The 46,898-nt window shown below is 65.5% G+C and carries 50 protein-coding genes and 1 tRNA gene (1 of these 51 only partly in view); 38 read left to right on the top strand and 13 right to left on the bottom strand.

Translation table 11 applies throughout. The annotated features are described in order from the left end of the window. Positions 1-482: 482 nt before the first annotated feature. From JJ918_RS09390 to JJ918_RS09360, 7 genes are all read left to right on the top strand, one after another. Positions 483-941: a potassium channel family protein gene (locus JJ918_RS09390; RefSeq protein ID WP_291886252.1), complete on the top strand. Its 459-nt coding sequence runs from the start codon at positions 483-485 to the stop codon at positions 939-941. A 102-nt stretch (positions 942-1,043) separates the two neighbouring features. Beyond that, positions 1,044-3,053 (top strand): acetyl/propionyl/methylcrotonyl-CoA carboxylase subunit alpha, encoded by a 2,010-nt coding sequence (locus tag JJ918_RS09385; RefSeq protein ID WP_291886249.1) that lies wholly within the window; start codon positions 1,044-1,046, stop codon positions 3,051-3,053. 78 nt (positions 3,054-3,131) lie between these two features. Next, positions 3,132-3,623: a DUF805 domain-containing protein gene (locus JJ918_RS09380; RefSeq protein ID WP_291886247.1), complete on the top strand. Its 492-nt coding sequence runs from the start codon at positions 3,132-3,134 to the stop codon at positions 3,621-3,623. Between the two features lie 80 nt (positions 3,624-3,703). Further along, positions 3,704-4,165, top strand: a complete 462-nt coding sequence (locus JJ918_RS09375; protein WP_291886245.1) for a DUF805 domain-containing protein — start codon at positions 3,704-3,706, stop codon at positions 4,163-4,165. 79 nt (positions 4,166-4,244) lie between these two features. After that, the gene (locus tag JJ918_RS09370) at positions 4,245-4,763 is read left to right on the top strand and encodes a hypothetical protein (RefSeq protein WP_291886243.1); all 519 of its coding nucleotides are present in this window, start codon (positions 4,245-4,247) and stop codon (positions 4,761-4,763) included. Positions 4,764-4,910: 147 nt separating this feature from the next. Continuing rightward, complete coding sequence (locus JJ918_RS09365) at positions 4,911-7,061, top strand: TonB-dependent siderophore receptor (RefSeq protein WP_291886242.1); 2,151 nt, start codon at positions 4,911-4,913, stop codon at positions 7,059-7,061. Between the two features lie 7 nt (positions 7,062-7,068). Then, positions 7,069-8,313: a PepSY domain-containing protein gene (locus tag JJ918_RS09360; RefSeq protein WP_291886240.1), complete on the top strand. Its 1,245-nt coding sequence runs from the start codon at positions 7,069-7,071 to the stop codon at positions 8,311-8,313. An 11-nt stretch (positions 8,314-8,324) separates the two neighbouring features. Here the strand turns inward: JJ918_RS09360 and lipB are convergent, their stop codons facing one another. Further along, complete coding sequence (gene lipB / locus JJ918_RS09355) at positions 8,325-9,014, bottom strand: lipoyl(octanoyl) transferase LipB (RefSeq protein ID WP_291886238.1); 690 nt, start codon at positions 9,012-9,014, stop codon at positions 8,325-8,327. A gap of 78 nt (positions 9,015-9,092) precedes the next feature. Here lipB and JJ918_RS09350 point away from each other — a divergent pair, with 78 nt between their 5' ends. From JJ918_RS09350 to JJ918_RS09310, 9 genes are all read left to right on the top strand, one after another. Beyond that, positions 9,093-9,341, top strand: coding sequence for a FliM/FliN family flagellar motor switch protein (locus JJ918_RS09350; RefSeq protein WP_271185352.1), 249 nt, complete (start codon positions 9,093-9,095; stop codon positions 9,339-9,341). A 63-nt stretch (positions 9,342-9,404) separates the two neighbouring features. Continuing rightward, a tRNA-Leu gene (locus JJ918_RS09345) sits at positions 9,405-9,491 on the top strand. Between the two features lie 269 nt (positions 9,492-9,760). After that, complete coding sequence (gene mgtE, locus JJ918_RS09340; protein ID WP_291886235.1) at positions 9,761-11,149, top strand: magnesium transporter; 1,389 nt, start codon at positions 9,761-9,763, stop codon at positions 11,147-11,149. Between the two features lie 52 nt (positions 11,150-11,201). Next, on the top strand, positions 11,202-12,164 hold the full coding sequence (locus JJ918_RS09335) for a kelch repeat-containing protein (protein ID WP_291886233.1): 963 nt from the start codon (positions 11,202-11,204) through the stop codon (positions 12,162-12,164). 62 nt (positions 12,165-12,226) lie between these two features. Next, positions 12,227-14,014, top strand: coding sequence for a hypothetical protein (locus JJ918_RS09330; protein ID WP_291886232.1), 1,788 nt, complete (start codon positions 12,227-12,229; stop codon positions 14,012-14,014). Positions 14,015-14,077: 63 nt separating this feature from the next. After that, the gene (locus JJ918_RS09325) at positions 14,078-15,250 is read left to right on the top strand and encodes an isovaleryl-CoA dehydrogenase (protein ID WP_291886230.1); all 1,173 of its coding nucleotides are present in this window, start codon (positions 14,078-14,080) and stop codon (positions 15,248-15,250) included. Positions 15,251-15,306: 56 nt separating this feature from the next. Beyond that, a complete protein-coding gene (locus JJ918_RS09320) occupies positions 15,307-16,011 on the top strand; it encodes a flavodoxin family protein (RefSeq protein ID WP_291886229.1) in 705 nt (234 codons plus the stop codon). A 75-nt stretch (positions 16,012-16,086) separates the two neighbouring features. Further along, on the top strand, positions 16,087-16,578 hold the full coding sequence (locus JJ918_RS09315; RefSeq protein WP_291886227.1) for a lysozyme inhibitor LprI family protein: 492 nt from the start codon (positions 16,087-16,089) through the stop codon (positions 16,576-16,578). A gap of 24 nt (positions 16,579-16,602) precedes the next feature. Further along, complete coding sequence (locus tag JJ918_RS09310; RefSeq protein WP_291886225.1) at positions 16,603-16,836, top strand: hypothetical protein; 234 nt, start codon at positions 16,603-16,605, stop codon at positions 16,834-16,836. A gap of 6 nt (positions 16,837-16,842) precedes the next feature. Here JJ918_RS09310 and JJ918_RS09305 read toward each other — a convergent pair whose 3' ends face one another. Next, positions 16,843-18,591, bottom strand: a complete 1,749-nt coding sequence (locus tag JJ918_RS09305; protein ID WP_291886222.1) for a patatin-like phospholipase family protein — start codon at positions 18,589-18,591, stop codon at positions 16,843-16,845. Positions 18,592-18,687: 96 nt separating this feature from the next. Further along, entirely contained in the window at positions 18,688-19,323 is a 636-nt protein-coding gene (locus tag JJ918_RS09300) for a hypothetical protein (RefSeq protein ID WP_291886220.1), read from the bottom strand. Positions 19,324-19,807: 484 nt separating this feature from the next. On the opposite strand from JJ918_RS09300, the gene JJ918_RS09295 reads away from it, so the two are divergent. The 10 genes from JJ918_RS09295 to JJ918_RS09250 all read left to right on the top strand — a co-directional run bounded on the left by JJ918_RS09295 (position 19,808) and on the right by JJ918_RS09250 (position 29,535). Beyond that, positions 19,808-21,415: a carboxyl transferase domain-containing protein gene (locus JJ918_RS09295; protein ID WP_291886217.1), complete on the top strand. Its 1,608-nt coding sequence runs from the start codon at positions 19,808-19,810 to the stop codon at positions 21,413-21,415. A gap of 74 nt (positions 21,416-21,489) precedes the next feature. Then, positions 21,490-22,077, top strand: a complete 588-nt coding sequence (locus tag JJ918_RS09290; protein WP_291886216.1) for an NAD(P)H-dependent oxidoreductase — start codon at positions 21,490-21,492, stop codon at positions 22,075-22,077. Between the two features lie 133 nt (positions 22,078-22,210). Further along, positions 22,211-22,522, top strand: a complete 312-nt coding sequence (locus tag JJ918_RS09285; protein WP_291886215.1) for a hypothetical protein — start codon at positions 22,211-22,213, stop codon at positions 22,520-22,522. Between the two features lie 120 nt (positions 22,523-22,642). After that, complete coding sequence (locus tag JJ918_RS09280; RefSeq protein WP_291886213.1) at positions 22,643-23,035, top strand: hypothetical protein; 393 nt, start codon at positions 22,643-22,645, stop codon at positions 23,033-23,035. Positions 23,036-23,336: 301 nt separating this feature from the next. Further along, a complete protein-coding gene (locus JJ918_RS09275) occupies positions 23,337-24,131 on the top strand; it encodes an enoyl-CoA hydratase-related protein (protein ID WP_291886211.1) in 795 nt (264 codons plus the stop codon). 81 nt (positions 24,132-24,212) lie between these two features. Next, positions 24,213-25,028, top strand: a complete 816-nt coding sequence (locus tag JJ918_RS09270) for a DUF817 domain-containing protein (RefSeq protein ID WP_291886209.1) — start codon at positions 24,213-24,215, stop codon at positions 25,026-25,028. After that, entirely contained in the window at positions 25,025-27,028 is a 2,004-nt protein-coding gene (locus tag JJ918_RS09265; RefSeq protein ID WP_291886207.1) for an acetyl/propionyl/methylcrotonyl-CoA carboxylase subunit alpha, read from the top strand. Before JJ918_RS09270 ends, JJ918_RS09265 begins: the two co-directional genes overlap by 4 nt. Before the next feature lie 241 nt (positions 27,029-27,269). Beyond that, positions 27,270-28,223, top strand: coding sequence for a hypothetical protein (locus tag JJ918_RS09260; protein ID WP_291886205.1), 954 nt, complete (start codon positions 27,270-27,272; stop codon positions 28,221-28,223). 91 nt (positions 28,224-28,314) lie between these two features. Beyond that, complete coding sequence (locus tag JJ918_RS09255; RefSeq protein ID WP_291886203.1) at positions 28,315-29,043, top strand: hypothetical protein; 729 nt, start codon at positions 28,315-28,317, stop codon at positions 29,041-29,043. A gap of 60 nt (positions 29,044-29,103) precedes the next feature. Beyond that, a complete protein-coding gene (locus JJ918_RS09250) occupies positions 29,104-29,535 on the top strand; it encodes a DUF1489 domain-containing protein (protein WP_291886201.1) in 432 nt (143 codons plus the stop codon). A gap of 3 nt (positions 29,536-29,538) precedes the next feature. Here the strand turns inward: JJ918_RS09250 and JJ918_RS09245 are convergent, their stop codons facing one another. The 3 genes from JJ918_RS09245 to panC all read right to left on the bottom strand — a co-directional run bounded on the left by JJ918_RS09245 (position 29,539) and on the right by panC (position 31,711). Then, positions 29,539-29,952, bottom strand: a complete 414-nt coding sequence (locus JJ918_RS09245) for a hypothetical protein (protein ID WP_291886199.1) — start codon at positions 29,950-29,952, stop codon at positions 29,539-29,541. A gap of 65 nt (positions 29,953-30,017) precedes the next feature. Continuing rightward, positions 30,018-30,791, bottom strand: coding sequence for a glutaminyl-peptide cyclotransferase (locus tag JJ918_RS09240; protein ID WP_291886197.1), 774 nt, complete (start codon positions 30,789-30,791; stop codon positions 30,018-30,020). 53 nt (positions 30,792-30,844) lie between these two features. Next, complete coding sequence (gene panC, locus JJ918_RS09235; protein WP_291886195.1) at positions 30,845-31,711, bottom strand: pantoate--beta-alanine ligase; 867 nt, start codon at positions 31,709-31,711, stop codon at positions 30,845-30,847. A gap of 84 nt (positions 31,712-31,795) precedes the next feature. On the opposite strand from panC, the gene JJ918_RS09230 reads away from it, so the two are divergent. The 4 genes from JJ918_RS09230 to JJ918_RS09215 all read left to right on the top strand — a co-directional run bounded on the left by JJ918_RS09230 (position 31,796) and on the right by JJ918_RS09215 (position 34,115). Beyond that, positions 31,796-32,398, top strand: coding sequence for an SPOR domain-containing protein (locus JJ918_RS09230; RefSeq protein ID WP_291886193.1), 603 nt, complete (start codon positions 31,796-31,798; stop codon positions 32,396-32,398). A gap of 79 nt (positions 32,399-32,477) precedes the next feature. After that, the gene (locus JJ918_RS09225; RefSeq protein ID WP_291886191.1) at positions 32,478-33,365 is read left to right on the top strand and encodes a division plane positioning ATPase MipZ; all 888 of its coding nucleotides are present in this window, start codon (positions 32,478-32,480) and stop codon (positions 33,363-33,365) included. A 2-nt stretch (positions 33,366-33,367) separates the two neighbouring features. Then, positions 33,368-33,835, top strand: coding sequence for a DnaJ domain-containing protein (locus JJ918_RS09220; protein ID WP_291886189.1), 468 nt, complete (start codon positions 33,368-33,370; stop codon positions 33,833-33,835). Positions 33,836-33,896: 61 nt separating this feature from the next. Further along, on the top strand, positions 33,897-34,115 hold the full coding sequence (locus JJ918_RS09215; protein WP_291886187.1) for a hypothetical protein: 219 nt from the start codon (positions 33,897-33,899) through the stop codon (positions 34,113-34,115). A 15-nt stretch (positions 34,116-34,130) separates the two neighbouring features. Here JJ918_RS09215 and dprA read toward each other — a convergent pair whose 3' ends face one another. Genes dprA through JJ918_RS09195 form a run of 4 tightly spaced genes read right to left on the bottom strand, consistent with a single transcriptional unit; the run spans position 34,131 to position 38,197 of the window. Continuing rightward, entirely contained in the window at positions 34,131-35,297 is a 1,167-nt protein-coding gene (gene dprA, locus JJ918_RS09210; protein ID WP_291886185.1) for a DNA-processing protein DprA, read from the bottom strand. Further along, positions 35,294-35,929, bottom strand: coding sequence for a glycerol-3-phosphate 1-O-acyltransferase PlsY (gene plsY, locus JJ918_RS09205; protein ID WP_291886183.1), 636 nt, complete (start codon positions 35,927-35,929; stop codon positions 35,294-35,296). The genes dprA and plsY overlap by 4 nt, the downstream gene beginning before the upstream one ends. A gap of 7 nt (positions 35,930-35,936) precedes the next feature. After that, complete coding sequence (locus JJ918_RS09200; protein ID WP_291886180.1) at positions 35,937-37,223, bottom strand: dihydroorotase family protein; 1,287 nt, start codon at positions 37,221-37,223, stop codon at positions 35,937-35,939. Next, the gene (locus tag JJ918_RS09195) at positions 37,220-38,197 is read right to left on the bottom strand and encodes an aspartate carbamoyltransferase catalytic subunit (RefSeq protein ID WP_291886178.1); all 978 of its coding nucleotides are present in this window, start codon (positions 38,195-38,197) and stop codon (positions 37,220-37,222) included. The genes JJ918_RS09200 and JJ918_RS09195 overlap by 4 nt, the downstream gene beginning before the upstream one ends. Before the next feature lie 277 nt (positions 38,198-38,474). Here JJ918_RS09195 and JJ918_RS09190 point away from each other — a divergent pair, with 277 nt between their 5' ends. After that, positions 38,475-39,446 carry an MBL fold metallo-hydrolase gene (locus JJ918_RS09190; protein ID WP_291886175.1) on the top strand — a complete coding sequence of 324 codons (972 nt, stop codon included), beginning with the start codon at positions 38,475-38,477 and terminating at the stop codon, positions 39,444-39,446. Between the two features lie 158 nt (positions 39,447-39,604). Here the strand turns inward: JJ918_RS09190 and JJ918_RS09185 are convergent, their stop codons facing one another. Beyond that, positions 39,605-40,522, bottom strand: coding sequence for an AEC family transporter (locus tag JJ918_RS09185; protein WP_291886173.1), 918 nt, complete (start codon positions 40,520-40,522; stop codon positions 39,605-39,607). Between the two features lie 243 nt (positions 40,523-40,765). After that, complete coding sequence (gene ruvX / locus JJ918_RS09180) at positions 40,766-41,218, bottom strand: Holliday junction resolvase RuvX (protein ID WP_291886170.1); 453 nt, start codon at positions 41,216-41,218, stop codon at positions 40,766-40,768. A gap of 100 nt (positions 41,219-41,318) precedes the next feature. Between ruvX and gatC the strand changes: the two genes are divergently transcribed. From gatC to JJ918_RS09150, 6 genes are all read left to right on the top strand, one after another. Further along, on the top strand, positions 41,319-41,606 hold the full coding sequence (gene gatC, locus JJ918_RS09175; RefSeq protein WP_271185387.1) for an Asp-tRNA(Asn)/Glu-tRNA(Gln) amidotransferase subunit GatC: 288 nt from the start codon (positions 41,319-41,321) through the stop codon (positions 41,604-41,606). A 6-nt stretch (positions 41,607-41,612) separates the two neighbouring features. Then, positions 41,613-43,088 carry an Asp-tRNA(Asn)/Glu-tRNA(Gln) amidotransferase subunit GatA gene (gene gatA, locus JJ918_RS09170; protein ID WP_291886166.1) on the top strand — a complete coding sequence of 492 codons (1,476 nt, stop codon included), beginning with the start codon at positions 41,613-41,615 and terminating at the stop codon, positions 43,086-43,088. 4 nt (positions 43,089-43,092) lie between these two features. Next, positions 43,093-43,395, top strand: a complete 303-nt coding sequence (locus tag JJ918_RS09165; protein ID WP_291886164.1) for a hypothetical protein — start codon at positions 43,093-43,095, stop codon at positions 43,393-43,395. Further along, on the top strand, positions 43,388-43,663 hold the full coding sequence (locus JJ918_RS09160) for a hypothetical protein (RefSeq protein ID WP_291886161.1): 276 nt from the start codon (positions 43,388-43,390) through the stop codon (positions 43,661-43,663). The genes JJ918_RS09165 and JJ918_RS09160 overlap by 8 nt, the downstream gene beginning before the upstream one ends. Next, a complete protein-coding gene (gatB, locus tag JJ918_RS09155; protein WP_291886159.1) occupies positions 43,650-45,143 on the top strand; it encodes an Asp-tRNA(Asn)/Glu-tRNA(Gln) amidotransferase subunit GatB in 1,494 nt (497 codons plus the stop codon). The genes JJ918_RS09160 and gatB overlap by 14 nt, the downstream gene beginning before the upstream one ends. A 100-nt stretch (positions 45,144-45,243) precedes the next feature. Continuing rightward, positions 45,244-45,585, top strand: coding sequence for a hypothetical protein (locus JJ918_RS09150; RefSeq protein ID WP_291886156.1), 342 nt, complete (start codon positions 45,244-45,246; stop codon positions 45,583-45,585). 9 nt (positions 45,586-45,594) lie between these two features. Here the strand turns inward: JJ918_RS09150 and JJ918_RS09145 are convergent, their stop codons facing one another. Continuing rightward, a complete protein-coding gene (locus JJ918_RS09145) occupies positions 45,595-45,846 on the bottom strand; it encodes a hypothetical protein (protein WP_291886153.1) in 252 nt (83 codons plus the stop codon). Positions 45,847-45,977: 131 nt separating this feature from the next. Here JJ918_RS09145 and JJ918_RS09140 point away from each other — a divergent pair, with 131 nt between their 5' ends. Then, positions 45,978-46,898 carry the 5' portion of a mechanosensitive ion channel domain-containing protein gene (locus JJ918_RS09140; RefSeq protein ID WP_291886150.1) on the top strand. It continues 423 nt past the right edge of the window, so the window shows 921 of its 1,344 coding nt (coding positions 1-921); the start codon lies at positions 45,978-45,980; its stop codon lies off the right edge, out of view.

Below are 46,898 nucleotides of genomic sequence, written 5' to 3'. Positions count from 1 at the left end.
TGCTGTCACCCACCAGGCGCGGACGAGCTCCGCACGCTCCCGGGCACAAGGGACTGAGCTCATGCCTCCCATCCCGGAAACCGATGACGATCTTACGCGCTGTTGAGCGGACGGGGATAAGTTTGCGGCGCTATTCTCTCTCCCCCGTCATCCCCCGGCGTGTCCGGGGGACCTCATCCATCCCGTGGGCGAGGGCAAGTGCCTCACTTTACAGCGAAATCGCCCCCCGGCGAGCGCAGCTCCCCCGGACAAGCCGGGGGATGACGACGGGTTGGGGAGGTGAGTGAGGCGGGGATAAGTGCGAGATCGCGGCCACCTCGCTCTACGAACCGGGCCCTGACTGAAGCCTGCGCCCGCGAAAGCGGGTGGCCGGGAAAAACGGAGGGTGACGGGGCGAAAGTGCGAAGCGTCACCGTTGGACCTGACTTTCGCGTGGGGGACGATGGCTGTATCTAGGTTCGATCTTTGGCAGAGGGGCAGGGATGATTGCGGCACTGGCGGTTTCCGGCGTGATGATCGTGCTGGTCCTGGCCATTCACATGGTCGGGCTGGGCGCGCTTCTGGTGATGATCCGCTGGCGTGGTGACGGCGCGCGCGAGCCGGGGCACCGGCTGTTGCAAGCCGGGCTGATTCTCGCGGTCGTGCTGGGCGTGCTGGGGCTGCACGGGATCGAGATCTGGCTGTTTGCAGGCCTCTATCTGCTGCTGGGCGAGATCGGCACGCTGGAGGAGGCGCTGTATTTCTCGGCCTCCACCTTCTCCACACTCGGCTATGGCGATGTGGTGCTGTCGGCCAGCTGGCGGCTGGTCGCGGCGATGGAGGGGATTACCGGCTTCCTGCTGATCGGCTGGTCGACGGCCTTCCTGGTGTCCGTGGTCGGGCGGCTGCGCGCGCTGGAGGCCGACTGGTTCAGCGGTCCGGACCGCGAGCGGGCCGATTAGTCTGCCCACCAGTCTCAGTGCAGCGCTTGCCGCGCGGCAGGACGGCACGCTAAACCGGTGCGGCTATTCCGGGCGTCCGCCCGCCATGCTTTGGGGCCGTTCATGTTCAACAAGATACTGATTGCGAACCGTGGCGAGATCGCCGTCCGGGTGATCAAGACCTGCCGCCGTCTGGGGATTGCAACGGTTGCGGTGTATTCCGAGGCGGATGCGGACAGCCTGGCTGTGGAGATGGCGGACGAGGCGGTGTTCATCGGCCCGCCGGCGCCGGGCGAAAGCTATCTGGTGCTGGACAAGATCCTCGAGGCCATCAAGCAGACCGGCGCGGATGCGGTGCATCCCGGTTTCGGCTTCCTGTCGGAGAATGCGGCCTTTCCCAAAGCGCTGGCCGAGATCGGCGTGGCCTGGATCGGGCCGAATGTGAATGCGATCGACGCGATGGGCGACAAGATCCGCTCCAAGCAGCTGGCGGCGAAGTCGGGCGTGTCGACTATTCCGGGTGCCGATGGCGAGATCAATGATGCCGAGACGGCGCTGATTGCGGCCCAGAAGATCGGTTATCCGGTGATGCTGAAGGCCTCGGCCGGTGGCGGCGGCAAGGGGATGCGGATTGCCCGCTCGGACGCCGAGGTGAAGGACGGGTTCAAGGCAGCGCGCAACGAGGCGAAATCCTCCTTCGGCGACGACCGTATCCTGATTGAGAAATTCATCGAGGAGCCGCGCCATATCGAGATCCAGGTGCTGGGCGACAAGCACGGCAATGTGGTCCATCTCAACGAGCGTGAGTGCTCGGTGCAGCGGCGTAACCAGAAAGTCCTGGAAGAGGCGCCGTCGCCCTTCCTCGATGCCAGGACCCGCAAGGCGATGGGCGAGCAGGCCGTCGCCCTGTCCCAGGCCGTGGATTATGACAGCGCCGGTACGGTCGAGTTCATCGTCGACAAGGACCGGAATTTCTACTTCCTCGAGATGAATACCCGCCTGCAGGTGGAGCACCCGGTCACCGAGCTGACCACGGGGCTGGACCTGGTGGAGCAGATGATCCGCTCGGCCGCCGGGGAAAAGCTGGAGATTGCCCAGAAGGACGTGAAGATCGATGGCTGGGCCGTCGAGGCGCGTCTCTATGCGGAAGATCCCTATCGCGGCTTCCTGCCCTCGATCGGGCGCCTCAAGCGCTATGCCATGCCGGAAGAAGGCCAGCTGGGCGAGGGCATGCTGCGGATTGACAGTGGCGTGCGCGAGGGCGACGAAATCTCGCTCTTCTACGATCCGATGATTGCCAAGGTGATCGGTTATGGCAAAACCCGCGAGGCGGCGATCGATACGCTGGCGGCCTCGCTGGACCGGCTGCATGTGGAGGGGTTGCAGTCCAACGCGCCCTTCCTGTCGGCCGTGCTGGACGAGACGGACTTCCGGGCCGGCCGCATCCATACCGGCTATATCGGCGAGCACTTCCCGGAAGGCTTCCACGGCACTGCGCCGCGCGAGGACCAGCTGGTGGCGATGACCTGCTGTGCGGCCTATGTCCACGAGACGCTGACGCGGCGTGCGGGTCGGATCGAGGGGCGTCTGCGCCCGGAAGAGACGGTGACCACGCGCGAATGGGTGGTTTTCCTGGACAAGCGCCGCATCCCGGTCGAGATCGAGATGAGCGGTGAGGGCGAGGCGACCGTCTGGGCGCCGTCGCTGGTCTCCGACAAGCTGACGGTGAGGACGGCCTGGCATCCCGGCCAGCACTTGTTCGAGGCCGAGATCGACGGGCGCGCCGTCGCGCTGGAATTCTCCGACCGGACCGAGGGCTATCTGCTGCGCCATCGCGGTTTCAAGGCGGTCGGTATCGTCTGCACGCCGCGCTCGGCCGAGCTGCATGTGCGCCTGCCGGAGAAGGAAAAGCCGGACACTGCCAAACTGGTCGTCTCGCCCATGCCGGGCCTTGTCGTCGCCATCGAAGTGGCCGAGGGCCAGGAGGTGAAGACCGGCGAGCCGCTCATCATTGTCGAGGCGATGAAGATGGAAAACGTCCTGCGCGCGGAAACCGATGGCACCATCAAGGCGATCAAGGTCGAACCCGGCGCATCCGTCGCCGCAGATGAACTCATGATCGAGTTCGAATAAGGCTTCACCCCCAGGGCGGAGTCGTGCGTTACTTGGCCGTCGGGCCCGCTTGGGGCGTGCTTTCGGGGGAGAGAACCGATGGATCTGCAGTATGTCCTGCTCAATCCGAACGGCCGGATCGCCCAGCGCGAATTCTGGATCGGCATGCTGATGATCGTCTTGGGGAATGTGTTTCTAACGCCGATTCCCTTGCTCGGTGGCTTGGTTTGGCTTGTCCTGATCTACGTTGGTGTTTGCGTTTACGGCAAGCGGTTGCACGATGCTGGACGGTCGGCCTGGGTTCATATGATACCTTGGGCCATTACCGGCTTGCTTGTGCTGATGGCTGTCATGATAGCGGGGGCAACGCTTCTCTCTCGTATGCTGTCCGGAGGGGATATCAACCTGTTCAACATGTTCGCCTTGGGGGGCGCGCTGAGCATGCTGGCGGGCTTCGGCAATCTCGTCTGGCTTATCTACACGCTGTGGGTCGGGCTTTCGGCGGGGCAGGCGGGGGCAAATGCCTACGGGCCGGCGCCGATCCGTATCCTGACGGCCGAGCCTCCGGCTCCGTCCGACGAACAGGGCTAGGCGGCGCCTTCGCCAGATTTGCCGTGCCATTGCAAACGAGTCGCGCTAATTGTCGCGCATCGAGCTAATGGGAGACGAACATGGCGCTCAACGATTTCATCATCGATCCCAAGGATGCCCAGCGCATCCTCATCGGCGCGAGCGGCAAGCTCGGCCCCATGGAGTTCGCCCAGGGCCTGGTCGCGCTCGTGGCGGCGGCTATTGTCCTGCAATTCATTGCCCTGGTTCCGGTGATCGGCGGGCTGATCAACCTGGTTGGCAGCCTCGCGCTGCTGTTCTGCTGGGTGTGCATCTTTGCCAAGCGTTTCCACGATGCCGGCCAGTCCGGCTGGCTGGCGGCGGCAGCCTTTGTCGTGATGATCGTGATCTCGATCGTGCTCAGCATGATCCTGATGCCGGTGATCGTGGGCGCGTCGCTGAGCAATCCGGCGGGCTATCAGGCTGCCGGGCTGAGCACCGCACTGGTCAGCATCATTATCAGCGTGGTGGCAAACGGCGCCGTCGGTTTCTACGCCTATCGTCTCAAGCCGGCCGCCGTCTGACACGGCAAAATCACTTGATCCTGAAGGACGGGGCCGCGATTGTGCGGCCCCGTCTTTGTGTGTGGCGTTGGGAGGCATCATGAATCCGCTCGTTCTCTTCCTGCCGGTCTACCGTGCATCGGCGACCGCATTGCTCGCCGGCCTTGCCGTTCTGGCGGTTGCCGATTTCGTCCGTATCCAGTTCGGACTGGGCCCGGTTCCGGTGTGGATCGGCATGCTGGCGATCTGGTTTTTCGTGCTGTCGCTCTTCATCAATCGCCGCCGCCATGCCGGCATGGGCGTTGGGATTGCCTTCCTGCCCGTCGGTCTGGCCATTGTGGGCAAGGGGATCGGCGCCATGGCCGGCCTGATGCCGGGCATCTATAGCGCCATGGTCGATTTCGCCGCCGAAAACGGTGTGGACACGTCTGACCAGGCCGCGCTGGCCGAAGCCATGGGCGAGCCGGGTTTTCAGCAGGAATTCCAGCGCGCCCTGCAGGAAAATCCCGAAATGCTGGAACAGCTGACCGCGACGACTGGCCTGGCCTCCTTCATCGGCTTCTGGCTGGTGATCCTGGCCTTCGCCGTCTGGTTCTCGCGCATGTCGCGCCAGGGCTGACGGCCCACGCCAGCCTGTCTCAAATCAGCAACGCTTTTTGTGCGGCTGCGCCTGACCGGTGCAGCCGCAGTGCGTTGTGCTTGACGGAACGGTTCTCAAGTTATTTATGCGTCTCATTCTTAATTGCAGGTTTGAGAGTTGTTCCGCATGACCCGTCTTCTCACGACATCGGCCCTGGCCGGTTGCGCCTTCGCCCTCATGGCTGTCCCGGCCTTTGCGGTTCAGTCCGCAGACGCCCCGGACACCGCCCAGCATGCCGACGAGGATGTCGTCATCGTCACCGGACGGGCGCGCTCGCTCTACCGCGTCGGTGAGATCAGCTCGGGCAAGCTGCCGGTCGAACCGCTGCTGTCGACCCAGACGGTGCAGGTGATCAATGAGCAGCTGATCGAGGACCAGGGTGCGCGCGACGCCCAGGACCTCTACCGCAATTTCTCCGGTGTCAGCGTGTTCAGCTATGCCGGCGTGACCGCGCGGGGCTTCCGCCAGGAAGAGATCTATTTCGACGGGCTGCGCGGCGATCCCTATGCCGGCTTCTCCGTGCCGCAGCTGTTCAACGTGTCGCGCGTGGAATTCCTCAAAGGGCCGGCCGGCATGCTCTACGGTCCGGGGGCACCGGGCGGCCTGTTCAACTACATCACCAAGACGCCGGGCGAGGAATTTTCCGCCCAGACCAGCCTGGTGGCCGGCACGGAAGGCCGCTACGGCGCTTCGGCCGAGCTGGAAGGGGGGCTGACCGATCGCGTGTCGGGCCGCGCCGGCGTCTTCTACGAGACCATGAACCAGCCGCGCCGCAATGCCGACAGCACCACGCAGATCTTCGACGCCGGCCTCGCCATCGCGCTGGATCGCGGCCGCATCCTGCTGCAGGCGACGCGCTATGATCAGGATCTGGGCGGCAATCGCTTGCGCGGCGTGCCCACGGACGATGCCGGCAATTTCCTCACCGACCGCCGCTGGAACCACAATGAGGACAGCGACTTCCTGCGCCTGGTCTCGAATGTCCTGCAGGCGCGGATCGAGTATGATCTGACCTCCAGCCTCTCCTTCGATGCGGGCCTGCGCTGGAATGAGGGTGAGGAGACGCAGCAATATCACGAGCCGCGCGGCCTGTTCGATTCGGACGGCGATGGCGCGGTCGATGCCTCGATCCGCGAATTCCGCGACCAGGAGCGCGGCAATGAGAGCTGGTCCTTCGGCGCCAATGCGATCTGGAGCCATGCCTTCGGCCGGATCGATAACCGTCTCCTGGCCGGGGTCGACTGGTATACCCAGGAATCCGACTTCCTCGGCTTCAGCCTGCGCGGCCGCAATGTCCCGACCGCGGGTCTGCCGACGCCGCTCAGCCTGTTCACGCCGGAATACGGTGTCACCGACCCGTCGACCTACGCCCTGCCGCCGCGCGCCGACTATCGTCTGACGCGCAGCGAACAGGAGCGCCGGGGCATCTACCTTATGAACGAGGCCACGATCGGCCGCTTTATCGGTGTCATCGGGGTCCGTCAGGACCGGTTCGAGGATACCGACCTGGTCACCGGTGACGGTTTCCAGGACGAGGCGACGACCTGGCGTGCGGGCGGTGTCTATCGCCTGCGCGATGACATCTCGCTGTTTGCCCAGTGGGCCGAAAGCTTCGAGCCGCAATCCATCTCCAGCCAGGATCCTCAGGCAGGCGGTCCGTTCGATCCCAGCGCCGGCGAAATCTGGGAAGCGGGCGTGCGCACCGAATTGCTGGACGGACACGTCCAGTCTTCGGCCTCCATCTACCGCATCGTGCGCTCCAACGTGCTGCAGTCCGACCCGCGCGGCGATGTCGGCAATGACGGTGTGGACGATCTGGTGGCGCTGGGCGAGGTGACATCGGAAGGCTTCGAGTTCGACGTGACGGCCGACATCACCTCGAACTGGGTCGCCACCATGTCCTACGCTTACAACGACACGCTGATCACCGGCGATGCCGGGACGAATGCGCTGACCAATTCGGTCGGTGACCGGTTTGCCAACGCCCCGCAGCACACGGCCGGTTTCTGGACCCGCTACCAGTTCCCGCAGATCAATACGGCGGTGGCGCTGGGCGGTGATTATGTCGATGTGCGCCAGTCGATCAGTGGCCAGAAAGTCCGGCCCTATGTCGTCTTCGACGCCTCGATGATCTACGAGATCGACGCCTGGCGGGCGCTGCTGCGGATCGACAACCTGTTCGACGAAACCTATGCGTCGAGCGGCTTCATCGACCGCACCGGCCACTTCCCGGGGGCGCCGCGCTCGATCTTCGTCGAACTGACCCGGCGCTGGTAGTCCGGCGATGGACGCGCAGGCCGTGACCCGTGAGGTGACCGCACCGGCAGGCAAGAAGGCGAAAGCCCGTTCGGCCTGGTGGCGCGTGCATCAATGGGCCGGCCTGCAGCTGTCGCTCTTCCTTACCTTCGTCTTCCTGACCGGCACGCTGGCCGTCTTCTCCTACGAGATCGACTGGGCATTGCGCCCGGCGATGTGGGCGGCACCGACAGCGATCGAGGGTCGTGCCGGCTGGGGCGCGGTCGGCGAGACCGTGATGGCCGAGACCGGCGGGGAGGGGCGGATGATCGTCTACGCGCCGGTCCATCCGGCGGCGACCTTCGACGCCGTTCTGCGCCGGGATGGTATATCGACGCATGTCTATGTCCATCCGCGCACGGGAGAGATAACCGGCACGGGGCCCTGGGCCGGTGTTCAGCGTTTCCTGCGCAACACGCACCGCCATCTCATGCTGCCGGTGAAATACGGCGTGCCGATCGTGGCGCTGGCGGCGGTCTTTCTGGCCGTGTCGCTGGTGACGTCCTTCTGGGTCTACAAGAAATGGTGGCGCGGTTTCCTGCGCCTGCCGCGCGGCCGCACAGCGCGGGCCTGGATCGGCGATGCGCACCGGGTGGCGGGCGTCTGGTCGCTGTGGTTCGTCTTGGTGATGATCGTCACCGGGCTCTGGTATCTCGTCGAGGTGCTGGGCGCCGGGGCGCCGGCTGCCAACGGGGACGATCCGGACCTGCCGCAGACCGCGGCCCTGGAGCGCGAGCTTGGTACGGGCGAGGCCATCGACGCCGGCATTGCCGCCCTGATGGCCCGGCATCCGGACTTCAGGATCGAGGCCGTGTTTTGGCCGCCGGACCGGGAGACGCCCGCCGAAGTGCATGGCTATACCGGGCGCGCCATCCTTGTTCGCCCGCGGGCCAATACGGCCTGGATCGATCCGCGAACCGGGGTGCTGCTCGATGTGGTCGATCCGGCGCGCTTGAGTGCGCATCAGAGGATCGCCGAGGCTGCCGACCCGCTGCATTTCGGCACGTTCGGCGGCTACTGGACCAAGGCGCTCTGGTTCCTGTTCGGCGTGGCGCTGACGGCGCTGGCCGGCACCGGTGTGGCGATCTATGCGCTTCGGCTGGCCAAGACGGCGCGCGAGACGCCGGGTTGGCGCCGCGGCCTGGCGCGCAGCTGGCGGGCCATGGGGCCGGCTCGCTGGATCGCTGCAGGACTGGTCATCCTGCCCTTCGCCCTGACGCCGTTCGTGCTTTAGCCGGGCTGCGATCAGGCGGCGCTTGCGAGCGCCGGTGCGTCGACCCGGCGGGCCTCGCCGAACGCGTCCAGGAAGGCCAGGTGCAGGGCGGCGTCGAAGTCGGCCATTCTCACCGTATGGCCGAGATCTGCGAGGCTGGTGACGCCATAGCGCGGATCGGAGATGCCGCAGGGCGTGATACCGCCGAAATGCGACAGGTCCGGATCGACATTGAAGGCGATGCCGTGGAAGGACACCCAGCGGCGCAGGCGCACGCCGATGGCGGCGATCTTGTCTTCGCGGCCACCGCCGCGATCGACCCAGACGCCGACCCGCCCGTCGCGCGGCCCGGCCTCGACACCGAACTGGGCGGCAGCACCGATCAGCCAGCGTTCGAGCGACTGGATGAAGGCGCGCACATCGCGGCCGCGCCGCGTCAGGTCCAGCATGACATAGGCCACGCGCTGTCCCGGCCCGTGATAGGTGTATTCGCCGCCGCGGCCGGTTTCGTAGACGGGAAAGCGGTCGGGCATTAGCAGGTCTTCGCGCTTGGCGCTCGTGCCGGCGGTGTAGAGCGGTGCGTGTTCGAGCAGCCAGACCAGTTCGCCGGCCGTGCCGTCGGCAATCGCCGCCGCGCGCGCTTCCATGAAGGCAAGCGCCTTCGGGTAGGGGACATGGTCCTCGGAGACGGCCCATTCGACCGGCGGTATTGCCTTATCCATTTATCTTAACGCTCGCGAAACCGTATCGGCCCAAACATCGGTCCCGAAGCCGCGAACCGCAAGAGCAGGAGCTCATACGTGAGTCAGATCGGATCCGTCAGCGTTGAAATCTCGGTCCTTCTGGGCCGGTCACAAATGCCGATCCAGCAATTCCTGCGCATGGGCCGGGGTGCGGTGATTCCCCTGGATACCGGTGAGGACGACCAGGTGTGGATCCTGGCCAATAATCATCCGATCGCCCGCGGCGATGTCATCATCCAGGGTGACCGCGTCGCCGTGTCTATTACCGGCCCGGCCGACGCCAACGAATTCTTTGCTGCTGCATAAAGCGTTGCAGAACACTCTTCACAAGGCGCGGCGATGTTGCTATCTCCCGCGCCTCCATGACGTGCGGTCGTGGCGGAATTGGTAGACGCGCAGCGTTGAGGTCGCTGTGGGGTAAAACCCGTGGAAGTTCGAGTCTTCTCGACCGCACCATCCTACGCTCCCCCGGACTTGATCCGGGGTTTGGCTGGGCAAGCCCCGACATTTCCCGAGCGTAGGATGTCCCGCCGAAATCTCGGCGCAGGCGGACTGGTCGCGCCATGCTCCGCCGGAACTCGCCCGCACTACGCGCATTCCTCTCCTGTCTGCGGAACATGCTCCAAAACCCTGCAAATTTCCGCATTTGGGCCCCAGCGTGGTCTCGATTTCGTGTGATTCCAGCCCTAGTGTAGGACGCATGGCGACACGGTAAGGAGGATCAGATGGGCGAAGCCGCATTCGAAGAAGACCTCCCCGTCGATTCTCACGCGCTGGCTGATGTCGATCCCGAATTCGTCGGCAATCTCCGGCAGGCCATTGCCGATGGCGATGGTGACGCGATCCGGCGCATGCTGGCGCCGCTGCACGCCGCCGACATCGCCGACGTGCTCGAACAGCTGACAGCCGGGCAGCAGGAGGGCGTTGCGACGCTCGCGCCCGATGTCTTCACCGGTGAAGTGCTCGCGGAAATCGAGCCGGACACGCGTGAAGTCGTCATGGCCTATCTGGACCCGTCGCATCTGGCGGCGGCAATCCAGGAACTCGATTCGGATGACGCCACCGAGGTTGTCGAGGAGCTCGACGCGGAGACCCGGGCGGCTGTTCTGGCCGAAATCTCCGAGTTTGACCGTCAGGCGGTCGAGCAGAGCCTGGCCTTCGAGGATGAGACGGCCGGCCGTCTCATGCAGCGCGAATTCGTTGCCGCGCCGGAATTCTGGTCTGTCGGGCATGCGCTCGACCATATGCGGGCGTCGGACGACCTGCCGGACAAGTTCCACGATCTCTTTGTTATTGATTCCGGTTTCCGCCCGGTGGGCGAGATCCCCGTCTGCCGCCTCCTGAGTGCGCGGCGTGATGTGGCCCTTTCGGATCTGATGGAAACACCGCGCATCCTCGTGGACCCGGAGACCGACCAGGAAGAGGTCGCCTACCTGTTCCAGAAATACCACCTGGTCTCGGCGCCGGTTGTCGACAGTGCCGGGCGGCTGACCGGTATGCTGACGCTGGACGATATCGTTCACGTCATCCAGGACGAGAACAAGGAAGACCTTCTGGCCCTGGCCGGCGTGAACGAGGCAGGTCTGGCGGATACCGTCGTGCGGTCCGTGCGCTCGCGGGCGCCCTGGCTGCTGGTCAATCTGGCCACAGCGGTGCTGGCCTCCGGCGTGATCGCCCTGTTCGAGGGCGCGATCTCCCAGGTCGTCGCGCTGGCCGTGCTGATGCCGATCGTGGCGTCGATGGGCGGCAATGCCGGCACCCAGTCGCTGGCCGTTGCGGTGCGCTCGATCGCCGAGCGCGATCTGACCGCGGCCAACGCCATGCGGGTGATCTGGCGCGAACTGGCGACCGGCGCGGTCAACGGGCTCATTTTTGCGGTCGTGATGGGCGCGGTGACCATTCTGTGGTTCCAGGACGTCGCGCTGGCCAGCGTGATCGCCATCGCCATGGTTCTGAACCTCGCCTGCGCCGGCCTGTCCGGCATTCTCGTGCCGCTGGGCCTGGTGCGCGCCGGCGCCGACCCGGCCGTGGCGTCATCGGTCTTTGTGACCACGGTGACCGATGTGGTCGGCTTCCTGGCCTTTCTGGGACTGGCGACACTGGTCCTGTTGTGATGATAATAAGGGGTGTCCCGGCAACGGGCCCCGGCTGACGAATGGTGACAGCGTGCGTGTTTTGACAGGTCTTGTAGCGGTGCTTCTGGCATCCGGTCCGGCTGTTCTGGCCCAGGACGCCGCGGATGGCGGGCATTGGGAAGAGACGGCCCGGCTGGACGCGCCGCGCGCGGGTCTTGCCGTTGTGGTGCATGACGGCCGGATCTTCGCGGCCGGCGGTTCGGGCCTGACATCGCCGCGCGACGAATTCGAGAGCTATGATCCGGGCTATGAGCGCTGGTTCCCGGAAACGCCGCTGCCGCGCGGGCTCGAGCATTTCGGTATGGCCGCGACCGGCGAGCGGATCTATGCCGCCGGCGGTTATGCCGCTGACGAAACCGCAGTGGTCGGTCCCAGTGCGCGCATGTGGTCCTTCTCCATCGAGGGCAATATCTGGCAGAGCGAAGCCGCCATGCCGGCGCCGAAGGCGGATTTCTCGCTGGTTGCCGTCGAGGGTCAGCTCTATGCCATAGGCGGCTTGCGCGACGATGCCTCTGTTTTCGTCTTCGATCCCGAGACCAGCGAATGGTCGACCCTCGAGGCCCCGGAAGGGATTACCCGCCGGGGCACCGCGGCTGTCGTGATCGATGGCCGCGTCCATGTGCTGGGTGGTGCGACAGCAGAGGGCGCTGTCGACCGGCACGATGTGTTCGACCCGCAAAGCGGTGAATGGACGGCCGGGCCGGCGCTGCCGGGTGGCCGGTCGGGGCTGGCGGCGGTTGTCCGGGCCGGCCGGATCCACGTCTTCGGCGGCCGCGCAGCAGATGGCGGTGCCACCCTGCAGGATCATCTCTCCTGGGCGCCGGGTGAGACGGGCTGGCGGCAGGAGGCGGGCATGCCGTCGCCGCGGACCGGGGCCGATGCGGCGTTGCTGGATGGCGATATCTACCTGGTCGGCGGCGGTTCGGGCGGCGGATTCTTCGCGCCCTTCACCGCCATCGGCACGACGGACGTCTTCCGCGGACCGCAGGACTAGCGCTGCGGCGCCCCGCTTGCAGGGGGAGTGGACAGGGCCAGGGCAATGTCTCGAAACGGAACATGACGAAACCGCAGTTGAAATCCTCTCCGGCCGCGCGTGAGCTGATCAAGCGGTTCGAACCTTTCCGCGAGACGGCGATCCGCGGGGCGGACGGCCGCTGGGTTGTGGGCTATGGCCACCGGGCTGCCGCGCGCGGCGGTATCAAGGTCTCCGAGGAAGAGGCGTCGCTGCTGCTGATCTACGATGTCATGCAGGCCGAGACAGCGATCGACGAGATCGCGGACATTCCGCTGGCGCGCGGACAGCGCGATGCGCTGGTGTCCTTCATCCACGATATTGGCCGCGACGCTTTCCGCAATTCCGATGTTGCCCGCTATCTCTATGAGGGCCGGCTGGACGCGGCAGCCGAGGCGCTGGCTGCGCATGGTGACGGCACCAGCGCGCGCCGCGAGGCGGAAAGCCGCGCTTTCCTGGATGCGATGGTGCCGGCGCGGGCCGAGCGTCCGGCCGTCGAACTGGTGATCAAGGTCGAGCACCCCCGCGAGGAGCGTGTGCTGGAAGGTGCCATTGCCGGCGGCCGGGACGAACCGGTCGAGGATTATGCACCGCCGCCTCCACCCATGCCGGATCGTCGTATCTCCAGCCGCGCCGAAGCGGAAGCGGAAATTGCCCGCATCCTCGCCACGGTCGAGGCCATGCCGCTGGAAGAGCGCGAGGCGCTGGCGGACGATCACGACATGGCGTCGGTTGAAGCCGCCGTCTCTGACATGAGCGATGCGCCGGTCGAGGCCGCCTACGAGGCGGTCGACGAGGACGATGCCGCTGCCGAGCGTCCGGCCGAAGACGCGGGGGAGGCCGCTGTCGAGTCTCCGGTCGAAGATCTGGCCGTTGACGCTGAAGCCGACACGAGCACGCCCGAGGCGCTGGTTGCGGCCCGCATGAGCGAGGAACTGGCCGAGGCCGGTACGGATGAGCCGGAGACGGCTGCGCCGGTCTTCGCCCTGGCGGCCGATACGGCGCTGGGCTTTGCCCTGACCGCCATGCCGGGCCTTGAGGCCATCGGGACAGCCGAACCCGTTGTGGAGGCGCCGGCTCCGGCTGCGCCTGCCTCTGAACAGGTTCCACCGGTCCCGCAGCTGCCGTTGCGCGTCGAACTGGGCTATGCCTTCACATCTGTGATGACCGCGCGTTTCCGGCCGGACCCGGCCGACGGCGATGTCGTTCTGCCGGCTGCGCCTGCGCAGCGGGATGCAGAACCGGAGGCGATCGAGGCGGAGTCTGTTGTCGAAGACGCGGTGGCTGCCGCCAACGAGACCGAGCCTGCACCGGAAGTGGCGATCACGGAAATCGTCGAACGGGCCGTTGCCGTTGCCGGTCAGGACACGCCGCCGCCGCATGCGTCGAATGTGCCGGCCGAAAGCCATGGTGCTGTCGGCGAGGTCGAGGGCGAACGCGTCGAGACCGAAGACGCCGAAGTCGAAGTCCGGCAGGATGATCTGCTGGAGGGCGACGATCCTCTGATCCAGGATTCTGACGAGGACAGTTTCTCACCGCGCGACCTGGCCGCCGATCTGCCGCCCGAGGCCGAGGAAAAGCCGGTCGGAAAGTCCGACGATGGCAGCTGGGGCTATATCGCCTCGCTGGCTGCCGGCGCCGTGGTGACCGCCTTCGGTGCGGTGATGACCTGGGGCGATTGGGGCCGGATGTGGTCCGAGCGCAGCCTGACCGGGGATGCCTGGGCGCTGATTGCAGGCGTTTTCCTCATGCTGGCCGCTGCGTGGTCGCTTGGCTCGGTATGGCTGGGGCGGTTGAAAAAAAATCGGCGCGTTACCGCGGAAGCCCGGTAAAGTTTTTCGCGCGTTTCACGCCGGTATCTTGACCGGTCCCGTCCGCGTGATACATCGCGCAGCATGATTTCGAACCAATACCCCACGCTTGATTTCCACCTGGGCGACACCGCGGACATGATCCGCGATACCGTCCGTTCCTTCGCCTCCGACGAGATCGCGCCGCGCGCGGCCGAGATCGACCAGACCGACGTCTTCCCGCACGATCTGTGGCGCAAGATGGGCGATCTGGGCCTTCTGGGCATCACCGTCGAGGAAGAGCTCGGCGGATCCGGTCTGGGCTATCTGGAACACGTCGTGGCGATGGAAGAGATTTCCCGTGCCTCGGCTTCGGTGGGCCTGTCCTATGGCGCCCACTCCAATCTGTGTGTCAACCAGCTGCGCCGCTGGGGCAATGACGCCCAGAAGACGAAATACCTGCCAAAGCTGATGTCCGGCGAGCATGTCGGTTCGCTGGCCATGTCCGAGCCGGGCGCCGGCTCCGACGTCGTCTCGATGCGCCTGAAGGCCGAGAAGAAGGGCGACCGTTACGTCCTCAACGGCTCGAAGATGTGGATCACCAATGCACCGACCGCGGATACGCTGATCGTCTATGCCAAGACGGATGCCGATGCCGGTTCGCGCGGCATTTCTGCCTTCATCATCGAGAAGGACATGAAGGGTTTCTCCGTCGCCCAGAAGCTCGACAAGCTGGGCATGCGCGGTTCGGAGACCGGCGAGCTGGTGTTCGAGGACTGCGAGGTCCCCGAAGAGAATGTCATGGGCCCGCTCAATGGCGGTGTGGAAGTGCTGATGTCGGGGCTCGACTATGAGCGCGCCGTACTGTCCTCCGGCCCCGTCGGCATCATGCAGGCCTGCATGGATGTGGTGATGCCCTATATCCGCGAACGCAAGCAGTTCGGCCGCTCGATTGGCGAATTCCAGCTGGTCCAGGGCAAGCTCGCCGACATGTATGTGCGCATGAACGCGACGCGTGCCTATGTCTACGCCGTTGCCCAGGCCTGCGATCGCGGCCAGACGACGCGCAAGGACGCCGCCGGTGCCATCCTCTATGCTGCCGAAAATGCCACCCAGATGGCGCTGGACGCGATCCAGCTGCTGGGTGGGAATGGCTATATCAACGAATATCCCACGGGCCGCCTGCTGCGCGACGCCAAACTCTACGAGATCGGCGCCGGCACGTCGGAAATCCGCCGCTGGCTGATCGGCCGGGAACTGTTCGGCGAGACGGGCTGACGTTATCGCCGAGCCGTATATGCTAAGCTCCGGGAGAATCTCCCGGAGCTTTTTTCATGGCCGACTATTCCGATCTCAAAGCCGTCTTCATCAACTGCACGCTGAAGAAATCGCCGGACGTGTCCAATACCGAAGGCCTGATGAAGGTCTCGCAGGCGATCATGGACAAGCAGGGCGTGGCGACGGAGATGATCCGTCTTGTCGATCACGACATCGCCCATGGTGTCTATCCGGACATGACCGAGCATGGCTGGGAGCGCGATGTCTGGCCGCAGATCTGGGCGCATGTGAAGGCGGCGGATATCCTTGTGGTTGGCACGCCGATCTGGCTGGGCGAGGAAAGCTCGGTCGCCCGCATGCTGATCGAACGTCTCTATGCCCAGTCCGCAGACATGAACGAGAAGGGCCAGTACAGCTATTACGGCAAGGTCGGCGGCTGCATCGTCACCGGCAATGAGGACGGCATCAAGCACGTCGCGATGAGCATGCTCTACGCGCTCCAGCATGTCGGCTACACCATCCCGCCGCAGGCCGATGCCGGCTGGATCGGCGAGGCGGGGCCGGGGCCGTCCTATCTCGACCCGTATTCCGGCGGACCGCAGAACGACTTCACCCAGCGCAACACGACCTTTATGAGCTGGAATCTCATGCACCTGGCCGCGCTGCTCAAGCGCAATGGCGGCTTGCCGGCCGAAGGCAATTCACGGCGCGCGTGGGATGACGGCGCCCGTTTCGACCATCCCAATCCGGAATATCGCTGAGCGTTCTCCCGCGCGCGGGAACCGGTGCACCGTACGGCCGTTCCTGCTAGGCTCCTGGCCGTAACGAGGTTGTTCATGATGCTGATGCCCATTCTTGCCGCCGCCGCGCTTCTCGCCGCACAGGGCGACAAGCCCGTGCCCGCCGCTGCGCGCGCCATGCCACAGCTGAGTGCGTCGGATACGGTGGCGATGTGCCTGGGGCGCCAGGACGGGACGTCCCGCGACTGTATCGGCGATTTCACCGAGGCCTGTATCCGTCTGAACCCGGACGGCGAGACGAATGCCGGCATGATCGGCTGCACCGCGCAGGAGCTCGAGGCCTGGGATGCAGCGCTCAACGAGGCCTATGACGCCCTGCGTGCGCGCCATGACGGGACGCGGGCGACGGCGCTGCGCGACGCGCAGCGCGCCTGGATCGCCAAACGCGACGCCGATTGCGCCTTTCTGGCCTCGATCTTCGAAGGCGGCAGTCATGCCGGCCTGGAGCAGACGAGCTGCCTGATGTCCGAGACCGCCGAGCGCACCATCGTGCTGCGCGGCTGGACCGACAATTATCCGCCCTTCTAGGCGCGGTGCGGCCGGGGAGGCGAGATGGGCGGGCTGATCCGGTTTCTGGGCGATATTCTCAAACCCTTGCTGACGCTGCTGGTCACGGTGCTGGGGCTGGCATTTGCGGTGTCTGTCTTCAGCCCGGCCGTCGACAATGCCATCGAGACGCGCCTGCCGGTCTGGACCCGGCTGGACCCCGCCCAGGATCGCGTGCGGGCCTGGCTGGGACTGGAAAAGGAGGATGCGCCGGCCTGGTGGCAGTTCTGGCGCGACTGAACGGCGTCAGGCCCCGGGCGGCACAGGCAGGCCCAGCCGCGCACGCATCTCGTCATTGATGCCGGCCAGCATGTCCTGAGTCGCCTCATAGCCGGCCTCGACCACCTCGTCGAAGCGGTCCCACTGCCGGATATCGACCGGTGTGTCGGGCAGGATGAGCAAGTCGGCGGCTTCGCGTCCGACATCGCGATGGTCGGCCACACCGACCGTGGCGGCGCGCATCAGTAGGGACGCGATCGGCGGGGGGGATTTCAGACCGTGCCGCCGCACCCAGCCGAAAAAGCTCGGCGGGTCGATGAAATCGTCCGGATTGAGGCCCTGGGCGCGTGTGACATCGACCCCGACCACCGCGCCGCGATGAAAAGCGCGCATCTCGCGGGCCGGGAAATTGGTGAAGACGGCGCCGTCGACCAGGATCTGCCCGTGCACCACGACAGGCGGCAGGAGGCCGGGAATGGCGATCGAGGCGCGCAGCGCATCGCGCAGTCGGCCGGACCGGTGCACATGCGGCCGGCCGGACGCCAGGTTCGAGGACAGGCAGAAATAGGGGCGTACGAGTTCGGCGATCTCGACATCCCCGAAATGCTCTTTCAGGCGCCGGTCGACCTTCTCGCCCCGTGCCATGGAAATGACGGGGAGGGTCCAGTCGTCCAGCGGATTGGTCTCGACAAAGGCCTTGCGGATCCGCCAGTCCAGCTCGTCATCGCTCCAGTCGAGCGCAATCCCGGCGGCGACAATGGCGCCCATCGAGGCACCGCCGACGAAGTCGAGGGGCACGCCGGCCTCACGCAGCGCCCTGATTGCACCGAGATGGGCATAGGCCCGGGCCCCGCCGCCCGACACGACAAGGCCGACGGACCTGCCGGCGAGCGTGCGGGCGAGGCGGGCCGTATCGGCGACATGCTGGTCCTGGCGCCAGTGGAAGACGCGAGCGGCGTCCGAGGCATTGGCCCATTCCTGCGGCCGGGACGCAGCGGTCACGCCACCGGGATGCAGTAGCACTACGTCGAGAAGTTTCAGCCGCATGGCAGGCGAGGGGTCGTCCGGCAGGAGCGGGGTGGAGGGCCGCGCATCCGCCCGCGCGAACAGCCACATACGGTCGGCCCGGCCCATGGCGCGGCGTGCCCAGCCCGGGTCGGAGAAGCGCGCGACCAGCAGGACGACATCATGGTTCTGCTCCAGCGCATCGAGCTGGCTGGCGCTCCAGTCGGCACACGTCTCGTCGGCGATGGCGCAGCTGGTACCGATTGTCTTCAAGGCCGCCTTGAGCTCGCGGGCCCGGTAGTCGAGATCGATGGTCGGCGAGGTCGAGATCAAGGCGAAGACCCGCGGCTCCGACCCGGCCGACCGGTTGGGCCCGCGCAGGCGCGCCAGCATCATGCGGGAGAGCTCGCGCATCAGGCTGGCATGTTTGGAGGTAAGGCGTTCGAAACTGGCCTTGGGCAGGCGGATGAGTTCGCTGTCGCGCAGCGCGTAGACGCTGGCCGAATGCGGGGTTTCGTCCAGCAGGGACATTTCGCCGACTGGCTCGCCGGCACGGATATAGCCGATCAGGTCCGGCCGCCCCAGGGCGCCGTCGCGGAAGGCCGCCAGGGCGCCGGACCGTACCAGGTAGAAGGCGTCGGCATCATCGCCTTCCCGGAACAGCAATTTGCCGGCCGGGAGGCAGAACCATTCCACCTCGTGCTCGACGGCATCGAGCACGGTTTTCTCGATCCGGTTCAGAAAGGGCAGGAAGGACAGGTTGAGAGGCATCGTGCGCCGATCATGCAGATTCGGCGCTCAGTCTAGGGGGCGAGCGGTGCGATATGAAGGGGGATGGACGCTTGGGGTGTCCTGGCCGGGGCCGTGCTAGAAGCGGCGGCGCAGCACCAGATGGCCGACCGGGCGAACGGAGCGGCCCTGGGTCTCGCCGACAGCTTCGACATCGATATTGTCGAGGTCTTCCAGCAGCGGCATGTTTTCACCCGTTTCCGGATCGAACAGCACCATCCGGTCATCGCCGGAATCCTGGAAATAGGCGCCACCTTCGACGGTCAGGCTCCAGTCGTCGATCGTACGCACTGTCACCCCGGCACCGAAATAGCGGGTCAGGCGCTCGATCTGGCTGGGATTGGCGGTTTCGGCCAGTTCAGCATGCGGGAAAACGTCAGGGCGCTGGCGGGTGTCGCGCGCCCAGAGCGGGTAACGGCCCCGGTCATTGGGCGCGACCGTGCCGGCCGACAGATAGAATTCGTCACCGAAGGGGTAGAAGTCGACCTGGCCGGCAATGGCGGAAATCTCGCGATCGCCACCGGTCTGGCCGGAGCCGATGACGACAGGCGTGCCATTGGATGACTCTGTCGTGATCCGCCAGCGCACAGCGCCGGGGTTTTCCGTGCTGGCCGGAGCGGTCAGCCAAGCCTCGGAATCGATGGCGGACTGCGCCATGGCAGGGGCGCAGAGCGCGGCTGCAAAGCCTATGGAAACAACAATTTGCTTACGCATTGCTCCCTCCCGCGAACGAAACCGGGGCTTCACAGATCGTGCGAAGTTCACGCCTGTGAGCCTGCGAGCGGAGGCCTGAATCACTCGTTAACCCGGCCACGCGCTCATTTTTCATTCGCCCTGCCCGCCCTGTCCCGGCGGTCCGTGTCAGACATTGCCGGAGAAGTGTGACGGCGCCAAGGCATTCCGTCGAAACAACGTGGGAAACGCGGTTGCGTTCCTAACAAAGCAACAACTTTTCCGTTTTTCGTCCGGTTTGTGATGGTCCGGCATACGGTCTGCTGCGGCCCGGATATGGGCGAATCGGCTGGGGCCCGCAGCGAGAGCGGGAGGGGAGAAACCGGTTGATCGCGCATGGTCTTGTCCCGTTGGGCCTTTGCCGGGAAAGATGCGTGCCGGAACCGCTTTGGATGCAGCAACAATTGCGCTCGGGTGGTCTGGCGGGTTAAGCAGCGGCAGAGATTGACCAAACCGGGACCCGATCATGACCAAGCTCGTTTCCGCCATCGATCCGCAGTCCGATACTTTCCGCGAGAACGCGGCAGCCATGGATGCGCTGATCGCCGATCTGCGGGCGAAGACGGCCGAGGCGGCGCTGGGCGGACCGGAGCGGTCGCGCGAGCGGCATGTTTCGCGGGGCAAGCTCCTGCCGCGTGACCGGGTCGAGCGGCTGCTGGATCCGTGCTCGCCCTTCCTGGAAATCGGGGCACTCGCGGCCAATGGCATGTATGAGGGCAATGTGCACGGTGCCGGCATGATTGCCGGTATCGGCCGGGTCTCGGGCCGTGAAGTGATGGTCGTGTGCAATGACCCGACCATCAAGGGCGGTGCCTATTATCCGATGACGGTGAAGAAGCACCTGCGCGCCCAGGAAATCGCGATGCAGAACCGTCTGCCCTGCGTTTATCTGGTCGATAGCGGCGGTGCGAACCTGCCGCACCAGGCCGAGGTGTTTCCCGATCGCGACCATTTCGGACGCATCTTCTTCAACCAGGCCAATATGTCCGCCGAGGGCATCCCCCAGATCGCCGTGGTGATGGGCTCCTGTACGGCGGGCGGCGCCTATGTGCCGGCGATGTCGGACGAAACGGTGATCGTGCGCAAGCAGGGCACGATCTTCCTGGGCGGCCCGCCGCTGGTGAAGGCGGCGACGGGCGAGGTGATCTCCGCCGAGGATCTGGGCGGCGCCGATGTGCACGCCCGCGTCTCCGGCGTGGCTGACCACTATGCGGCCAATGACGAACATGCCCTGCACACGGCCCGGCGGATTGTCGGCACGCTGAACACGGTCAAAACGATCGATCTGGACGTCACCGATCCGCGCGAGCCGAAATACGATCCGGCCGAACTGGGCGGCATCATCCCCACCGACACGCGCGCGCCCTTCGATGTCCGCGAGGTGATCGCCCGCATCGTCGACGGGTCGGAGTTCGACGAGTTCAAGAAGCTCTATGGCGAGACGCTGGTGACCGGGTTTGCCAGGCTCTACGGCATGCCGGTCGGTATCATCGCCAACAATGGCATCCTCTTCTCCGAGAGTGCCCAGAAGGGGGCCCACTTCATCGAGCTGTGCGCCCAGCGCGGCATCCCGCTGGTCTTCCTGCAGAATATCACCGGCTTCATGGTCGGCTCGAAGTACGAGGCCGGCGGCATCGCCAAGGACGGCGCCAAGCTGGTCACGGCTGTGTCGACCTTCAAGGGCCCGAAATTCACCGTCATCATCGGCGGCTCCTACGGGGCCGGCAATTACGGCATGTGCGGGCGCGCCTATTCCCCGCGCTTCCTCTTCATGTGGCCGAATGCGCGCATCTCGGTGATGGGGGGCGAGCAGGCCGCTTCGGTGCTGGCCACCGTCAAGCGCGACGCCATGGAAGCGCGTGGCGAGGACTGGCCGGCCGAGGACGAGGCGAAGTTCAAACAGCCGATCCGCGAGGCCTACGAGGCCGAGGGGCATCCGTATTTCTCGACCGCCCGGATGTGGGATGACGGCGTGATCGCGCCGGCCGACACGCGCCGCGTGCTCGGCCTGTCGCTCTCCGCTTCGCTGAATGCCCCGATCGAGAAGACGAAGTTCGGCGTTTTCCGGATGTAGGCCGCCCTGCGGCGCCGTGACACGCGGCCCTGCACGGATGCCGGGTGTATAGAGACCGCACAGGGAGTGCGGTCATGAAACGGTCGATCTGCATTATCAACGGACATCCGGACGCTTCGCCGGAGCATTTTGTTCCGGCGCTGGCGGAAGCCTATGAGCGCGGCGCCCGCGAGGCAGGCTTTGAAGTCAGCCGGATCGATATCGGCACCTTGCCGATCGACTTCCTGCACAACCAGTCCGAATTCGACACGCCGCCGGACATGCAGATTGTCGGCGAGCGCGGCAAGCTGGCGGCGGCCGATCATCTTGTCCTGATTTTCCCGCTCTGGCTGGGCTGTATGCCGGCCCGCCTCAAGGCCTTCCTGGAACAGATGGCGCGCAATGAGTTCCTCCTCGCCACGACGAATGACGGTGCCGGCTGGCCTGCGCAGAAGATGAAGGGCAAGTCGGCCCGGATCATTGTGACGATGGGCATGCCCGGCTTTGCTTACAGCACCATGTTCGGCGGACACAGCGTAAAGGGGCTGGAGAAGGGCATTCTGCGCCTTTCCGGCTTCAAGCCCGTGCGCCGGACCATACTGGGCGGTGTGGAAGCGGCGGGCGTGCCAGGCCGGGCGAAGATGCTGCACAAGGTGGAAGCGCTCGGGCGGCGTGGCGTTTGACGGGCTCGGAATACCCGAAAATTCAAAGAGTTGCTCGGGGCCTCCGGACGCTTTCTTCGTGACAAATGGTTAATTCGCGCTAGTATCTCTCCCGCATCGCCGCAAGCAGGCATGCGCTGGGGGAGTATCGAACATGCTTGAGTCCATCTTGGGATTTGCCCGCGAGGGCTTCGCCGAAGTCAACGCCGTGCTGGGCCTGCTTGTGGCTGTCGTGGCGACCTTGATGATGACCGCCTGGGCGCGTCTGCCCTTTATCGCGGTCGGCGCCACGCTGGCCCATATCGTACTGGAAAGCCTGGCGCCGGTGATTGCCGGGTCAGGCGGGTTCAGCCTGCCGCCGCTGCTCGAGCCGCATTTCTGGCGTTATGCCGGCGTCCTGTTCGTCGGCTATCTGATCGTCGTGGCGATCCTGTTCGCGATCAAGCGGATGGTCTTCAGAAAATAGCGGTGTTCGCGTCTCAGGAGAACCGGCTTCCCTTGAGGCATGTTTGGAAAGATCGTTAACGGATGGCTCGAACTTGGGGTAAGGTGGAGCCGGCGTTAAGTTGCGGAAGGGGACCGCGTTATGGAATTTCTCGACCAGATCATGGGCTATATCCAGCCCGCTATCGACTTCTTCATGCCGGGCCTGATTGCCTATGCCGGTGACGGGGTCAGCTCCGTCAACTGGATGATGCTGGGTATCCAGCTGGGTGTGATTGCCCTGGTTCTTGCGCTGCTGATGCGCGAGATCGGCGCCATCCTCATCTTCACCGTTGTGGGCGTGATCATCCATGTGATAGTGGATATCGTGATGCCGATGGTGCGGGGCGGATCGACCGGCTTCGACTTCAACGGTTTCGTACAGCAATTCACCCAGACCGATTATCTGCTCTATCTGGGCGCCCTGGCGATCGGCTACTTCGTCGCCATCCTGGTCCTGGGTCTGGTCAAGGGCCTGATCTTCCGCGGCGATTGATCCTGTCGCGAGACCTGCAAAGACAGAGGGCCGCCGGCAATCCGGCGGCCCTTTCTCATGTGCCACGCTCCATCCTGCCCCTTGATGGGGCAGGGGGACCGCGCCGCAGGCGGGGTGGATGGGGTGGGGGCGAGGTGTTCGCGAATTTGCCCCCACCGGGATTCACCCCTTCCGACCCGAAGCTCCGCTTCGGCCCACCTTCCCCATCAAGGGGAAGGATGAGTTGTGCTTTTTCATTGTGACGGCGGCGGGCGGGCGCTAAGCCTTGGCACACACAGCCCCGAAATGAAGGAGTTTCTCCATGTCCGACGCGCCCGTGCTTCTCGATGTCAGCCCGGCCGGTGTGGCGGTGATCACGCTGAACCGTCCCGACAAGCACAATGCCTTCAATGCCGAGGTCATCGCCCAGCTGTCCGATACGTTCGAGACGCTGCGGGCGAGCGAGGCGGGCGTGCGCATCGTCTTCCTGCGCGGGGCGGGCAAGAGTTTCTCCGCCGGTGCCGATCTTGACTGGATGAAAGCCTCCGCCCTCTTCACCGAGGCCGACAATGAAGAAGACGCGATGGCGCTGGCCAATATGCTCAAGCGCCTGCACGAACTGCCCCAGCTCACCGTGGCCCTGGTGCATGGCGCCGCAATGGGCGGCGGCGCCGGACTGCTGGCCGCCTGCGATGTCGGCGTGGTGATGAAGGACGCCCAGATCCGCTTTTCCGAAGTGCGCCTCGGCCTGACGCCGGCGACGATCTCGCCCTATGTCGTGCGCGCCATCGGCCCGCGATGGGCCCGCGCCCTGTTTGCGACGGGCGAAGGCTTTGACGGCACCTTCGCCGAGAAGATCGGCCTGGCGCAATACACCGTCGAGACGATGGAAGAGATGGCGCAGATGGAAGAGCATCTCGCCAAGCTCGCTTTCTCCGCTGCGCCCGGCGCCGTGCACGATGCCAAACAGCTGGTCGACGATGTGTTCGGCCAGGAGATCAATCACGGTCTTGCCGTACACACCGCCAAGGCCATCGCCCGCCGCCGGGCCTCCGAGGAGGGCCAGGAAGGCCTCGCCGCCTTCCTGGAACGCCGCAAGCCGAGCTGGGCGGAATAGACGGAGGACCCGGCACTGATCCGGCGTCCCGATCCGCGGGCATTCCTGCACCGGCGGCGCGAGGCGCTGCGGGCCTGGTTCGTGCAGGGGCCGGTCACGCTGGGCGTGTTCGAATTCGTCAGCTTCGGCATCAAGCAGGCCTGGGCCTGCCTGTTCGGCGGCCTGATGCTGGCGCTGCTGCTGGCGACCTTCCTCTGGTATCCCGCCGACGCCGCGCTGGCGCGCTATGACTTCCTCACCCTCGCTGCCCTGGCGATCCAGGTCGCGCTGATCGCGAGCAAGCTGGAAAGCTGGGAGGAGGCGAAGGTGATCGCCGCCTTCCACGTCGTCGGTACGGTGATGGAAATCTTCAAGACCTATGCCGGCAGCTGGGTCTATCCGGAGGAGAGCCTGCTGCGGATCGCGGGCGTGCCGCTCTTCTCCGGCTTCATGTACGCGGCCGTCGGGTCCTACCTGGCGCGGGTCTGGCGCATCTTCGAATTCAGATTCGACCGCTTTCCGAAGATGTGGTGGCAATATCTTTTGGCGACAGCGGTTTATATCAATTTCTTTGCGCACCACTACACGGTCGATATCCGCTATGTCCTGTTCGCGGCGACAGTGCTGCTCTACGGGCGCAGCGTGGTCTGGTTCCGGCCGGACCGGGCCCACCGGCCGATGCCGTTGGTGATTGGCTTCCTGCTGGTCGCGCTGTTCATCTGGTTCGCCGAAAATATCGGGACGTTCGCGCGCGCCTGGTCCTATCCGGGCCAGGAGGTGAGCTGGCACATGGTGTCGCTCGCCAAGCTGGGCTCGTGGTACCTCCTGATGATCATCAGTTTTGTCCTGGTGGCGGCTGTGCAATACCGTCGTCCAGACCCACAGACCGGTTCCAAGAGCGAGGCACGAGACCCATGATCAAGACGCTCCTGATCGCCAATCGCGGCGAGATCGCCTGCCGTGTGATGCGGACCGCCCAGCGCATGGGCATCCGCACCGTCGCCGTCTATTCCGAAGCCGATGCCGATGCGCCCCATGTGCGCATGGCCGACATGGCTGTGGCGATCGGGCCGGCTCCGGCCGCGGAAAGCTATCTGGTTGCCGACAAGATCATTGCGGCCGCGAAGGAAACCGGGGCCGATGCCATCCATCCGGGCTATGGCTTCCTGTCCGAGAATGCGGCCTTTGCCGAAGCCTGCGCTGCCAATGACATCATTTTCGTGGGGCCGCCGGCCTCCGCCATCCGCGCGATGGGGCTGAAGGACCGGGCCAAGGCACTGATGGAAGAGGCGGGCGTGCCCGTCACGCCGGGCTATCACGGCGACAATCAGGATCCCGAATTGCTGGCCGAAGCCGCCGATGCCATTGGCTATCCGGTGCTGATCAAGGCCGTGGCCGGTGGTGGCGGCAAGGGTATGCGCAAGGTCGAGAAGGCGGAGGACTTCGCCGCCGCGCTGGAAAGCTGCAAGCGCGAAGCGTCCAAGAGCTTCGGCGACGACCGGGTGCTGATCGAGAAATTCATCGTCAATCCGCGCCATATCGAGGTCCAGGTCTTCGGCGACAGCCGTGGCCGTGTGGTCCACATGTTCGAGCGCGACTGCTCGCTGCAGCGCCGGCACCAGAAGGTGATTGAGGAAGCGCCCGCACCGGGCATGACGCCGGGCGTGCGTGCCGCCATGTGTTCGGCCGCCATCAACGCGGCCCGGGCGGTCGATTATGTCGGCGCCGGCACGGTGGAGTTCATCGTCGACGGTTCCGGCCCGCTGCGCGAGGACGGTTTCTTCTTCATGGAAATGAATACCCGTCTCCAGGTGGAACATCCGGTCACCGAAATGGTCACGGGGCTCGACCTGGTCGAGCTGCAGCTGAAGATCGCCGCGGGTGGTTCGGTGCCCGAGCAGGACAGTATCCACCTGTCCGGACACGCCATGGAGGCGCGCCTCTATGCGGAGGACCCGGCGGGCGGTTTCTTGCCTTCGACGGGGCCGCTTCATCGCCTGGACCTGCCGGCCTCCGGCGGTCCGCTTCGGGTCGATACCGGGGTTGAGGAAGGCGGCGAGGTCTCGCTGCACTATGACCCGATGATCGCCAAGCTGATCGCCCATGCGCCCACGCGGCGCGAGGCGGCACTCCGTCTGGCCGGCATGATCGACGATCTCGTCGTCTGGCCGGTGAAGACCAATGCAGGCTTCTTGCGCCGCGCTGCTGTCAATCCGGATTTCCTGGACGAGAGACTGTCGACCGGCTTTATCGAGGAGCGCATCGACGATCTCATTCCCCCGGCCGTGCGGCCGGCCGACGCCGCCTTCGCCACGCTGGCCGTGCTGGACCTGCGTCCGGTGATTGCAGCAGCGCTGGATCCGTTCGACGCCGCCGATGGCTGGCGTCTCAATGGCGATCCGCACCTGTCATGCCGGTTCGAGGTCGGCGGCGAGCCGGTGGAAGCCGTGCTGAAGCTGGATGGCGAACGGATTGAGGTTTGCACCGGTGATGTGGTCTCGGTGTTGGAAGGGCTCGAGGTCGGCGACACGTTCGAAGGCTACAGCTTCGAGGCGGTGGTGGATGGCGAGCGTATCGTTGCGCATTGCGAAGCGGTCGATGACGGCATGCTTCTGGCATGCCGCGGCCGGGTGACGGTGTTTGCCGAACCGCATCCTGAAGCCCTGGCCGATGCGGCCGAGGCAGGCGGTGTGATCAAGGCGCCGATGCCGGGCAAGGTCTTGGCCGTCAATATCAAGCCGGGCGACAGCGTCACCAAGGGACAGGCGCTGGTCGTGCTGGAAGCGATGAAGATGGAGCACGCGCTCACTGCGCCGCGCGACGGCGTGATTGCCGAAGTCAGCGTCGAGGCCGGCGGCCAGGTGGGCGAGGGCGATATCCTCGTCACGCTCGCTGAAGAGGTCGACGCGGCGGCTTAACAGCTTTTCCTCCCCGCGGAACGCGGGGAGGGGCCGCCGCGCATCGCGCGGCGGGGGCTGTCCGTGACGGGCTCCGCCGGTTCCCTCCTACGCCGTCGGCTCCGGAGGCCCCTTCGACCCGATGCTGTGCATCGGCCCACTTCCCCACGTTCCGTGGGGAAGAAAACTCCATCATTCCCGTGTCACGCGAGACCGGCATACTGCTTGCACTTCCTGGGGGGATATCCAAGGGAGCGGTTCAATGCGCGACACCTACATGGCCCGTTTTTCGAGCAGCTGGACCGACGAGGCGCGGCGGAAATTCCGCAAGCAGCCCGTCGTTATCCGCCACAGCTATCACGAGCACCACGCCTTCTCCGACATGGCGCTGGCGGCATTGATCGAGCGGCACCCGCGTGACCTGATCGATTTTTGCACCATGGGCGATGACGCGACCGACCATGACAGCTGGCGGGCCGGCGACCCCGGTGCGCTGTCGGGCCTGGAACTGATCGAGGCGGTGCGCCGCGGCAAGCTGTGGATCAATCTGCGCCATGCCATGGACCGCGATCCGGAATACCGGCCGATCTACGAGGCCATGCTTGCCGACATGAAGAAGGCCGACCCGTCCTTCCGGCCGCTGGTCGCTGAGGCGGGCATCCTCATCTCTTCGCCGACGGCCCAGGTCTTCCTGCATTCGGACGTCTCGGAAACCATGCTGTGGCACATGCGCGGCGTGAAGCGGTTCCGTACCTATCCGCCGCGTCTGCCCTATCTGAACACCGACGATGTCGAGGCTGTCCTGCACAAGGACAAGACCGAGGATATCGATTTCGATCCGGCCTGGGATGCCGACGCTTTCACGGTCGACCTGCATCCGGGCATGGCGGCCAACTGGCCGCTGCACGGTCCGCACCGGATCGAGAACCAGTCCGGCGTAAACGTGTCGGTGCCGTTCGAGATTTCCACACCGCAATCGCGGCTGCAGAATTCGATCCTCTTTGCCAATGGTGTGCTGCGCCGGTCGCTGGGCTACAAGCCGCGCTCGACCTCGACCGAAGGCCCGGGTGCGCTGGGCAAGCGTTTGCTGACTGCGATGGTGAAGCTGAAGATCAAGCTGTTCGGTGAGCGCGAGCGGCCCATGCCCAAGAGCGAACGCACCTTCGACATCGATCCGACCGCGCCGGACGGTTTCGTGAACCGCCACGCCGCCTGACGCTGCCCGAAGGTGACAGGATTTTAATGCGTTCGCGCCGGTGGTCCCTGCTATGGCCGATGGCGAGGGATGACCGTATCGAGACCGCACAATGAAACATGTTTTTACTGCTGCGCTGGGCGCAGTGAGCCTGGTGAGCCTGCCTGTTCACGCCCAGACCGGGCCGGCGGGCGAGCTGGAGGCGTTCGAGGCCGCGCTCGGCCGCACCGTCGCCGGGGACAATGACGCCGATTGGCGTTTTCTTCTGACCTTTACCGGCAGCGCCGGAGAGATCGTCGCCCGGTTTGACGGCGCCCAGCCCGAAGCGGACCGCTGGACGCTGGTCTCTCCGCCGGAGGCCGACCTGACGGAAGAGCAACAAGCCATCTGGGACGATGTCATCACCAGCGATGATGACGAAGAGGATGAGGGCGGCCTGTTCTTTGACGGCGAAGACGCGCTTTTCCTGCCGGGCACGCTGAACCTGCATCTGCAGGACGCCGATGATGTGACCTACCGCTTTCAGCCGCAGTTCGATGCGGAGGATGAAGAAGAGGCGGCCTTTGCCGAATATCTGCGCGGCGAGATTACCGTCGGCCGCCGCGAACCGGGCGTGCGCCATCTCAGGCTCTTCGCACCGGAGAGCTTCAAGCCGAATTTTGCCATTCGTGTGAACCGGTTCGAACTGGAACAGGAATTCGCCGAAATGGCCGACCTGCCGGCCCCGGTCCTGGTTCGTATCAGCCAGAATATCGAGGGCAGTGCGGCCTTCCAGACCTTCCAGGAAGGTTTCGAAATCGGTTTCAGCGAGATCGAGTATCTGGGCAACGCCGCCCGCTGATCCGGACGGCCATGGCGCTTTGACCGGCCCCTTGAGTCGCCCTAACTGTGACCCATGGTCATGCATCTGGTGAAGCTCTGTGTCGGTGTCTCCTCGGTCGAGGAGCTGGAAGCGTCCATGGCCCGCACGGCGGCCCGGCGCCGGGCCGCCGGCGAACCGCCGGTTTCGGTCCATGTGACCCGCATGACCCCGGCAAAACGGGACGAGGTGGAAAACGGCGGCTCGCTCTACTGGGTGATCGGCGGTGCCATCCGTTGCCGCTCCGACATTATTTCGCTGGAGGCGGTCGACGGCGAGGACGGCGTGAAACGCTGTGCCATCGTGATGTCGACCGAGGTGGTGCGAACGGCCGCCGCGCCGCGCCGGCCTTTCCAGGGCTGGCGCTATCTCAAGCCCGAGGACGCACCGCAGGACGTCGGCGGTCCGGTCGAGGGCGGCGATGAGCTGCCGCCGGACCTGCGTGCCAAACTGCTGGAAATCGGCGCCTGGTGACCGCTAGCGCAGTGCCTGCCGGCGAATGAGCAGGACAATCAGGGTGATGGCCAGCCCCTCCAGAGGCAGGAACAGAAATCCAGGCTGGGCCGAGTAGTAGGGATTGTCAGCCATGAGCAGCCAGGCTGCGAAATGGCTCATCAGCGTGCCGCATGCCGTGTAGAGCGCGAAGCGCCGTCTGAGGGCCAGAGCTGCGAGTGTCAGCGTGATGCTGATGCACGCCGCGATGATGAGAATGCGTTCAGCTGTGGTCAGGGCATGGATGATGTTGTGGGCGTCCAGCCCGGCGACCGTGCCGGCCCAGTCCTCCACCAGGACGGCCCAGATCACGGTCAGCCAAAGCCAGGCATAGGTTACGAGCAAGCCGACCAGGCAGATTGCGGCCGCGTAGAGCGGAGCGCGCGATGTCTGACGCATGATGCAGGCAAACCCTGTGCAGACCGGAGGATGCGACGCTAGGGTGTTTCGCCGTCGCGGTAAATCTAGTCCGCGCCGCTGTCGATACGGATCTCGTAGAGCGACGGCCAGAGCTTGCCAGTCACGTAGATCTGGCCCGTGTCGCGGTTCCAGGCGATCCCGTTGGCGACGGCGTCGCGGCTGCCGGCGAGGGCGGGCGGGACGAGATCGGTCAGGTCGATCAATCCTGTGACCGCTCCGCTTTCGGGATCGATGCGGACGATCAGCGGCGACTGCCAGACATTGGCCCAGATCTCGCCATCGACCCATTCCAGCTCGTTAAGGCGCCGCACCGGCCGCCCGGCCAGGGTCACGGCGATCGTGCGTACCGTGGAGAAGTCGGCCGGGTCGATCACGCGCAGCTCCGCCGTGCCATCCGACAGGATGAGATGCGTGCCGTCATGCGTCAGCCCCCAGCCCTGGCCCTCATAGTCGAATGTACCGATGTGCTCGAACGTATCGGCGTCGAAGATGAAGCCGGTTTCCGATTGCCAGGTGAGCATATAGATGCGCGAGCCCAGCTGGACGGAGCCTTCGCCGAAATAGGGCGGTTCGAGCGCGGTCTGGCGTTCCACATGCCCCGTTTCCAGTGCCACCTGGCGCAGGCTGGACGCACCGACCTGCCCCGTGCTTTCAAACAGGATGCCGTCCTGGATGAAGAGGCCCTGGGTGAAGGCACCTGTATCGTGGGGGTAGGTCGCGACAATTTCGGCGGTCGCGCGCGAGACCGGTGTCTGGCCGGCCGCCGGGGCTGCAAGAAGCGCAAGACCTGAGAGAGCAAGAAGAAGACGCGAGACCATGGAGGTTTCCGCTGCAGGCTGAACGAGCGGTCAGCTTAGCCGCAATTCGGGCATCACGAAGGCCGTTTTGCCGCCATGTTGTCGATCAGGCGGGTCGATCCCAGCCGCACCGCAGCCAGGACACGGGCATCGCGATCGATGGGGCCGGAGGGAAGCGCTTCCAGCGTTGCGGCGCACCGGGCCTCGACATAGTCGACCGCATCAAAGGCGGCGGTTGCACTGGCCATCGCGGCCTTTTGTGCCTGGTCTGCCGGCGTGCCGGCACTGAGTGCAGCCGCGAACTCCTTGAGGATCACGTTGAGTCGGGCGGCCCGGGCGCGGTCGTCGGCCGACAGGTAGACATTGCGCGAGGACATGGCGAGGCCGTCGCGCTCGCGCATGGTCTCGCCGCCGATGATATCGATACCGAAATTGAGGTCGCGCACCATCTGCCGGATCACCATGAGCTGCTGGTAGTCCTTCTCGCCGAAGAAGGCCATGTCCGGACGGACCTGGTTAAACAGCTTGGCGACGACGGTCGCGACGCCGTCGAAGAAATGCGGCCTGGCGACGCTTTCCAGGCCCACCGCGGCACCCTTCATGCTGATATTGGCTGAATAGCCTTCAGGATACATCTCGGCGACGTCGGGCAGGAAGATCAGGTCGCACTTGGCGAGGGTGAGCTTTTCGGAATCCTCGAGCATAGTACGCGGATAGGCGTCCAGATCCTCGCCTTCGGCAAATTGCCTGGGATTGACAAACACGCTGGCGACAACACGATCGCAATGGGCTTTCGCCAGCCGGACGAGCGAGATATGTCCGTCGTGCAGCGCGCCCATGGTCGGCACAAAACCGATGGACAGCCGGTCATCGCGCCAGCTGCGGATGCGCGCGCGCAGGGCCGAAACCGTCGTGGCGTGGGGAATCTGGAGATTGAGCATGGTTGTTCCGCAAAACAGACAGGCCGGGGAATATCATAAGCCATGATACAGGCAAGCGATCCGACTCGCCCTAGATACAGCGCCATGAGAATTCTTCCAGCCATTCTGCTTGCCGCCATCGTCAGCGCTTGCGCCACGACGGGCGGTACGCGTGATCGCGATGCATCGGTCGAAGCCGCTGTCGCCGACAGTCAGCCGGCGCGTCTGGCCGATGCGACGGCGCGTGAACTGGCGCATCTTGCCCGTTTCGAACCGGAAACCCTGGACCAGGTCTATCCCGAGCTGCGCGCTCTGGCGGCGGCGCTGGTCGGTCTGGAGAGCCTGCCGGCGGAAGAGGGGCCGGGGCGGGGGGCTGCCGGCCCGCAGGACCTGCCGCCGGCACCGGAGTTCGACGATGCGCAAAGCGTGATGCATGCCGTCCATCTGGCGTCCTACCGGCGCGAGGCGATGGCTTTGCGTGGCTGGGCTGAACTGCAGGCCCTTTATCCGGTGCTGGCTGGTCTGGACGCACGCCTCGAACACGCCCATATCCCGGAGCAGGGTGATTTCCTGCGTCTCAAGGCCGGGCCGTTCGATTCCGGCGCGGCGGCCCTGGAGGTTTGCACGGCCTTGCGGTCGTCCGGCCAGTACTGCCAGGCGACCGATTATTCCGGCAGGCCTTTCGCGTCGCCGGAGAGCGGCGGGTGAGGGCAGGAAGCGCCTTGTCGGGCAGGCGCGGTCCGGTGTCCCTTGCGGCGCCGGAGCCGCGCAGGGGATTTGGGTAGTCATGACGAAACATCCGGCCTTCCGTCTGCCGTCGCGCCCGCTCGGACGTGTCCGCGACGGCGTGCGTGAAGCGCATGTCATCGTGGTGGGCAATGAGAAGGGCGGGGCGGGCAAGTCGACCGTCGCCATGCACCTGGCCGTGGCCCTGATGCGCATGGGCAAGACGGTCGGCGCGATGGATCTCGATCTGCGCCAGCGGACTTTCGGCCGTTATCTGGGTAATCGCGAACGCTGGTGCGAACGGCATGGCCTCGGCCTGCCGCGGCCGGTGGAGATCGCGCTTGCACCATCGGTGCAGCGCGATCTGGACCTGGCCGAACAGGAAGAGACCGACCGTTTCTCGGCAGCTCTGACCGATCTGAAGACCCAGTGCGATTTCGTCGTTATCGACGCGCCGGGTGCCGACACGCTCTATTCGCGGCTCGCCCATTCCAGCGCTGACACGATCATTACGCCGGTCAATGACAGCTTCATCGATTTCGACCTGCTGGCCGAGATCGACCCGGACACGTTCGAGGTCGGCAGCCCGAGCCTGTACAGCGAAATGGTCTGGGAATGCCGCAAGCGCAAAGCGGCGATGCAGAAGAAGTCGATCGACTGGGTGGTGATGCGCAATCGTATCTCCATGCTGGATGCGCGCAACAAGCGCCGTGTCGGCGAGGGGCTGAAAATGCTCTCCCAGCGGATCGGTTTCCGGCTCGCGCCGGGCTTTGCCGAGCGGGTCATCTACCGGGAGCTCTTCCCGCTTGGGCTGACCCTGCTGGACCTGACCGAGAACGGCTCCACCGTCACCTTCACCATGAGCCATGTCGCAGCGCGCCAGGAATTGCGTGACCTGCTGATCGTGCTCAAACTGCCGGGCCTGGAAGGTCAGCCCATCCCGTTTTAGCCATGGCCGCTTTTGTCTTCGGAGCTCTGCTGCTGGCCGCCTGTCTGGGGGCGGCGTGGTGGTTTTCGCAGCAAAAGACGGACGATGCTGCGCGCATGGTGCGTATCATCCTGGGAAGCGGCGCCCTGATCGCCGGCGTGGTGATCTGCCTGCGCGGCGCCGTCATCCTTGGCGGGCCGATCGGCCTGTTCGGCCTGGGCATGCTGGGCCGGGCGATCCGCGTTCCCCATCGCCGCTCGCGCAGTTCCGGCGGATCGGCCGGCACAGCGCCGGCAACAGGCATGAGCCTGGCCGAGGCGCGCGAGATTCTCGGCGTCGATGCGTCCGCCGATGCCGAGACAATCCGCCAGGCGCATCGCCGCCTGATGAAGAAGCTGCATCCCGACACCGGCGAAGGCTCGGCGGCCCTGGCGCGCCAGGTCCAGGACGCTCGGGATCTGCTGCTGGATCACCTCAACGGCAAGTCGTGATCCGCGTCACGCTCGTATTTGCCTCTTTTGGTTGTAGTCTACTGGAGCGAAGGAGGCGGCGATGAAACGCGCACGACGCTCGGCAGACCTTTTCAACAAGAGTCCCGCTCCGGCTTTCACCTGCGGCGCCGAAGCGGAAGAGCTGTCCCGGCACCTTCGAACGCTCAGTGAGGATGCCTACCGTTTCCGGATGAACCGGGCCGCCATACTGATCGAGGTCGCCGCCCAGATCGTCGAAATGGAAGGCCGCGCGATCGAGGAAGCCGGTGATGCCGGCTGACGCGGCACTGGCTGCCTAGCCTGCGGAGGCGATGCGCTGGACCAGCCCGCCCGGCAGGCGCGCGACTTCACCCGTCAGCTCCAATTCCATCAGCATGGCCGACACCGTTCCGGCCGGCAGGCCACTTTGCCGGGCGATCTCGTCGATCGAGACCGGGGTTGGCGATACCAGGCCGCGGACACGGCTGGTGTCGCTGATGTCGCCATCGCCGGTATCCGGCGTTTCTGGGTTCTCGTATGCAGGTGTGTCCGGCCAGTCTTCATCAAAGAGATCGCTGCCGGACTGAGCGTGCGTTTCCCGGACCTGCGGCAGGCTCTGCAGGCCGGCGAGGATCCCGGTTACATCCTCGGCGGTTTCGACAAGGTGAGCGCCATCCCGCAAAAGCTGGTTGGAACCGCGGGCGCGCGGATCGATCGGTGAGCCTGGCACCGCCATCACTTCGCGGCCCTGTTCGGCGGCAAAGCGTGCCGTGATCAGCGAGCCGGAACGCAGTGCCGCCTCGACCACGACCGTGCCGCAGGACAGGCCGGAGATCAGCCGGTTGCGGCGGGGAAAGTCGCGGGCTGTCGGGATGCGGCCCAGAGGGCGTTCGGAGACGACAAGACCGCGCTCGGCGATGGCATTGTGCAGATCGGCGTGCTCGGGCGGGTAGATGTGATCGATCCCGCCGGCGACGACGGCAATCGTGCCGGTATCCAGCGCGCCGGAATGGGCGGCGCCATCGATCCCGCGGGCCAGACCCGAGACCACGACAATGCCTTCGCTGCCCAGCCCGTGCGCCAGTTCGCGCGCAAAGCGCAGGCCGGCTGCCGAGGCATTGCGGGCACCGACCATGGCACAGGCCGGGCGGTCGAGCAGACCAAGGTCGCCTTTGACGACCAGGGCCGGCGGTGGCGCGGGGATGGCGGTGAGGAATGGCGGGAAACCGGGATCGATCCCGGTGAGTATAACGCCGCCGACCCGGTCCACTGCGTCCAGTTCGGCTTCGATCGTCTCGCGAGACGGAATGACGGGAGCCGGCTTGCCGGCCTTGCGGCAGCGTTCGGGCAGGGCGTCGAGCGCGGCCTCGGCCGTGACGTAGCGGGCGATCAGCCGGGCAAAGCCGACGGCGCCCAAGCCTTCTGTGCGCGCCAGGCGCAGCCACATCACCCTTTCGGTGTGGCCGGGCCCGGCTTCGCTCATGCGGCCGTGTCTCCGGGACCGTCCGTCGCCGGGGCCGCATCCTTCTTGCCGCCGATGCGCGGTTCCTCGCCCTTGAGAAGGCGGGCAATGTTGGCGCGGTGCAGGACATAGATCAGCACGGTGAGCACACCGGCCATGATCGCCACGTCCGGCCGGCCCAGGAACCAGGCCGCCGCCGGAGCGGCGAGTGCGGCGGTGAGGGCAGCCAGCGAGGAAATCCGGAAGATCGCGGCCATCAACAGCCAGGTACCGATCACCACGAGGCCGACCGGCCAGAACACGACCAGCATGGTGCCGACAAAGGTCGCGACGCCCTTGCCGCCCTTGAATTTCAGCCAGACCGGGAAGCTGTGGCCGATGAAGGCGGCCGCACCGGCCACCAGGCCGGCCGTCGTGCCCAGCAGCAGGCCGAAGACGGCAGCGGCGATGCCCGCCTTGCCGGCGTCGAGGATAAGCGTGGCGGCGGCGAGGTCCTTGCGTCCGGTGCGCAGCACGTTCGTGGCGCCGATATTCCCCGATCCGATCGCACGGATATCGCCCAGCCCGGCCAGCCGTACCAGCACAAGGCCGAAGGGAATGGAGCCGAACAGATAGCCACCGATGGCCGCGATTGCCAGATAGAGAGGTTGCATGACCGGTTTACGCCTTTTGGTTGTATATCGTGACTCCGCCGACGAGAGTTTGCAAGACCTGTCCCTGGAAACGGCGTCCGGCCCAGGCGCAATTGCCGCGGGCGGAGTGGAAACGGTCCGGATCGCAGACCCAGGGCTTGTCGCCGTCGATCAGGATCAGATCGGCGGGAGCGCCGTCGGTGATCCGGCCCTGCGGCAGACCCAGAAGATCGGCCGGGCCGCAGGTCATCACCCGCAGGGCGTCGACCAGTTCCAGCTGGCCGTCATGGACGAGGCCCAGCATCGCGCCGAGCGCGGTTTCCAGGCTCATCGTGCCGGCGATGGCGAGAGCAAAGGGCTCGCCCTTGTCGTCAAACGGGGTGGGACGGTGATCGGTGACCACGGCATCGATCTCGCCGCTTGTGACCGCCTCGACCAGAGCGCGCCTGTCAGCCTCGCTGCGCAGCGGCGGATCCATGCGGAAAGCGCTGTCCAGCCCGCCGGCATCGACCTCGTTCAGGGTGAGGTGGGCGACGGCCACGGTTGCGGCGATTTCCTGGTCGCGCGTACGGGCGCGCCGCAGGGCGGCCAGACCGTCAGCCGTCGACAGGCGGTCGATCATCAGCTTGCCGCCGGACAGCTCGGCCAAAGCGGCATCGCGTTCGATGGCGATGCGTTCGGAGAGCGCGGGTTCCGCCGGCAGGCCCATGCGGGCCGACCAGTCGCTCTCCAGCGCCACGGTGCCCGCGGACAGCGCCCAGTCGGCCGGGCGCACCGAGAGCCAGATATCGAACTGGCTGGTATAGGCCAGAAGGCGGCGCATCGTGCGGGTGTCGCTGATGGGCCGGTCACCCTGGCCGGCATAGACCGCACCGCCGCGCACCATCAGCCCGATCTCGGCCATTTGCTCGCCGGCCAGGCCCTGGGTCGCGCCGCAGGCGGAGAGCACATTGACGCCGCGCTTTGCGAGGCCGCGATTCATGCCGGCAAACCCGTCGGCCTTGTCCAGCGGGGCGCGAGCATTCGGAGCAAGCACGATGGTGCCGAAGCCGCCGGCCGCCGCGCCTGCCGTCAGCGTGTCCAGTGTTTCGCCGTCCGGTGTGAGGGCCGCTTCCTTGGCGCAGCGCAGGTCGATCAGCGCGGGCGCGAGGATGCAGCCCTTCGCGTCGATCACCGCGTCGGCGGCATCGACATCGATCTCGCCGCCGGTCTGGACGATGACACCATCCTCGATCAGCACGCCGCCAGGACCGTCATGGCCGGAGGCCGGGTCGACAAGGCGGGCATTGATGATGGCCAGGCTGGTCTCGCTCATTGTCCCGCCTCCCGGCTATGGAAGTCGCGGCGGATGGTCTCGCCGATCAGTTCGAGCACCGCCATGCGCACGGCCACGCCGCTTTCGACCTGTTCCAGGATCACGCTCTTCTCTGGGTCGTCGGCCAGCTTGGTGTGGATCTCGGTGCCGCGGTTCATCGGGCCGGGATGCATGACCAGCACGTCGGGCGAGCAGACTTCCAGCCGTTCATGCGTCAGGCCGAACAGGTGGAAGAATTCGCGAGCCGAAGGCACGAAACCGCCGGACATGCGCTCCTTCTGCTGGCGCAGCGCCATGACGGCGTCGCAGTCCTGAAGGGCGTCGTCGAGATCGTGGAAGACGTCGCAGCCCCACTGGTCGACATCTGACGGCAGCAGAGTGGGCGGGGCGCACAGACGGATCTCTGCGCCGAGAATGTTCAGCAGGCCGATGTTCGAGCGGGCAACGCGCGAGTGGAGGATGTCGCCGACAATCAGGATGCGCTTGCCGCCGACCTCGCCCCAGTGCTGGGCCAGGGTGAAACTGTCGAGCAGGGCCTGGGTGGGGTGTTCGTGCATGCCGTCGCCCGCATTGACCACGGCCAGTCCGGTGCGTTCGGCGAGGAAGCGCGGCGCGCCGGTGGCCGAATGGCGTACCACCATGATATCCGGCCGCATGGCGGCCAGCGTGCGCGCCGTATCCGACAGGCTCTCGCCCTTCGATGCGGAGGAGTGCGCCACGGCGAAATTCACCACATCGGCGCCCAGCCGCTTGCCGGCCATCTCGAACGAGCCCTGGGTGCGGGTCGACGCCTCGAAGAAGAGGTTCAGCACCGTCAGCCCCTTGAGCACATCGCTTGACTTGTCCGGCGTGCGGTTCACCGCCAGCCAGTGGGCAGCGCGCTCGAAGATGATGCGGATGTCGACGGGATTGAGATCGGCCACCGAAATCAGGTGGCGATGGGGGAAGTCGTAGGAAAATGCGGCGCGGGTCATCCCGCCTCCCGTTTCGTCAGGCCCCGGAAAGATGTCTGCGGCGGTATAGGGGCAGTCGCGGCAACGGGCAAGACGCGACACGAAGGCTTCCCCTGCGTGAGCGGGGGAAGTGCCGAGCGCAGTGAGGCGATGGGGGAGAGTCATGCGCGCTGGCGCGCTCGACGGTGCTTTCGCACCGCCCCCTCAGTCCGCTATGCGGACAGCTCCCCCGTAAACGGGGTGAGCCCTGGTAATCGCGAGGCTTGACCCGCCGCACGGCTTCGCTTCTCGTTTGCACATGACGACTCTCACAGGCGCGCTTGCGCTCGCGCTTCTTGCATCGACTGTCCAGTCCGAAGCTCCGCCTCCGCCTCGCTGCGCGGTCGAACTTCTGGTGCTGGGCGTGGCCCAGGATGGCGGGGCGCCGCAGATGGGCAATCCGGACGATCCGGCTTGGGCCGATCCCTCCCTGCGGCGGCTGGCGACCTCGCTTGCCGTTGTCGACCGCCCGCACGATGCGCGCTACCTGTTCGAGGCAACACCGGATATGCGTGAGCAGCTGCAGCGTCTGGACGAATTTGCGCCGTCAACAGGCGAGGGGCCGGGGCTGGATGGGATTTTCCTCACCCACGGCCATATCGGCCACTATACCGGGCTGATGTATCTGGGTTTCGAGAGCATGGGCGCCCAGGGGGTGCCGGTCTACGCCATGCCCTCCATGGCGGCCTTTCTCTTCTCCAACGGGCCCTGGGACCAGCTGGTGCGTCTGGGCAATATCGTGCTGGAGGACCTGCAGGCCGACGAACCGTCCGTCGTGGGCTCGCTCACCGTGACACCCTTTGAAGTGCCCCATCGTCAGGAATACACCGAGGTCGTCGGCTTCCGCATCGACGGGCCGGACCGCTCGGCGCTCTTCCTGCCGGATATCGACAGCTGGGAGGAGTGGGATGTCTGGGGTGACGTCGAGGACGGCGCGCCCGGTATGATCGAACAGGCGCTGGCCTCGGTGGATGTCGCCTATATCGACGCCACCTTCTTCGCCAATGGCGAGATCCCCGGCCGCGACATGTCCGGCTTTCCGCATCCCTTCATCACACATTCCATGACGCGTTTTGCGGACTTGCCGGATGAAGAGAAAGCCAAAATCCGCTTCATTCATTTCAACCACACCAATCCGGTGCGCTTCCCGGACGCCCCGGAACGCCAGCAGGTTTTCGAGGCCGGTTTCGGTCTGGCGGATGAGGGTGAGCGGTATTGTCTGGGGGATTAGATCTCCATCCTCCCCCTTGATGGGGGAGGAGGACCGCCGCGAAGCGGTGGTGGAGGGGGTGAACCCCGGTGGTGGCAGAATCGCCGAGACCTCGCTCCCACCCCTTCCGCCCGGCTTCGCCGGGCAGCTTCCCCGTCAAGGGGAAGGATGGGCAGTCGCTATCCCAACGCCCACAGCCAGAACGGGATGGTTACGAAGCAGAAGAGCGCTGATGCCGTGATGTCTCCGGCCGAATAAGGGGCATCCCCGCCCATCTGCTTGGCCAGCACATAGGCCGAGGCCGCGCCGGGTGAAGCGCCGGTGAGCAGGAGGATGGTCAGCGGCACGCCCTCAATGCCGAGCGCCCGGCCGACGCCATAGAAGACCAGCGGCCCGATCATCAGCTTGATGAAGACCGAAAGCGCCAGCAGGCGCGGCCGGGCCTTCATGGCGGTGAAGTTGAGACCGGCACCGACGGCCAGAAGGATCAGCGGCAGGGCGGCCTGGCCGAGGAGGTCGACCGTGTCCGTCACCATGCCGGGCAGGGGAATATTGCCCAGATTGACGATACCGCCCGCGGCCGAGCCGAGGATCAGCGGATTGGTGAGGATGCGATAGAGGATCGAATCCCATTTCGGCTTGGCGCCATCGCCCCAGACCGACAGGGCCGCCACGCACTCCATGTTCACCAGCGGGATGGAGACGACCATGATCAGCGCCACCAGGATCTCGCCCTCATCGCCGAACAGGGCGATGCCCAGGGCCAGGATGAGGAGGCCGTTCCAGCGGCAGGTGGCCTGGAAGAGGCTGGTATAGGTGGGGTCGGGAATGCGCAGGAAGGGCTTCAGCGCCAGCGTGATCGCCGCCATGCCCAGAAAGCCCAGCATGGCTGCCAGGATGAAGCTGCCCAGCTGGATATTGCTGAGGTCGGCATGGCTGATCGAGGAAAACAGCAGGGCGGGCGACAGGCCCAGATAGGCGAGGCGGGAGATCGGCGCCCAGCTGTCATCCGGCAGAAGGCTGGACCGGCGCAACAGCCATCCGATGAAGATGACACCGAATACGGGGACGAGAGCGGAGACGATCGAAGCCTGCATGGTGAGTCTCTTTATTGCGCTTTGCCCGCAAGGTCATCCACCGCTTTGCCTTTCCTCCCCACGACGTGGGGAGGGGGACCCGTGAAACGGGGGAGGGGCCGCCGCGATACGCGGCGGAATGGTGGTGCCTCGCTCGACGGTCGTTCGCGGCCTGTGGCCGCGCCCCCCAAAAAAACGTGGCGACCCGAGGCCTTGCCTCGGCCCACTTCCCCACTTCCGTGGGGAAGAAAGAGGTTCGGGCTATCAACCCAGCTGCGCCAGACGGTCGAGGGCGCTTTGCAGGATGTTGGCGGCGGCGTGGGCATCGATCACGGCCTTGCGCCTGTCGCGGCGCACCCCGGCGGCAATCAGCTTTTCCTCGGCCTCGAAGGTCGACAGGCGCTCATCCTGAAAGACGACGGGAATATCGCGCAGGCGCAACAGATTGCGGGCCAGGGCGCGGACGGACTGGACGCGCGGACCTTCGGACCCGTCCATATTGACCGGCAGGCCCATCACGATCGCCACGGCATTGCGCTCGTCATAGAGGGCGAAGATGCGCTCGGCATCGGCGGTGAACTTGGTGCGTACAATGGTTTCCACCGGTGTGGCCAGCCCGCGCGAGGCGCCGCAGGACGCCACGCCGATCGTCTTTGTGCCCGGATCGAGCGCGATCAGGGGGCCGTGGGGCAGGTCTTCCAGGGCGATAACGGGCATGCGCCGCCAATGCGCCGTGCAGGCGCAGCCGTCAAGCTTTCTTGCACCTGCGAAACCGGGTTGGTACTCAATCGGCTTCGACTATCCGGAGTGATTTCCAATGTCCGTGACCGCTGACGACGTCCGGCGTATTGCGCGCCTCGCGCGCCTCGCCGAGCCGGAAGACCGTATCGACACCCTGGTGGGTGAGCTCAATGGCATCCTGAAATGGATCGAGCAGCTCGACGAGGTCGATGTCGAGGGCGTGCAGGCCATGACGACGCCCGTCGCCTTCCCGCTGCCGATGCGCAAGGACGAGATCACCGATGGCGGGATCCGCGACAAGGTTCTCGCCAATGCACCGAAGTCCGATGAGGGCTTTTTCGTCGTGCCGAAATCGGTGGAGTAGGGGCATATGAGCGATCTTCTCAAACTCTCCCTCGACGAGGTTTCCGCCAAGCTGAAGGGCAAGGAGGTCTCCGCGACCGAGCTTGCGCAGGCGGCCTTTGCGGCCTGCCAGGCGGCCCAGCCGGCGCTGAATGCCTTCACGGCCTTCGACGAGGAAAAGACCATGGCCATGGCCAAGGCTGCCGATGCGCGCCTGGCCAGGGGCGAGGGCGGTCTGCTGGAAGGCGTGCCGCTGGCCATCAAGGACCTGTTCGCCGTGGAAGGCGTGGATACGTCTGCGTCCTCGAACATCCTCAAGGGTTTCAAGCCGACCTATGAGTCGACGGTGACGTCGAAGCTGTGGGATGCCGGCGCTGTCTTCGTGGCCAAGACCTCGATGGACGAATTCGCCATGGGCTCGTCGAACGAGACGTCGAATACCGGTCCGGTGGTCAATCCCTGGAAGGCCAAGGACAGCAATGAGAGCCTGACACCGGGCGGTTCGTCCGGCGGTTCGGCTGCGGCCGTGGCCGCCGATCTGTGCTTCGGTGCCACAGGCACCGATACGGGCGGCTCGATCCGCCAGCCGGCCTCTTTTACGGGGACGGTCGGCGTGAAGGGCACCTATGGCCGCACCTCGCGCTGGGGCGTCGTGGCCTTCGCCTCTTCGCTCGACCACCCGGGCCCGTTCGCCAAGACGGTGAAGGACTCGGCGCTGCTGTTGCAGGCGATGTCGGGGCACGACCCCAAGGACTCCACCTCGCTGCCGAATGATGTGCCGGATTTTGCCGCCGCGGTCGGTCAATCGGTGAAGGGTCTGAAGATCGGCGTTCCGAAGGAATACCGCGTCGACGGCATGCCGGCTGAGATCGACGAGGTCTGGCAGAAGGGTATCGACTGGCTCAAGGCCGCCGGTTGCGAGATTGTCGACATCTCCCTGCCGCACACGAAATACGCCCTGCCGGCCTATTACATCGTTGCGCCGGCGGAAGCCTCGTCCAATCTCGCGCGCTATGACGGCATGCGCTATGGCAACCGCGTCGAGGGCAAGGATCTCAACGACACCTATGAGAAGACGCGCGCCGCAGGCTTCGGCCACGAGGTGCAGCGCCGCATCATGATCGGCACCTATGTGCTCTCGGCCGGTTATTACGACGCGTATTACCTGCGGGCCCAGAAAGTGCGGACGCGCATCCTGCAGGACTTCGACCAGGCCTTCGAGAAGGTCGACGCCATCCTGACGCCGGCCGCACCGTCGGCCGCCTTCGGTCTGGGCACCAAGTCGGACGATCCGATCGCGATGTATCTCAACGACGTCTTCACCGTGACGGCGAACCTGGCCGGCGTGCCGGCCATGTCGGTGCCGGCGGGGCTGGACAAGTCGGGCCTGCCGCTGGGGCTGCAGGTGATCACGCGCGCGCTGGACGAAGAGACCATGTTCAAGGTCGGTGCGGCGATCGAGGACAGTGCCGGCTTCGGCTTCAAGGCGGAGAAGTGGTGGTAGGCCGATGAGCGACGCTCCCGGACCCGATACGCGCGAAACCGGCGCTGCCAATGTCTGGACGACGCGGATCATCGTCCTGGCCATCGCGCTGATGTGCCTGATGTTCGCTGTGCCGCTGGTGCTCAGCGGTGTCGACGGGCTGATCGCCACGCTGGGGGCGGGCACGCTGCCCTCGCTGTGGGTGATCGTGGTGCTGCTGATCGGGCTGGCCCTGTGCGTCATCGGTCTGGGCACGGCCTGGCGGGCCTTCGTCCCGGCGCCGGGCAGCCGCAAGCGCACGGATGGCGGGGATGCGGGCAATGACTGAACCCGCGCACCCGGCGATGAAGCTGTCGCGGCCGGCCTTCCTGGTCGGCGCGCTGCTGGTGCTGGCCGGCGTGGTCGTGTTCCGCGGCATCGCCCCGCTGGAGCCGCGCAATCTCTGGACCGTACTGCTGGTGACACCCGGCGTCGGTTTCCTGTTTTTCGGTCTGACCGTGATGATGGCGGGCCGGGTACTGGTCGCGGCGATGAATACGCCGGAAGAAGAGCGTCCGACCTGGGACGACGAGGATGAGCAAGATGAGCGATCATAGCTATACGCTGCCGGGTGTGACCGGTGACTGGGAAGTCGTCATGGGGCTGGAAATCCACGCCCAGGTGGTTTCCAACGCCAAGCTGTTCTCCGGCGCGGCGACGGCCTTCGGTGCGGCGCCGAACACCCAGGTCTCGCTGGTCGATGCGGCGATGCCGGGCATGCTGCCGGTGATCAATGAGCACGTCGTCGAACAGGCGGTGAAGACGGGGCTCGGCCTCAATGCGAAGATCAATAACTGGTCGCGCTTCGACCGGAAGAACTATTTCTATCCCGATCTGCCGCAGGGCTATCAGATCTCGCAATTCCAGTTCCCGATCGTGGGTGAGGGCGCCATCGAGTGCGAGCGCGACGACGGTTCGCGCTTCACCGTGCGTATCGAGCGCCTGCATCTGGAACAGGATGCGGGCAAGTCGATCCACGATCTCGACCCCAACTCCACCTATGTCGACCTCAACCGCTCGGGTGTGGCGCTGATGGAGATCGTCTCCAAGCCGGACATCCGCTCGCCGGAAGAGGCCTCGGCCTATGTCTCCAAACTGCGCACCATCCTGCGCTATCTGGGCACGTGTGGCGGCGACATGGAAAAGGGTCAGCTGCGCGCCGACGTGAACGTGTCGGTGTGCAAGCCGGGCGCCTACGAGAAATTCCGCGAAACGGGTGATTTCAAGCATCTGGGCACACGCTGCGAGATCAAGAACGTCAACTCGCTGCGCTTCATCCGCCAGGCGATCGAATACGAGGCCCAGCGCCAGATCGACATCCTTGAGGAAGGCGGCAAGGTCGACCAGGAGACCCGCCTGTTCGACGCCAATACCGGTGTGACCCGCTCCATGCGGTCCAAGGAAGAGGCGCACGATTACCGCTATTTCCCCGATCCCGACCTGCTGCCACTGGAGCTGCAGCAGACCTGGGTGGACGAGATCAAGGCCGGCCTGCCGGAATTGCCCGACGCCAAGCGGGAGCGCTTTGTCTCCGTGCTCGGCCTGTCGGACTATGACGCCTCCGTGCTGGCGGCCGACAAGGATCGTGCAGCCTATTTCGAGGAAGTGGCGGAAGGGCGCGACGCCAAGCTGGCCTCGAACTGGGTCAATAACGAGCTCTATGGCCGCCTCAACAAGGAAGGCCTGACCATCACCGACTGCCCGGTGTCCGCCGCGCAGCTGGGCGGGCTGGTCGCCCTCATCGAGGACGAGACCATTTCCGGCAAGATCGCCAAGGACGTGTTCGAGATCCTGTGGGCTGAAGGTGGCGACCCGGCGACGATCGTCGAGGAGCGGGGCCTCAAGCAAGTCACCGATACCGGCGCTATCGAGGCCGTGATCGACCAGCTGATCGCCGATAATCCCGATCAGGCCGCCTCGGTGCGCGAAAAGCCCAAGGCGATGGGCTGGTTTGTCGGTCAGGTGATGAAGGCCATGCAGGGCAAGGCCAATCCCCAGGCCGTGAACGAGATCCTGCAGAAGAAGCTGCTGGGCTAGGGTGGTACGCCGCCCCAACCGGACTGTCGTGCTCGCCGGGGGCGTGGCTGCCTGCGTCGCGCTCCTTCGGGCCGTCACAGCACTGTCCGGACCCGGGGGCGTGCCAGCAGCCATCCTGCTTGGATTGTCGGCCGGCTTTGCCGTGATCTGGATGGCGGACTTTGCCCTCTCGACCTGGTGGGCGCGAAGGCTGGACCAGCCACCGGGCATGGCGTTCAAATGGCAGCGCTTTCTCGTCGGCGGACCGGCGATCGGGCTGGCCACGCTGTGCGGGCTGAGTGGCGCACTCCTGTCGGCAAGCGCCGCCAACGGCGCCTATGACAGTGCGGCCAGCATTGTCTTTTTCTCGTTGTTCGCCACGGGTATCGCCGGGGCGTGGTACGCTTTCCTGGCCAGCCCGATCTTTGTCGGCGTTGCCCGCCGCTACTACCGAGGGCGATAGCGGCCCGGACTATTCGGCTCCGGGCAGGTCCCGGCGCCGCTTCGACAGGGCGAACAGTGCCAGCCAGGTCAGGCCCGCGGCAATCACCACCCACTCGACGGCAAAGACGACAGGGCCGATGAGGCCGGGCTGCACGAATTCGGCCATCAGCGGGCTGCCGACGGCGAGAAGCAGGGCGAGAACGATAAAGGTGGCGACCGCGAAGGTGAAAAGCCGGCGCCGCCACACGGTGCGCAATTCGCGCGCATGGAGAGTGGCCATGATGACCTCCCTTGTGGCTATACGGGTTGTAACGGCTGAAACCGCCGCCCGTTCCTTTCCGCCTCTGGTCCTGCGCGCGCATCTCGTGCTAACCCTTTGATCTCACCGCACGAGCCGGAGTGCCAAGGCCCATGACACAGGATGATTCCGCTCTCGACGAGCTCCTGCCGCTCGAAGCGTTTCAGGGCCGTTTCGGCGAGATCCTGACCTGGCTCCAGGAAACCCTGCTGGACATCAATGTCGCGATCCAGATCGGACTGGTGGCGGCGGCTTTCATCCCGGCGCTGATCTTCGGGCCGCGCCTGCGTCATCTGGTCGAGGCGCACACGCGCGAGCTGATCCGCACGGGTCTGGCACGGCGGCTGCTGACCGCGGCGATTGCCCTGGCCACACCGCTGGCGCTGCTGGCTGTGCTGGCGATCGAGCGTGTGGTGCTGGGCGCGGTCGATCGGCCCTTCCATCTCATCAACGCGGCGATGAGCCTGATGACGGCCTGGCTGGTGATCCGCGCCGTGACGCTGATTATCCGCTCGCGCTTCTGGTCGCAGGTCGCTTTCTACATCGCCTGGCCGGTGGCGGCGCTCGATGTGTTCGGCCTGCTCGACGATGTCGTCATGCAGCTGCAGGCGCTGGCCATCCCGCTGGGCGAGACGGAGGAGGGCGATCCGGTCGATCTCTCCCTGTTCGACGTGCTGCGCACGCTGATCTATTTCGGCGTGCTGTTCTGGGCGGCCTCCTTTGCCGGCCGCGCGATCAACACCCAGCTGGAACGTGCCGACGAGATTTCGCCGGCCTTGCGGGCGCTGATCTCCAAGGTGCTCGGCTTTGTCCTGCCGATCGTGGCGCTCTTGATCGCGCTGCAGCTGACCGGCTTCAACCTGGCCACGCTGGCGATCTTTTCCGGTGCTGTCGGTATCGGGGTCGGGCTGGGCTTGCAGAAGACCGTGGCGAACTTCGCCGCCGGCTTCACGCTCCTGGCCGACAAGTCGATCAAGCCGGGCGATGCGCTGGAAGTCGATGGCCAGTTCGGCTGGGTGACGGGCATGCAGTCG

The sequence above is a fragment of the Maricaulis sp. genome (assembly GCF_017642925.1).
Classification (GTDB): Bacteria; Pseudomonadota; Alphaproteobacteria; order Caulobacterales; family Maricaulaceae; genus Maricaulis.
Note: the sequence above shows the minus strand (reverse complement) of the source record. Positions and strands in the feature narration are given on the sequence as shown.

Bases quoted from the DNA above. Each gene is read 5' to 3' on its own strand.
- JJ918_RS09390 (WP_291886252.1), top strand. From the start codon at position 483: ATGATTGCGGCACTGGCGGTTTCCGGCGTGATGATCGTGCTGGTCCTG.
- JJ918_RS09385 (WP_291886249.1), top strand. From the start codon at position 1,044: ATGTTCAACAAGATACTGATTGCGAACCGTGGCGAGATCGCCGTCCGG.
- JJ918_RS09380 (WP_291886247.1), top strand. From the start codon at position 3,132: ATGGATCTGCAGTATGTCCTGCTCAATCCGAACGGCCGGATCGCCCAG.
- JJ918_RS09375 (WP_291886245.1), top strand. From the start codon at position 3,704: ATGGCGCTCAACGATTTCATCATCGATCCCAAGGATGCCCAGCGCATC.
- JJ918_RS09370 (WP_291886243.1), top strand. From the start codon at position 4,245: ATGAATCCGCTCGTTCTCTTCCTGCCGGTCTACCGTGCATCGGCGACC.
- JJ918_RS09365 (WP_291886242.1), top strand. From the start codon at position 4,911: ATGACCCGTCTTCTCACGACATCGGCCCTGGCCGGTTGCGCCTTCGCC.
- JJ918_RS09360 (WP_291886240.1), top strand. From the start codon at position 7,069: ATGGACGCGCAGGCCGTGACCCGTGAGGTGACCGCACCGGCAGGCAAG.
- lipB (WP_291886238.1), bottom strand. From the start codon at position 9,014: ATGGATAAGGCAATACCGCCGGTCGAATGGGCCGTCTCCGAGGACCAT.
- mgtE (WP_291886235.1), top strand. From the start codon at position 9,761: ATGGGCGAAGCCGCATTCGAAGAAGACCTCCCCGTCGATTCTCACGCG.
- JJ918_RS09330 (WP_291886232.1), top strand. From the start codon at position 12,227: ATGACGAAACCGCAGTTGAAATCCTCTCCGGCCGCGCGTGAGCTGATC.
- JJ918_RS09325 (WP_291886230.1), top strand. From the start codon at position 14,078: ATGATTTCGAACCAATACCCCACGCTTGATTTCCACCTGGGCGACACC.
- JJ918_RS09320 (WP_291886229.1), top strand. From the start codon at position 15,307: ATGGCCGACTATTCCGATCTCAAAGCCGTCTTCATCAACTGCACGCTG.
- JJ918_RS09315 (WP_291886227.1), top strand. From the start codon at position 16,087: ATGATGCTGATGCCCATTCTTGCCGCCGCCGCGCTTCTCGCCGCACAG.
- JJ918_RS09310 (WP_291886225.1), top strand. From the start codon at position 16,603: ATGGGCGGGCTGATCCGGTTTCTGGGCGATATTCTCAAACCCTTGCTG.
- JJ918_RS09305 (WP_291886222.1), bottom strand. From the start codon at position 18,591: ATGCCTCTCAACCTGTCCTTCCTGCCCTTTCTGAACCGGATCGAGAAA.
- JJ918_RS09300 (WP_291886220.1), bottom strand. From the start codon at position 19,323: ATGCGTAAGCAAATTGTTGTTTCCATAGGCTTTGCAGCCGCGCTCTGC.
- JJ918_RS09295 (WP_291886217.1), top strand. From the start codon at position 19,808: ATGACCAAGCTCGTTTCCGCCATCGATCCGCAGTCCGATACTTTCCGC.
- JJ918_RS09290 (WP_291886216.1), top strand. From the start codon at position 21,490: ATGAAACGGTCGATCTGCATTATCAACGGACATCCGGACGCTTCGCCG.
- JJ918_RS09285 (WP_291886215.1), top strand. From the start codon at position 22,211: ATGCTTGAGTCCATCTTGGGATTTGCCCGCGAGGGCTTCGCCGAAGTC.
- JJ918_RS09280 (WP_291886213.1), top strand. From the start codon at position 22,643: ATGGAATTTCTCGACCAGATCATGGGCTATATCCAGCCCGCTATCGAC.
- JJ918_RS09275 (WP_291886211.1), top strand. From the start codon at position 23,337: ATGTCCGACGCGCCCGTGCTTCTCGATGTCAGCCCGGCCGGTGTGGCG.
- JJ918_RS09265 (WP_291886207.1), top strand. From the start codon at position 25,025: ATGATCAAGACGCTCCTGATCGCCAATCGCGGCGAGATCGCCTGCCGT.
- JJ918_RS09260 (WP_291886205.1), top strand. From the start codon at position 27,270: ATGCGCGACACCTACATGGCCCGTTTTTCGAGCAGCTGGACCGACGAG.
- JJ918_RS09255 (WP_291886203.1), top strand. From the start codon at position 28,315: ATGAAACATGTTTTTACTGCTGCGCTGGGCGCAGTGAGCCTGGTGAGC.
- JJ918_RS09250 (WP_291886201.1), top strand. From the start codon at position 29,104: ATGCATCTGGTGAAGCTCTGTGTCGGTGTCTCCTCGGTCGAGGAGCTG.
- JJ918_RS09245 (WP_291886199.1), bottom strand. From the start codon at position 29,952: ATGCGTCAGACATCGCGCGCTCCGCTCTACGCGGCCGCAATCTGCCTG.
- JJ918_RS09240 (WP_291886197.1), bottom strand. From the start codon at position 30,791: ATGGTCTCGCGTCTTCTTCTTGCTCTCTCAGGTCTTGCGCTTCTTGCA.
- panC (WP_291886195.1), bottom strand. From the start codon at position 31,711: ATGCTCAATCTCCAGATTCCCCACGCCACGACGGTTTCGGCCCTGCGC.
- JJ918_RS09230 (WP_291886193.1), top strand. From the start codon at position 31,796: ATGAGAATTCTTCCAGCCATTCTGCTTGCCGCCATCGTCAGCGCTTGC.
- JJ918_RS09225 (WP_291886191.1), top strand. From the start codon at position 32,478: ATGACGAAACATCCGGCCTTCCGTCTGCCGTCGCGCCCGCTCGGACGT.
- JJ918_RS09220 (WP_291886189.1), top strand. From the start codon at position 33,368: ATGGCCGCTTTTGTCTTCGGAGCTCTGCTGCTGGCCGCCTGTCTGGGG.
- JJ918_RS09215 (WP_291886187.1), top strand. From the start codon at position 33,897: ATGAAACGCGCACGACGCTCGGCAGACCTTTTCAACAAGAGTCCCGCT.
- dprA (WP_291886185.1), bottom strand. From the start codon at position 35,297: ATGAGCGAAGCCGGGCCCGGCCACACCGAAAGGGTGATGTGGCTGCGC.
- plsY (WP_291886183.1), bottom strand. From the start codon at position 35,929: ATGCAACCTCTCTATCTGGCAATCGCGGCCATCGGTGGCTATCTGTTC.
- JJ918_RS09200 (WP_291886180.1), bottom strand. From the start codon at position 37,223: ATGAGCGAGACCAGCCTGGCCATCATCAATGCCCGCCTTGTCGACCCG.
- JJ918_RS09195 (WP_291886178.1), bottom strand. From the start codon at position 38,197: ATGACCCGCGCCGCATTTTCCTACGACTTCCCCCATCGCCACCTGATT.
- JJ918_RS09190 (WP_291886175.1), top strand. From the start codon at position 38,475: ATGACGACTCTCACAGGCGCGCTTGCGCTCGCGCTTCTTGCATCGACT.
- JJ918_RS09185 (WP_291886173.1), bottom strand. From the start codon at position 40,522: ATGCAGGCTTCGATCGTCTCCGCTCTCGTCCCCGTATTCGGTGTCATC.
- ruvX (WP_291886170.1), bottom strand. From the start codon at position 41,218: ATGCCCGTTATCGCCCTGGAAGACCTGCCCCACGGCCCCCTGATCGCG.
- gatC (WP_271185387.1), top strand. From the start codon at position 41,319: ATGTCCGTGACCGCTGACGACGTCCGGCGTATTGCGCGCCTCGCGCGC.
- gatA (WP_291886166.1), top strand. From the start codon at position 41,613: ATGAGCGATCTTCTCAAACTCTCCCTCGACGAGGTTTCCGCCAAGCTG.
- JJ918_RS09165 (WP_291886164.1), top strand. From the start codon at position 43,093: ATGAGCGACGCTCCCGGACCCGATACGCGCGAAACCGGCGCTGCCAAT.
- JJ918_RS09160 (WP_291886161.1), top strand. From the start codon at position 43,388: ATGACTGAACCCGCGCACCCGGCGATGAAGCTGTCGCGGCCGGCCTTC.
- gatB (WP_291886159.1), top strand. From the start codon at position 43,650: ATGAGCGATCATAGCTATACGCTGCCGGGTGTGACCGGTGACTGGGAA.
- JJ918_RS09145 (WP_291886153.1), bottom strand. From the start codon at position 45,846: ATGGCCACTCTCCATGCGCGCGAATTGCGCACCGTGTGGCGGCGCCGG.